Here is a 57,671-nt window from a genome sequence, read left to right on the forward strand (position 1 = left end):
ACTACTTTTTTAAACATTTAGCCTTGTTAAAAAATACTGTTATGGCTGATCCACCTTTACCCGTTGAAGTTAAACCATTGGTACCGGTTTGGTGTAAAAGTTTTCATAAAGATATGGATACCGTAGTGTATGGTTCACGTAAATCTTTCTTAAGGGAGTCTTCTGATTTAGATGAATTAAGTGAAATAGATGATGTGCAGCTAGAAAAATATTATAAAAATTATCTTATGGGGATGGGCGATACCGAAAAGGCTTTTATTGCTGCGGTAAGCCGTTTAGCTAATTTTCCTGTTGTAGGCGGATTAGCCGTACGCTGGGAAAAAAATGGTGTGCATATCGATTCAAATCTATCGCTTTTTGACCCGAGTTTAAAAACGTCATTTCAAAGTGCGGTGAATAATATGGTCCGTCTTGCTCAGGGGATTTTTAGAGTAGGGGTATTTAAAAGTTGTTTATTCAATGCCCGTAATACCTTACATTTTGAACGTGAGAATGAAGAAGACCCATTTCAAGCTAAACCAAGCCAAGCTATTAATTATGATGTCAGTGATGTTGCCGTTATCGACGACATAACGCGATTACATTCTTATTTTGAAGATGGGGTTGATCCAGACGAATACCTCTATTTACCCGATGAAATTATGACAGTATTAACGCGTTTAAATCAAATTCATCATACCGGTTGCATTATTTTTGAGGTGCTACCGCGACATTTGAAAATTCACAGTTATTTAATGTTGTTAAACCATGATAAAGAAGTGGAATTTAAACAGTGCTTAACGGAAATTTTACAGCTACTCCCCACCATTACCGGTAATGGTATTTCTGGCTTTATGAAACTACCTTATAAAGATACGCGATTTTTTGAACATATAAATGGCTTACCCGATAAATTCTATCCAAGAAACCCAAAACAACAAAAGGAGAGTTACTCATGAGTGATAATAAAATAGGCACAATGGCGTGGCTTGATATATCTGTAGATAATGCGACTGAGGTAAAATCTTTCTATGAGGATGTCATCGGTTGGAAAAGCGAAAATATTGCTATGGGCGATTATGATGATTACGCCATGCTTGAGCCAGCCAACAACGAAGCTGTTGCTGGTGTTTGCCATGCAAAAGGGGTAAATAAAGATTTACCGCCGGCGTGGTTACCTTATTTTTTGGTGGCGGATATTGAAGCCTCATTAAATGCCGTGCGAGCTAATGGAGGTAAGTTAGTTACTGAAATTAAATTTATGGGTAGTGATAAATATGCGGTGATTAAAGATCCCGCAGGGGCAGCTTGTGCTATCTATCAAAAAATAGCGCAGTAATAACCTTTAGAAATGTTCTCTAGGTCATTAATTGGCTATCTTAAGGTGTTTTACTCAACAACATTCTATTGGTTTAATATTTTTCGTGTTAACTGACGAAACACGCTGTGCAAATTCATCAGCCAAGCATTCTGATTCTTTTAACACAGTTTGCCAATATTTCAGTCGTGTTTCGGGGGCTAAATCAATAAAGTCTTTACGGTCAGGAATTTTCCCATAAGGTAGGCGAGCAATAAATTCGGTTGATGGCACTAACATGACAGTATTCTTATAATATTGTGCGTTAACCTTACGTGATAAGTTCTTGTCAAACCAACCGGCTTTTGGCGTTGGTGAAAAATGAGGGTAAAGCGTAAGGCCTGAGGTTGGTTTAATATCCACATCAAAGTGATAATCAATTATCCCACCGTCACGATACATACCTTTTGGCGAGCCGATAATATCTTTAATACCTTCCATAACAACAGGTATAGAGCCTGAAGCGAGTAAACTCGATGTTAGGTTTTCATGATTTAGCGCTTGATGCTGAGTATTAAAATTAAAACTGTCGTTGATGGTTAACTGGCTTTTAGGGTGATGGTAAACATAGCGTTGGTACTGTTTTGCCAACAAACCTCGATTGACTTGATTAAGCGCCATACTCGATATTAAACCAAACATTAACGGTATTTTGTGCTCTAAAGACGTTAAACCACGACACTTTGCGACAATGAAATGTGCCTTAAATACGGGGTTGTTGATGATTTCGTTACTACCGTTTGGTCCTAAAACTGCTTCAAGTAGCGCCAAAGCTTTGGTCGTAATTTCTTGCTTATTAGCTTTAACAGAATATGTAGTTTCTGAATACAGTGTGGCTAAACGGGTAATAGCAGCAACAGGATCGTTTTGGCTAAGCGCAGCAAATCGAAAGGCTCCGGCTGAAGAGCCGACTAAGTTTAATTCAGTACTTCGATCTTTAAAATATTCGCCAAAAAGGTATTTATCTAATCCAAATAAGCTAAACCATTTAGGCCCGCCACTAGCGCCCAGCATAGTGGTAAATAATTCTTGCTTAAAGCCTTGTTCTTGGATCGTTTTTAAAGCATCGCTGCCGCAATAAATATCTAGCATATTAGCCATCGTTAGATAACGTCTCTATTGGTTGTTGGTTGTTAGTAACTTAGCGCATTCATTTTATTTGTTAATAATCGTGTTTACCAAAACCGGTTTGCCCGATAGGTAAAAATAAGGTTTGATAAAGCCTAGTCGCATATTCATCGGTCATGCCGGCGACATAGTCAGCGATCACACGGTGTTGATTTTGATTATTTTCTTTTGCCATTTGCCAACGTACTACCGTACTTTTAGGCAGTAAGCGCTCAGGATCAGAAGATAGAGCCTCAAATAACTCCATAACAATTTGTTGACCACGATATTCCAACTGCTGGATTGATGTTTGCTTAATGACATATTGATAAACAAAGTCTTTAAAAATTTGTAGCACCTGAGCTGGAATTAGTGGATGCACCGCATTAAATCGTAAAAGTGGCTCTTGAAAGTTACAGCCTTTAGTGTCGTTAATATCAACCAATTCAATTGCGGTTATTAAGTAATTAACTAAGCCACCAATAGCTTCTTTTTGTTTATAACGTTGATTACTGAATAAATTATTCGCTAAACTTTTGCTGTAATCTTGCAACCACTCATCGTCAATTTTTAGTAAATTTTGAATAACATTGTGGTCAAAGTCTTGTTGATTTACGACGCCAGTTACTATGGCATCTTCTAAATCATGAATGCCATAGGCAATATCATCAGCGAGCTCCATCATTGAGCAATCTAAAGATTTATAGAGTGTTTTACTGTGCTTATTCGATTTAACCGCTATTTGTTGGAATAGCGCTTTATCTTCAGGACATAAAGGGGCTAATACCCAGTCAATCATTTCAATATCGTCGAGGTATAAACCTTTGGGCGGGTGCCACTTAGCGGCTTCTAGTTGACGAAAAGATGCCGGTAATACGGGCGGAATATCTTGCTGTAAATTACCCAGTGTTTGCGGATATTTTATTAAACCGAGCAATGTTCTGCGGGTTAAGTTCATACCAAAATGTTCACTAAAAGGCTCTAAGTGCGCAACGATACGAAAGGTTTGTCCATTGCCTTCAAAGCCGCCGTGATCACGCATCATGTAATGTAAGGCTACTTCGCCGCCATGGCCGAAAGGCGGGTGCCCAATATCATGCGCTAAGCAAAGTGATTCAATTAAACTGTCGTCATTGGGGAGTAGAACAGCACTCTGCTCTGCGTATTTACTACGTATTTGAGCAATGATGCCGCTACCAATTTGTGATGCTTCTAACGAATGAGTTAATCGAGTGCGATGAAAGTCACTTTGGCCACTGCCCATAACTTGAGTTTTTGATTGTAATCGGCGAAATGCGGCAGAATGGAGAATACGTGCTCGGTCACGTTGAAATGGGCTGCGGTGGTCTTGATGTCTTTTCGCTACGCGCTCTAAGCGTCTTGCTAGCCAAGGATTTTCCATGATACCTCTATTTCAAAGTGATTAACCGTACGATATAAATAGTATATTATTCTTTAAAGGAAGGTAATACCAAATCCATTAACTAAATCCCTGTTCAGCGAACACTAACAGTTTTACATCGACTTTTAGTGTTATAGCTCATTCAGTCCTCATTGTTTTCTCCCTGTGAATCATTTTCTAAATATTACAGGCAGAGAACAATGAGAAAATAAGGAGTAAATGTAACGTTAGAGAAGATCATACTTTAATTTTTTTCTCTTCTCGGTGTCGGGCGAAGTCCCTCGGTGCCTCTGTGGTAAAATGTTTTTGACCATCAAGTTATTTATTGGCAATAAATATCGCACGTTTTGGCGCAGGGTAACCTTCAATAGTTTTGCTTTTATCATTAGGATCAAGAAAGTCTTGTAATGACTCAGTGTCTATCCAGTCGGTTTTACGTTGTTCGTCAAGCGCAGTTATATCGGTATTAACTACACGGATATTTTTAAATCCACAGCGCTCAAGCCAGGCACACATAGCGTCACAACTTGGAAGAAACCAAACATTACGCATTTTTGCATAGCGTTCGCCAGGCACTAATACGGTATTTTCATCACCATCAACCACTAAGGTTTCTAATACTAATTCGCCGCCTTTAACGAGCTGTGCTTTCAGTTGGTAGATAAAATCTATCGGTGAGCGTCGATGATATAAAACACCCATAGCAAAAACGGTATCGAATGCATTCAGTTCCGGCAACTGTTCAACACCTAACGGTAAAAGATTAACATTATCGTCTTGGACAAAGTGTTGTATGGCTTGAAATTGCGACAAAAACAATTGTGTTGGGTCAATACCTACAACAAACTCAGCACCCGCACCGCGCATACGCCACAAGTGATAGCCACTGCCACAGCCAATATCTAAAACATAACGATTACGTAAATCACTAATGTGTGGGGCTAGGCGATCCCATTTAAAATCTGAACGCCATTCGGTATCTATATGCAGGCCATGAATATGATAAGGGCCTTTGCGCCAAGGTTTGAATTTTTTAAGTAAATTTTCTAGGCGTTTATACTCACCATCATTAATATCAGCGCGTTCTCCGGCACGCACAGTCGTGCTAATATCAATACTCGATGGTGATGTTTTTGGTAGTGCTGTTATGGTTTTTTGCCATTGGGCAAATTCGCCATGTAAATGTTGCTCGCGCCATTGCGTAAGTTGAGCAGGTAAAGTGTTGAGCCAGTGATTTAAACGGTTACCTGCTATTTTTTGATAAAAGCTGTTAAATGAAATCATAGGTTTATTTAATCGCGATTAGAGAAAAGAAGTTAAAACATTGAAACCAAGGTGCGTTATGGTTAAATCCAGCGAGTTTCAAGCGCTTTAAATGGGTGTCTAAATTATCAGTTAGCATAACGTTTTCTAGCGCAGTACGTTTTTGGGCAATTTCTAATTCGCTATAACCATTAGCACGTTTAAAGTCGTGATGAAGGTCGATAAGTAGCTCATTGCAAACGGTGTCGGTATGGGCTATTTTTTCTGATAAAAGCAATAAACCACCGGGGTTAAGACCTTTTGCTATTTTATTTAACAACAGCTGACGTTGCTCTGGAGCGATAAATTGTAAGGTGAAATTTAGCACCACCATCGAGGCATTTTTAATGTCAATATTAAGAATATTATCTTCTATTATCTCAACTGGCGTGTCACCTTTAAAAGCGCTAACGTGCATTTTACAACGTTCAACCATAGCACTAGAGCTATCAATACCGATAATTTTACAGTTTTTTGCTGTTATACCTTTACGCATTGCTAGCGTTGCTGCGCCAAGTGAACAGCCTAGATCATATACCTGGCTATTATCAGTAACATAGCGTTGACTTAGTCGACCTATCGTATCGATAATCGTACTATAACCGGGTACTGAACGGCTGATCATATCAGGAAAAACTTCTACGACTTGCGCGTCGAAAGCAAAATCTTTGATTTTGCTTTGCTTATTAGAAAATATTAAATCGGTATCTGATGTTTGCATGATGTTAAAGCTATACTAACGTTAGAAGATATAAAAAGGTATTTTACCTGATATTTTCAACGATAAACAAGATAATGTATTTTTATGTTATTCATTAGCGGGCAGTAACAGCCTATTTACTGCAAAATTTTGCTGACAGAAATAACTAAAGTAACAATAATGAGAATTTAAATTGGCTTCAAGATATTTTACGCAACTTTTAATCGCTTTCTCCTTGATGACAGTGCTATTGGCGCTGCCTGTTTCTGCGCAAAATGCTAAACAAACATATCGTGTTGCCATTAATAAAACCTCTTACCCTTATCATTTTCTCAATAAAGAACAAAAAGCCGATGGCATGATGGTCGAACTTTGGCAATTATGGGCAAATAAGCAAAATGTTCAGCTGGAATTTGTAGTACTTAATTGGCAACAAACCATCAAACAAGTGCAAGAGGGGGAATTGGATATTCACGCCGGTATATTTAAAAGCACTGAAAGGGCTAAGCACCTAGATTTTAGTATGACTTTTTTTAATCAAAGCCGGCACCTGTTTCTTCATCATTCAATAGCACATATAAAAAACATTTCACAACTTACGCCCTATGCCGTAGGTGTAGTTGATGGCTCTAGCCATGCAATTTCAATTAAAAGCAAGTACCCCAATTTAACATTAAGGTCCTTTTCTAATCGCAATGCTTTGTATAGCGCTGCCATGGAAGGTGAGATTTTGATGATGGCGGGGGTTGAAAAACTGTCTAAAAATTTTTCAGAGTATGAATTACTTAGCCAGCAATTTCCTGCGTTTGCGAAAGTTATTTATGACACAGGTGAGTATAGTGCAGCAGTCGCTAAAGGGGAAAGTCAACTGCTTGATTTTATAAAACAAGGTATGGACAAAATTTCTGACCAAGAGAAGTTAACCATTAAGAGGAAATGGCTAATAAACGACAAGTCAGAAAATGTTATTACATTTTCATATTCAAATAATCAAATGCCTTTTTCAAGCACATCTGTTGCTGGTAATGCTCAAGGATTTTTTATTGAATTATGGCAGATATGGGCAAAAGAGAATGACCAAGATATCGAATTCATTCTTAGTGATTCAAATGAGTCTACTCAGACTGATAAAAGTCTTGCAGATATTTATATAACTAACGTGACTAGTGAGAAAAATAGCCCTGAAAGTGTTTTAGGACCGGTTATATATAGTATTGATTATGGTTTATTTCTTTCTAACAATATGAATAAGATGCTTCATATATCTGAAATTGATAATAAAAATATTGGTGTTGTATCCTCACCCAGCCTTGTTAAAGATATTCAAAATAAAGCCAATAGTGCATCTATTATTAATTTTGATAATTATGAGGCAATGTTTGCAGCTGCAGAGCGGGGTGAACTTGATGTTATTGCAGGTCAAAGTGACATCGTTGAAAATTACTTAATTAAATATAAATTGCAGTCTATTTACTCAAAATTTAATGGTTACGTTTTCAAACGTGATATTCATGCTGTTTTAAGTAGAGTTAACCCGAAATTGAGCCAATTAATAGCAGAAGGCTTTGGAGAAAGTATATTAGATGACTTAGCCACGTTAGAGAAAAAGTGGCATTTAGATAAGTCATCGGCCTTTTTTAAGCGCCAATTAGCTGTATTGGCATTAACAGAGCCAGAAGCACAGTGGGTAAAAGATAATAATGTTGTTAAATTTGGCATAACCAAAAATTGGATCCCTGTTGAGTTTATTGATAAGTATGGTGAAGTTAAGGGCATTAATCCTGATATATTTCAGCTGATGAGTAGCCGACTTAATATAAAAGTTGACTATGTTGTTTATGAAAGTTTCAACGAGCTTTATCAAGCATTATTAGCCGGTGATATTGATGTTATTGGCAGTGTTGTAGCAACACCAGAACGTAAAAAAGAAGTGTTATTTACTGACTCATATTGGAGTATGCCTTGGGTTATTTTGCACCCACGTGAATTAGGTAAACAATTAAACTTAGCCGACTTTAGTGGTAAAACCTTAGCAATTGCTAAAGGTTACTATTTAATTTCTATTATTAGGAAAAACTTTCCACTGATTGACTTAAGATTAGTAGACGATAATGAAGAGGGATTATTAGCGATTCAAAAAGGTATAGTCGATGGCTATATTGATAGCTTATCATCAGGTACTGAGTTACTTAAAAGGGAAAGTTTGGTTAGTTTGTCAATGTCAGTACTTGAAGAAGTGGATGAAGATGGTAACCATTTAGCGGTCAATAAATCGTTACCCATGTTAGTAAATATCCTTAATAAGGCGGTTTTAAGTATTTCAGATCTTGATAGTCAGGAAATATATGAAAAGTGGTTCGATATTAATATAGAAACCGGCTTAGATAAAAATGTTGTGTTACGTGTAGCGTTGCAAGTGGGGGCACTGATAACCATCATCATCATCATTATTATGGTTTGGAACCGCCGTTTATACTTAGAGATTAAAAACCGTAAAAAATTAGAAAAAAAAATGCAATATATGGCCACTCATGATGACCTTACTGGCCTGGCTAATCGTGTTTTATTGAAAGACCGGCTCAACAGTGCTATTTCTTTTCACCAACGACAAAAGCTTTTACTAGCGGTGCTATTTATAGACCTTGATGGATTTAAAGATATTAATGACACCTATGGTCATGATGTTGGTGACGAGCTTTTAATTGAAGTGGCAACTCGCTTAACAGGTTGTGTGCGAGAGTCTGACACGGTTGTGCGGTTTGGCGGTGATGAATTTGTGCTGTTACTCACTGGTTTACATTATCAAGATGAGGCTGCATATGTTGCTGATAAAGTCTTAAAGCTGATTCAACAGCCGATAAAATTACCTGAAGTAACTGCGACTATCGGTTGCAGCATTGGTATTGCAATGTTTCCCGACGATGGTGATTCAGATAACGAGCTATTAAAAATAGCAGATTCATTAATGTATGACGTTAAAGCCGCCGGAAAAAACCATTATGCCTTTAATCGCAAAGACGACTCTGCGGTCTAATTCATAACATAACTATACTATTCAAAGAATGTCGGGTGACTTTACCTAGCTTTGCTTTATAATGTCGGCAATTTTTTATCATAATAAGTTATAGCGTTAAGACTTCCATTGAGGAGCATCTATGACTTATATAGCTTATTCGAATTTTCAGGGTAAATACATGCGTAGTCTTTATTGTGGTGAGGTTAATGAATCTCATGTGGGTCAGGAAGTCACACTTTGTGGTTGGGTTAATCGTCGTCGTGACTTAGGTGCGGTAATTTTCTTAGATTTACGAGATCGTGAAGGCATCGTACAAGTCGTTTATGATCCAGACTTTCCAGATGTGCTCGAAAAAGCCAATACTTTGCGCAATGAGTTTTGTGTGCAAGTAAAAGGCAAGGTACGCGCTCGTCCAGATGGTCAAGTGAATAAAGATATGGCCACGGGTGCGATAGAAGTTTTAGGCTTAGAGCTTACTATTTTAAATAAGTCTGCCCCTTTACCTTTAGATTCAAATCAAAAGAACTCTGAAGAGCTACGATTAAAATATCGTTACTTAGATTTACGTCGCCCAGAAATGACAGAGCGTATGCGTTTTCGCGCAAAAGTTACTTCAGCGGTGCGTTCATCACTTGAATCACAAGGCTTTTTGGATATTGAAACGCCAATATTAACAGCGGCTACCCCTGAGGGCGCTCGTGATTACTTAGTGCCAAGTCGCACGCACAAAGGACAATTTTTTGCTTTACCGCAGTCACCACAATTATTTAAGCAATTGCTGATGATGTCAGGTATGGAACGTTACTATCAAATTGTTAAGTGTTTCCGTGATGAAGACTTACGTGCTGACCGTCAACCAGAATTTACTCAAATTGATATTGAAACCTCATTTATGAGTTCAGATCAAGTGATGGAAGTTACTGAAACCATGATCCGTGGCTTATTCCAAGAACTGCTTAACGTAGACTTAGGTGAGTTTCCACGTATGGCATATTCAGAGGCGATGACTCGCTTTGGCTCTGATAAACCTGATTTACGTAATCCACTTGAAATTGTTGATGTTGCTGACATCTTAAAAGATGTTGAGTTTAAAGTATTCTCTGGTCCTGCTAACGACGAAAATGGTCGTGTTGCGGTCATTTGTGTACCAGGCGGCGCAGCTAAATTTTCTCGTAAAGGTATTGACGAATTAACTAAATTTGTCGGTATTTATGGCGCGAAGGGCATGCCATGGTTAAAAGTGAATGATCGTGATGCTGGCATTGAAGGTTTGCAATCACCAATCTTAAAATTCTTAACTGAAGAAGCGGTTAATGCCTTATTAGAACGCACTAATGCTAAAACCGGCGATATCATTTTCTTTGGTTCTGACACTTATAATGTAGTGACCGAGTCATTAGGTGCACTGCGCCTTAAAATTGGTGAAGACCTTGAGTTATTGCAAGGTGAATGGAAACCATTGTGGGTTGTTGATTTCCCAATGTTTGAAGAAGCAGATGGACACATGCATGCTATTCATCATCCGTTTACCGCACCGACTAACTTAACAGCGGCTGAATTAGAAGCTAACCCAGTAGGTGCCTTATCTGATGCTTACGACATGGTGCTTAATGGCTGTGAATTAGGTGGTGGCTCTGTCCGTATTCATAACCAAGATATGCAAGCAGCCGTGTTTCGTATTTTGGGTATTAGTGATGAAGAAGCACAAGAGAAATTTGGTTTCTTACTCGAAGCATTACAATACGGCGCTCCACCACATGCAGGTTTAGCGTTTGGTTTAGACCGTTTAGTGATGTTGATGACAGGTGCAAGTTCAATTCGTGATGTTATGGCATTCCCGAAAACAACGACCGCTGCTTGTCCATTAACTAATGCACCTGGCCATGCAAACCCTGTCCAGTTAAAAGAATTAGGCATTGCTTGTTTAGAAAAAGAAACTGATACTGACGAAAAAGCAGAATAACTTTCGTTTCAGAATTTTAATATTGATTTAACACTTAATATTAAAAAATTAAAGCGCACGAATGAATGCTACTTAGGCTTTATTCGTGCGTTTTTTTTCAATCGCACTTAAATGATTATTAAAGGTACTTTTTAGTGAGTATTATTTTAGGCATAGATCCTGGATCACGTTTAACTGGCTACGGTGTTATTAAACAGCAGGGACGAAATTTCATCTATTTAGGTAGCGGCTGCATTAAAGCAATGGCTGCAGGTGAAGATTTAGGCATGCGCTTGCAAACCATTTTTGCTGGCGTAAGTGAGATTATCTTACAGTTTCAGCCGGATATGTTTGCTATTGAACAAGTTTTTATGGCGAAAAATCCTGACTCTGCGTTAAAGCTAGGGCAAGCCCGAGGCGCAGCAATTGTTGCAGCCACAAACAACGGTTTAACGATAGCAGAATACTCCGCCAGACAAATCAAGCAATCAGTTGTTGGCACCGGCGCGGCAGATAAAACTCAAGTACAGCATATGGTAAAAACTATTTTGAAATTGCCAGGTACACCCCAAGCAGACGCGGCAGATGCATTGGCCGTAGCACTTTGTCATGCGCACAGTCATGATTCGATCAGTAAATTGTCAGGTCAAGCCAGTAAAACAGTGCGAGGGCGACTACGTTAGCATGGCATTACGTTTACCTTGTTGAAAATTTCACCTTGATTCAAATAATTCATTGCTTAAACTTTACTGTATAAATATCTAGTGGTATGGTGACGTCATATATTGTATCAAGTAGAAAGGTTAAGCGGTGATTGGACGTTTACGTGGCATATTAATAGAAAAAATGGCCCCCGAAATTTTAATCGAATGTCATGGTGTTGGCTATGAAGTAACCATGCCAATGACCAGTATTTACGCACTCGGCGAAGTTAATCAAGAAGCAACTTTATATACCCATTTTGTTGTTCGTGAAGATGCACAGCTACTCTATGGTTTCGCTAATAAAGTTGAGCGAAGACTGTTTCGCTTACTGATCAAAGTTAATGGTGTTGGACCAAAATTAGGCTTAGCTATTTTATCCGGCATGTCTGCCGATCAATTTGTCAGTTGTGTTATCCATGACGACTTAACCACGATTGTTAAAATCCCGGGTGTCGGCAAGAAAACAGCAGAACGTTTGTTGATTGAAATGCGTGATAGATTAAAAGATTGGCAAACTGACAGCAGTGATGCCCTTGTTCGTATGATGCCTACAGATGTTAATCAAGCCAATGCTTTTGTTAGTGATAACCGCGGTGATGCTATTAACGCTTTAGTGTCTTTAGGGTATAGTCAACAACAAGCAGATAAAGCGGTGAAGTCAGTGTTTGAAGCTGATAAGAGTAGCGAAGACTTGATCCGCAATGCTTTAAAAGCGATGTTATAGATTAAGCTAAACTAATTTAAGTCATATGACGGTAATTTATTGGTAAATAGTACCGTTTAGCGCGTAAAGCCGTAATTTCCCAAAGAGTAATACATGATAGAAGCAGATCGATTAATTGAACCAATAGCTAGCCGTGAAGATGAAACGGTTGACCGAGCTATTCGGCCAAAAATGCTGTCAGATTATACTGGGCAGGAACATGTAAAGTCTCAAATGAATATTTTCATTGCTGCAGCATTGAAAAGACAAGAGCCACTAGATCATTTATTAATATTTGGCCCTCCAGGTCTAGGTAAAACGACGTTAGCCAACATTGTGGCTAACGAAATGGGCGTCAGTATTCGTACGACTTCAGGACCTGTATTGGAAAAAGCTGGCGACTTAGCGGCATTATTGACGAATCTTGAAGAAAATGACGTCTTGTTTATTGATGAAATTCACCGCTTAAGCCCGGTTGTGGAAGAAATTCTCTACCCTGCAATGGAAGATTATCAGCTAGATATTATGATAGGCGAGGGACCTGCGGCACGCTCTATAAAACTTGATTTACCCGCATTTACCTTAATTGGCGCGACCACTCGAGCTGGATCGCTCACATCACCACTTCGCGACCGTTTTGGCATAGTTCAACGGCTAGAATTTTATAACACGCAAGAGTTAACTGAAATTGTTATGCGTTCAGCACATTTTTTGAATTTAGAAATTGCTCAAGCGGGGGCATTTGAAGTCGCAAGGCGTTCTCGTGGCACTCCACGTATTGCAAATCGTTTGTTACGACGAGTAAGAGATTACGCTGACGTGAAAACTGACGGTATAGTCAGTAAAGCAACGGCTGCTAGTGCTTTAGATATGCTAGAAGTCGATAATGAAGGTTTCGATTTAATGGATCGTAAATTACTGGAAGCGATAATTAATAAATTCGGCGGTGGTCCCGTTGGTCTAGATAATGTTGCCGCTGCCATTGGTGAAGAACGCGAAACGATTGAAGATGTGATAGAGCCTTTTTTAATACAGCAAGGCTTTCTTCAGCGTACACCGCGTGGACGAATAGCCACTAGTCGAGCTTACCTACATTTTGGCCTAGACTTCCCAAGCTAACGATTTAGTTTATTTTTACAAAGGCACCTTCGGGTGCTTTTTACGTTTAATAGAGCGTCATTATTAGGCTAAACACGTTGTTTTATGTTTCTGACAAAAGCTATCTGCATCTTATACCAAGCCATTGTAAATATATTTTGATATTTTAGGCAAAAAAAAGCCCACATAAAAATATGTGGGCCAACTTAGAATGTAAGTTGTAAGAAGGAAATGGGGTTCCTATAAAATATCAGAGAGAAAGGCAACAACACCTATTCAAAACATTTATGGGCTACATGAATATTTGTCAGCGAAACAAAATTCATACGCTAGTCCAGAAAACAACGTTATTCTAGTCCGATGAGCCAATCAAATCAAACGAAAATATTTTATCTTAATCATTAGAAAAACTAATGCGAAAATTTTTGGCATAACCCCATGGTTAGGCGCTTAATGGTATCGCTGATATAGTCTTATGAGTGAAAGTATTCTAATAGATGAAAGTTAATTCAATTTAATGCTGAAATAGTGAGAAAGAATGTGTCTTAGCCCTTGTCGGGTGTGAGCTTTATCTATTAAGATATGCACTTGAATTTTATATTTAGTTAAATTGAATAAATTAAATGTCATTAAACAATTTCCAACACAAGGTTCGCGTTTATTATGAAGATACCGATGCCGGTGGTATCGTCTATTATGCTAACTATTTAAAGTTTTTTGAACGCGCCCGTACAGAATGGCTTCGGGAACTTGGTATTAATCAATCAATATTTTTAGAACAAAACATCGGCTTCGTGGTCACAAAGGTTGCGATGGAAAACAAGGCATCTGCAAAACTCGATGATTTGTTAACAATAACCAGCTCAATAAGCCGATTAAAGTCTGCTAGTTTGGTATTTTCACAGCAGATTGTGAATCAAAACCAGTTAACATTATGTACGGCTGAAATTAAAGTCGCTTGTGTTAATTTATCTATCGCAAAACCTTGTAGTATCCCCAACAGCATATTAGGAGCATTAAAACGTGTCAGCTGAGATTTCATTTTTTGACTTATTTTTAGACGCCAGTTTATTAGTTCAACTGGTCATGTTGACGTTATTAGGTTTTTCAATTGCCTGTTGGACCATGATATTCCAACGCCGTAAAGTGTTGATGGCGGCAAGGGTACAATTACAAAACTTTGAAGATAAGTTTTGGAGTGGTGCTGATTTAAGTAAGCTCTACAGCGAAGTTTCTGCAAAAGAGCATATAGACGGTATTGAAAATCTTTTTGTTTCAGGATTTCGTGAATTTGCCCGCTTACGTAAATCTCATGCTTACGCACCGCAAGTCATTGTTGACGGAACACATCGGGCAATGCGCGTTGCACTGTCACGAGAAGTCGATAGTTTAGAAACCCATTTACCCTTTATGGCTACTGTCGGTTCAATAAGTCCATATATTGGTTTGTTCGGCACGGTTTGGGGGATCATGAATTCATTTATCGCCTTAGGTGCAGTTGAGCAAGCAACACTTGCTATGGTTGCGCCAGGTATTGCCGAGGCTTTAATCGCAACAGCCATGGGCTTGTTTGCTGCTATTCCTGCGGTAATGGCATTTAACCGTTTTAGTCACAATGTTGAAAAACTCGAAAATAGTTACGGTAACTTTATGGAAGAGTTTTCAAGTATTTTACAAAGACAAACAGCGACAGAACAACACGGCTAAGGTAGATATTAACTATGTATAATCGAGTTAGACGCCGCAAGGTTGCTGAGATAAATGTCGTGCCCTATATTGACGTAATGTTAGTGTTGCTGATTATTTTTATGGTAACAGCCCCCCTAATAACACAAGGCGTTAAAGTAGACTTGCCGCAAGCTGATTCTGAACCGCTAAGCAAAGATATGAAACCCCCTTTAGTTGCGTCAGTAGATGCAAAGGGCAATTATTATTTAGCGGTGGGTATCAGTAAAAATGAACCTATGTCGGCACAAGAAGTTGCTGCCTTGGTCAAAGAGCATTTAAAATCTGCACCCGACACGCCTGTCGTTGTTAATGGCGATGGCGCTGTCTCATATGATGCCGTTATTCAATTAATGGTGTTATTACAAAAAGTGGCAGGTGTGCCATCGGTTGGTTTAATGACTGATAGCCCGGAGAGTAAGTAGTGTCACCGAAGTTATCGTCGCCACTAGCGTTAAGTTTTGCTATCCACATTGTGCTGGCTGTGGTGTTGTTATGGGGCGACTTTTCTACGCCACCAAAACCAACACCAAGTGCAGTTCCAATGGAGCCTATTCAAGCGGTAGTTATTGAAAAAAGTAAAGTGGATGCGCAACTTAATAAAATCAAAAAGCAGAAGGCTGATGAAGCCCAAAAGCTTAAAGATATTGAAAATAGTATTGCCGCGGCTAAAGAGAAAAGGCTAAACGAAGAAAAACGCGTTAAAGATCTTGAAATTAAACGTAAAAAGCAGGAAAAAGAAAAAAAAGCTGCTGACATTGCGGCTAAAAAAGCTAAAGCTAAAGCAAATGCAGCAGAGAAACTACGTAAACAAAAAGAACTTGAAAGTAAGCAAGCAGATGAAGCGGCAGCTAAAGCTAAACGTATAAAAGAAGAGCAGGCAGCTAAAAAAGCGGAAGATTTACGCAAAGAGAAACTGGCAGAGCGCAAACGTCAAGCAGAAGAAGATCGAGAACGTGCAGCTCAGCAAAAGTTATTAGAGCAGCAAATGGCTGAAGAAATGGCAACTCGTCAACAAGCTCGACGCCAACAAATGATGACTGAAATTGGACGATTCACCGCATTAATCACACAAACTATAAAACGTAATTTGATCACTGATCGTAGTACGATGGAAGGTAAATCTTGTAAATTAACGATAAGTCTAGCACCATCAGGGTTTGTAACTAATGTTGTTACAGGTCAAGGTGACAGAAGGGTTTGTGAAGCCGCTAAAACAGCGGTATATAAGGCTGGTACTTTACCTGTTTCTAAAGACCCTGAAATATTTCGGGAAATGAGAACAATAAGTTTAACCGTAGCACCTGACAAATTTAATTAAGTTTTGTATAAATTAGGAAAACAATCAACTCTATGAAAAACGTAACTTTATTTTTACTATTCTTTGTATCAATGTTTTCAAAACAAGCGTTGGCAACTTTAGAAATTGTTATCACCGAAGGTGTTGATAGCGCACGTCCAATTGCTGTAGTGCCTTTCAAATGGGCAGGCACTGGCGTAATGCCAGAGCGTTTATCTCAAGTGATCAGTGATGACTTACTTCGTAGTGGTAAATTTAGCCCAATTAATCAATCACGTTATCCCCAAACACCTTACGACGCTAGCGAGATAGATTACACCGCATGGGCAAGTGAGGGCGTTGAAGCAGTTGTTATTGGTGAAGTTAGTGAAACGTCGATTGGGCGTTATCAAATCAAATATCAGCTCGTTGACGTTATTCGTGGCCAAGTTACCGGCGGTGAAACACAAATGTTAAGTAATGGAGAGTTAGTTCGCAGCTCTGATCATATTCTTGATGAAAGTACTGTTGAAGTAGGGGCTGACCAATTTCGCCGTTACGCCCACCGTATCAGTGATGCTGTTTATGAAAAGCTCACGGGTACACGCGGCGCGTTTTTAACAAAAATCGCTTATGTTATTGTTCGTGATCAAGGTGAATACCCTTATCAATTAGTTGTTGCTGACTATGATGGATTTAACGAACATGTTTTATTAAGCTCAAGAGAGCCCTTAATGTCACCAGCTTGGCACCCAAGTGGTAATCAATTAGCTTATGTAACATTTGAGAATAGACAAGCACAAATTCATGTTATTGATATTTATTCTGGTCAACGTAACTTAATCAGCTCTTTTGATGGCATAAATAGTGCGCCTAAATGGTCACCTAATGGTAAGCAATTAGCTATGGTGCTGTCTAAAGATGGTAACCCTGAGCTTTATGTGATGAATATCGCAACAAAAAAATTACGACGAGTAACTCGTCATCGCGCAATTGATACTGAACCAAGTTGGACGCCGGATGGTAATTCATTGATATTTAGTTCAGAACGAGGTGGAAAAGCGCAGTTATATCGCGTAAGTTTAGTTGATGGTAAAGTTAGAAGATTAACATTTGATGGTGAAATGAACCTTGGTGGCTCATTAACACCTGATGGCCGTCAATTAGTGATGGTAAATCGTACACGTGGCAAGTATCATTTAGCAAAGCAAGATTTTGATTCAGGGATTTTCCAAGTGTTAACTTCAACACGCTTAGATGAATCCCCAAGTATTTCACCTAACGGTGGAATGATTATTTATAGTACTTTACATAATAATCGTCAGGTACTAAGTTTAGTTTCCGTAGATGGAAGGTTTAAGGCAAGATTGCCAGCACTCAATGGCGAAGTGAAGTCACCTTCATGGTCACCATTTTTATAATAATTATTAGTAACTTACTTTATATATAATAAGGACACATAAAATGCGCTTTAATAAAACAGTAAAGGCCTTAGCGGTTGTTTTACCAATCATGGCTCTATCGGCCTGTAGTTCGTCTGATTCAGCTAGTGAAGACGCTAGTGCGATGCAAAAAAACCAAGCTGCGATGGCAGAGCAACAAGCTCGTGAAGATGCAGAACGTGTAAAAGTAGAAGCCATGCAACGTGCTGACGCAATTGAAGCTAAAAAACGTCAAGAAATTGAAAAGCTACGTTCAGAGCATATCGTTTATTTTGATTTTGATAAATCATCTGTAAGTGGTGACTTTGCTGCTATTCTTGATGCGCACGCGAAGTTTCTTAACGAAAACTCAAATGTGAATGTGTTAATTGAAGGTCATGCTGATGAACGTGGTACACCTGAATATAACATTGCACTTGGCGAGCGTCGTGCAAAAGCTATCGAAACGTTTTTAGAAAATATGGGCGTTTCAGCTTCACAACTTAGCACGGTGAGCTACGGTGAAGAAAAACCAATGATTAAAGATCGTAGCGAAGGTGCATTTGCTAAAAACCGTCGTGCAGTTTTGGTCTACTAATCAGGTAATTTAATGAAACCCAATAGTATTCTATTCGGGATGTCGTTTGCTGTTGCTGCCAATTTGGCAGTGGCAGCAGAACCCGCTCCTGTTATCGAAGTTACCGCAGGCACGCCTTCAAATGGTGCCCAATCAAGCTTAAGTGAACAGCTTGTTAGTCTTGAACGTAAACTTGATGCTCGTAACCGTGCGCAAGTAAACGTGCAACGACAACTTGACGAGTTGCAAAATGAAGTAAATGAACTTCGTGGTATCACTGAATTACACACTTATCAATTAAGCCAAGTGCTTGACCGTCAACGCGAGTTGTATCAAGAGCTTGATCGCAGAGTATCAGAGGCGTTAAAACCAGCGAATCAGACATCCGCGACCATCATTGATCCAAGAGATAGCGCAGGTAAGGTAAATTACAGTAATAATTTAACTGAAAATGAAGCCTATGATCGTGCTGTGAATATGGTACTTAAAGATAAGCGTTACGATCAAGCTATTCCAGAGTTTGAGGCGTTCAATAAAAGATACCCTAATTCGAGTTATTCAGCGAATGCTCATTATTGGTTAGGTCAGTTATTATTTAATAAAGGTGAATTAGCTAAAGCACGTCAAGAATTTGATGTTGTGGTGAATAATTACCCTGATTCTAGTAAACGTAGTGATGCAATGTTAAAGCTTGCTATGGTAGAACAAAAAGAAAATAATCAAAATAAAGCTATTGCTGTCTATAAGAAACTTATCGCTGAGTATCCTAATTCAAGTGCGGCTAAATTAGCGCAACCAAGATTAAATAGTATAAAACCATAATTACTGCTGATAACTTGTTCGCATTGCCGACTTTTTGTTCGAACAAACAATAAAGTTTAAAAAAGCGAAAGATTGTTGTTGCACTTAAAAATATTATGAGTATTATATGCCCCGCGTTGACCGAGTAGGGCAACGCAAAACAAATACCGGTCGTTAGCTCAGTTGGTAGAGCAGTTGGCTTTTAACCAATTTGTCGAAGGTTCAAATCCTTCACGACCGACCACTTTTACCAAAGAGTGTTTGGGTATTTGTTTTTGAAGTATATATCGGTCGTTAGCTCAGTTGGTAGAGCAGTTGGCTTTTAACCAATTTGTCGAAGGTTCAAATCCTTCACGACCGACCACTTCTTCTTAGCCTTTTTATGTTAAGAGTCAGTGGCATTGAAATAGCGTCTTGCAATTTCATTCTAAAATATTAAAAGTAGTTTATCGGTCGTTAGCTCAGTTGGTAGAGCAGTTGGCTTTTAACCAATTTGTCGAAGGTTCAAATCCTTCACGACCGACCACTTTTAATTATCATCAAATCCCATCGTTAGATACTTTTCAATGTTATTTAATTAACTTGATAAGATATATTCTTCTTTTATTTATATTTTACATCCCAAATACTCATTCACACATATTCTTAGTACACTTTTATTCTTCTATACCTTATAATTCTCACGTTTTTTAAGGCACTCATTGAGAATATATATGACCCAAGCAAATTTAGCCGTTGATTTTGACTTTCAATTTCCGAAAAAGCCTGATCCATTAAGTGATGTAGAGCGTGAAGAATATAAAGCACGCATCAAAATATTATTGAAAGAAAAAAATGCTGTGCTTGTGGCACATTATTATACTGATCCTGAAATTCAAGCATTGGCCGAAGAAACGGGTGGTTGTGTTGCCGACTCACTAGAAATGGCTAGATTTGGTAATAACCATCCAGCTGACACGTTAATTGTAGCGGGTGTTCGCTTCATGGGAGAGACAGCAAAAGTTCTTACCCCAGAGAAAATTGTGGTTATGCCAACATTAGAAGCTACATGCTCACTCGACTTAGGCTGTCCAATCGAAGAGTTTAATGCTTTTTGTGATCAACACCCAGACAGAACCGTCGTTGTATATGCTAATACGTCTACCGCTGTCAAAGCGCGTGCTGATTGGATAGTAACATCATCTTGTGCTTTAGAAATTGTAGAGCATCTTGATAGCTTGGGTGAAAAGATTATCTGGGGTCCTGATCGTCACTTAGGTGCATACATTGAAAAGCAAACCGGTGCCGACATGTTAATGTGGCAAGGCGCTTGTATTGTTCATGATGAGTTTAAAACTAAAGCGCTAATGGATATGAAAACACTTCATCCAGACGCGGCTGTGCTTGTTCATCCTGAATCACCAGCAGAAATAATTGACCTTGCTGACTCTGTAGGTTCAACAAGCCAATTAATTAAAGCGGCTCAAGCACTACCTAACAAAAAATTCATTGTGGCAACAGATCGCGGTATTTTTTATAAAATGCAGCAACTATGTCCTGACAAAGAGTTCTTTGAAGCACCAACGGCAGGTGAGGGAGCAACTTGTAAAAGTTGTGCACACTGTCCTTGGATGGCAATGAATGGTTTAAAAGAAATTGAAGAAGCGTTATTAAACCCACAAGGTCGAGAGGTTTTTGTTGATATGAAACTGCGCACAGGCGCACTTAAATCACTTGATCGCATGCTTAACTTTAATTTGGAAATGAATCAAAATAAGTAAATTTTAAATAAGCTGCTTGTTAAATAAGCAACCACTTTAACTTTATTTGAATTAGGTTGCGTTATGAAGATTATTTTCCTAACATAGCGCAGCTCAGTACATGGAGCTCAGTACATGGAGCTCAGTACATAGTAAGAATATACGGTGAGGTGTCCGAGTGGCCGCCAAAGTTGTAATGACACGCCTCGCGTGCTCATCGGCTTAAAACCAAAGCGTGTAGAAAGCACGTTAACAATTCAAAATTTTAATGGTGAGGTGTCCGAGTGGCCGCCAAAGTTGTAATGACACGCCCCGCGTGCTCATCGGCTTAAAACCAAAGCGTGTAGAAAGCACGTTAACAATTCAAAATTTTAATGGTGAGGTGTCCGAGTGGCCGCCAAAGTTGTAATGACACGCCCCGCGTGCTCATCGGCTTAAAACCAAAGCGTGTAGAAAGCACGTTAACAATTCAAAATTTTAATGGTGAGGTGTCCGAGTGGCCGCCAAAGTTGTAATGACACGCCCCGCGTGCTCATCGGCTTAAAACCAAAGCGTGTAGAAAGCACGTTAACAATTCAAAATTTTAATGGTGAGGTGTCCGAGTGGCCGAAGGAGCACGCCTGGAAAGTGTGTAAGGCGCAAGCCTTCGAGGGTTCGAATCCCTCCCTCACCGCCATAGAAGATGCAATTCGTATATTGCCAAGCAAAGCCGCTAGTTATCTAGCGGCTTTTTTTGTGGCTAAAATTTACATTTAACTGACCAAGAGATCATTTGTATCACTTATAAGTGTTTAATGATTATTACTATGGTCTTATATAGTAATGTACTTATTGCAATGTACTAGCCAATAACGAAGCGTTTATCATTATCTAAGCGTTTTAATGAAGTAAATGCCAATTACAATAAATATAAGCAAGATTAAATGGCGTCTAAACTCTTTTATTAAGGAAAAGTGCTCAACTACTTAAGTTAATTTAATAGTGTGGGAGCAATATACAGGTAAAGTTCAGCTATTTGCTTTAGTGAAACTCCTTATTGTTACGCCTTTTATTGTGATTTTATGCACTTCCTGATGCATATTTGCTCACGTTGTTTAATTAAAAAGCAAACAAACATCTTTTCGCAATTTAATTGCATTTAGGTGTTGACGTGAAGCGAGAAATCTCTAAAATGCGCTCCAGTTCCAAGGGGTAACCCCAACGAGCTGTTTTAATAAGTTATCTAGCACGGTTTAGGCTGAATGAGTTAACTTAACGTTTTAAAGTAGGGTTTTGAATCTTCTGAAAAGAAAGTTTAAAAAAACGAAATAAAATGTTGACATTAAAACTGAGTTGCGTAGAATGCGCATCTCGCTTCAGGCAAGGCCTGCAGCAACGAAGCAAAGCGAATGAGATTTTGTTTCGGTTAGTTTTTTACTTCGAGTATAAACTAACGTTCTTTAACAATTAGTTATCATGCAATTTGTGTGGACACTCACATTAACGTTGATTTTACATAGTTATCCTCGGATAACAAAAAAAACAGCTTAATATGATGTCACACAAAAAATAAGTATCATTTAGACTTTCGAGTTTAAATAATACGTTTTATGTAGTTTTTATCTTCTTTAGTCGGATAGATAGAAACACGACAGAATTCATTGAGCAGATGTCTTTTCTTAGTTAACTTCGGTTCGTTAAGGTAAGCATCACAAACGATTTTTAATTGAAGAGTTTGATCATGGCTCAGATTGAACGCTGGCGGCAGGCTTAACACATGCAAGTCGAGCGGTAACAGAGATAGCTTGCTATCTGCTGACGAGCGGCGGACGGGTGAGTAATGCTTGGGAATATGCCTTTGAGTGGGGGACAACAGTTGGAAACGACTGCTAATACCGCATAACGTCTACGGACCAAAGGGGGGGACGCTTCGGCACCTCTCGCTCATTGATTAGCCCAAGTGAGATTAGCTAGTTGGTAAGGTAATGGCTTACCAAGGCGACGATCTCTAGCTGGTTTGAGAGGATGATCAGCCACACTGGGACTGAGACACGGCCCAGACTCCTACGGGAGGCAGCAGTGGGGAATATTGCACAATGGGCGAAAGCCTGATGCAGCCATGCCGCGTGTGTGAAGAAGGCCTTCGGGTTGTAAAGCACTTTCAGCGAGGAGGAAAGGTTAGTAGTTAATAACTGCTAGCTGTGACGTTACTCGCAGAAGAAGCACCGGCTAACTTCGTGCCAGCAGCCGCGGTAATACGAGGGGTGCAAGCGTTAATCGGAATTACTGGGCGTAAAGCGTGCGTAGGTGGTTTGTTAAGCAAGATGTGAAAGCCCTGGGCTCAACCTGGGAACTGCATTTTGAACTGGCAAGCTAGAGTTTTGTAGAGGGTAGTGGAATTTCCAGTGTAGCGGTGAAATGCGTAGAGATTGGAAGGAACATCAGTGGCGAAGGCGGCTACCTGGACAAAGACTGACACTGAGGCACGAAAGCGTGGGGAGCAAACAGGATTAGATACCCTGGTAGTCCACGCCGTAAACGATGTCAACTAGCCGTCTGTAGACTTGATCTGTGGGTGGCGTAGCTAACGCGCTAAGTTGACCGCCTGGGGAGTACGGCCGCAAGGTTAAAACTCAAATGAATTGACGGGGGCCCGCACAAGCGGTGGAGCATGTGGTTTAATTCGATGCAACGCGAAGAACCTTACCATCCCTTGACATCCAGAGAAGAGACTAGAGATAGACTTGTGCCTTCGGGAACTCTGTGACAGGTGCTGCATGGCTGTCGTCAGCTCGTGTTGTGAAATGTTGGGTTAAGTCCCGCAACGAGCGCAACCCCTATCCTTATTTGCCAGCGAGTTATGTCGGGAACTCTAAGGAGACTGCCGGTGATAAACCGGAGGAAGGTGGGGACGACGTCAAGTCATCATGGCCCTTACGGGATGGGCTACACACGTGCTACAATGGCAAGTACAGAGGGCAGCAATACCGCGAGGTGGAGCGAATCCCACAAAGCTTGTCGTAGTCCGGATTGGAGTCTGCAACTCGACTCCATGAAGTCGGAATCGCTAGTAATCGTAGATCAGAATGCTACGGTGAATACGTTCCCGGGCCTTGTACACACCGCCCGTCACACCATGGGAGTGGGTTGCAAAAGAAGTGGCTAGTTTAACCCTTCGGGGAGGACGGTCACCACTTTGTGATTCATGACTGGGGTGAAGTCGTAACAAGGTAACCCTAGGGGAACCTGGGGTTGGATCACCTCCTTATCTTGAAGTAAAACAGCTTAATGAGAACCTTGGTTCTACGAGTGTTCACACAAATTACATGATAACAAATTAGAAGAAGTCCAAACATGCTAGCTTCGGACGTAAATTCTTGAAAGAGAAATAGGTCTGTAGCTCAGCTGGTTAGAGCGCACCCCTGATAAGGGTGAGGTCGGCAGTTCAAGTCTGCCCAGACCTACCAATTTACGCCACTTGCGGCGTTGGTTCATCACTCGTGTAGAAATGCCTACACTTCGCGATAAACCGCCTTGCAACTGACGTAAATCTGCGTTTATGCTCTAGCTAAAAGTATGTTTCCCATTGCGGGGCTATAGCTCAGCTGGGAGAGCGCCTGCCTTGCACGCAGGAGGTCAGCAGTTCGATCCTGCTTAGCTCCACCACTTCTTCACTAAGAATTGAAAGACCAAACTTAAGTTATGCTTCATTTAAGCTACTTTAAGTTTGGTTTTTAACCAAGTCACCACCGAATGCGTGTGAATGACAAGTTCTTTAACAATCTGGAAAGCTGATATAAATACCGGTATTTATATGATGAACACGGTGTCGCGCTGTTGTTCATAAATTATAAATACCAAGCTGTTGTTAACGGGAATATCGCCTGTTAATAATGGTGATTACGGTTCCTCCTCGGAAACGTAATCAACCCGGTAGTTTATTTACTTTTAGTTTACTAATCGTAATGAATTACCACTCTTATTCAAGACACACTTTGTGTGCGTGAAAATGTCAGACTTTACAATTGAGCAGGTTTTGTCACCTGCTTGTACCAAATAGGAAACTACTTGGGGTTGTATGGTTAAGTGACTAAGCGTATGTGGTGGATGCCTTGGCAGTTAGAGGCGATGAAGGACGTGTTAATCTGCGAAAAGCTTTGGTGAGGTGATAAAAACCGTTATAGCCAAAGATATCCGAATGGGGAAACCCACCCGTCGTAAGGCGGGTATCATTAAGTGAATACATAGCTTAATGAGGCGAACCGGGAGAACTGAAACATCTAAGTACCCCGAGGAAAAGAAATCAACCGAGATTTCCTTAGTAGCGGCGAGCGAACGGGAATTAGCCCTTAAGTGGTTTGTAAGTTAGTGGAATCTACTGGAAAGTAGAGCGATACAGGGTGATAGCCCCGTACACGAAAATAAACTTATCATGAAATCGAGTAGGTCGGCACACGTGAAACGTTGACTGAACATGGGGGGACCATCCTCCAAGGCTAAATACTCCTAACTGACCGATAGTGAACCAGTACCGTGAGGGAAAGGCGAAAAGAACCCCTGTGAGGGGAGTGAAATAGAACCTGAAACCGCATACGTACAAGCAGTGAGAGCCGGATTTAGTCCGGTGATTGCGTACCTTTTGTATAATGGGTCAGCGACTTATATTCTGTAGCAAGGTTAACCGAATAGGGGAGCCGTAGCGAAAGCGAGTGTTAACTGCGCGTTTAGTTGCAGGGTATAGACCCGAAACCCGGCGATCTACCCATGGGCAGGTTGAAGGTTGAGTAACATCAACTGGAGGACCGAACACACGTATGTTGAAAAATGCGGTGATGACTTGTGGGTCGGAGTGAAAGGCTAATCAAGCCGGGAGATAGCTGGTTCTCCCCGAAATCTATTTAGGTAGAGCCTCGCACGAACACCATTGGGGGTAGAGCACTGTTAAGGCTAGGGGGTCATCCCGACTTACCAACCCTTTGCAAACTCCGAATACCAATGAGTGATATGCGGGAGACACACTACGGGTGCTAACGTCCGTTGTGAAGAGGGAAACAACCCAGACCGCCAGCTAAGGTCCCAAAGTACTAGTTAAGTGGGAAACGATGTGGAAAGGCATAGACAGCTAGGAGGTTGGCTTAGAAGCAGCCATCCTTTAAAGAAAGCGTAATAGCTCACTAGTCGAGTCGGTCTGCGCGGAAGATGTAACGGGGCTAAACTAGTCACCGAAGCTGCGGATTTGAACTTAGGTTCAAGTGGTAGGGGAGCGTTCTGTAAGCCGTTGAAGGTGTGTTGTAAAGCATGCTGGAGGTATCAGAAGTGCGAATGCTGACATGAGTAACGATAAGGGGAGTGAAAAACTCCCCCGCCGAAAGACCAAGGTTTCCTGTCCCATGTTAATCAGGGCAGGGTAAGTCGGCCCCTAAGGCGAGGCGGAAACGCGTAGTCGATGGGAAACAGATTAATATTTCTGTACTTCTATATATTGCGAAGGAGGGACGGAGTAGGCTAGGTGAGCACGGCGTTGGTAGTCCGTGTGAAAGTATGTAGGCGGTTATCTTAGGTAAATCCGGGATTTCATTTAAACGCTGAGATACGAGACGAGACTCTACGGAGTTGAAGTCATTGATGCCATGCTTCCAGGAAAAGCTTCTAAGCTTCAGATATATAGGAACCGTACCCCAAACCGACACAGGTGGTTAGGTAGAGAATACTAAGGCGCTTGAGAGAACTCGGGTGAAGGAACTAGGCAAAATAGTACCGTAACTTCGGGAGAAGGTACGCTCTCTAATGTGAAGCCCTTGCGGCGTAAGCATCGGAGAGTCGAAGTAACCAGGTGGCTGGAACTGTTTATTAAAAACACAGCACTGTGCAAAATCGAAAGATGACGTATACGGTGTGACGCCTGCCCGGTGCCGGAAGGTTAATTGATTGGGTTATCTTCGGAGAAGCTCATGATCGAAGCCCCGGTAAACGGCGGCCGTAACTATAACGGTCCTAAGGTAGCGAAATTCCTTGTCGGGTAAGTTCCGACCTGCACGAATGGCGTAATCATGGCCACACTGTCTCCACCCGAGACTCAGTGAAATTGAAATTGCGGTTAAGATGCCGTATACCCGCGGCTAGACGGAAAGACCCCGTGAACCTTTACTATAGCTTGACAGTGAACATTGCTCCTACATGTGTAGGATAGGTGGGAGGCGTTGAAACTTTGTCGCTAGATGAAGTGGAGCCAACCTTGAAATACCACCCTTGTATGCGTGATGTTCTAACCTAGGGCCCTTATCGGGCTTGGGGACACTGTCTGGTGGGTAGTTTGACTGGGGCGGTCTCCTCCTAAAGAGTAACGGAGGAGCACGAAGGTTGGCTAAGTACGGTCGGACATCGTACGGTTAGTGCAATGGCATAAGCCAGCTTAACTGCGAGACAGACACGTCGAGCAGGTACGAAAGTAGGTCATAGTGATCCGGTGGTTCTGTATGGAAGGGCCATCGCTCAACGGATAAAAGGTACTCCGGGGATAACAGGCTGATACCGCCCAAGAGTTCATATCGACGGCGGTGTTTGGCACCTCGATGTCGGCTCATCACATCCTGGGGCTGAAGTCGGTCCCAAGGGTATGGCTGTTCGCCATTTAAAGTGGTACGCGAGCTGGGTTTAGAACGTCGTGAGACAGTTCGGTCCCTATCTGCCGTGGGCGTTTGAGAATTGAAGAGGGCTGCTCCTAGTACGAGAGGACCGGAGTGGACGAACCGCTGGTGTTCGGGTTGTTATGCCAATAGCATTGCCCGGTAGCTACGTTCGGAACTGATAACCGCTGAAAGCATCTAAGCGGGAAGCAGGCTTTGAGATGAGTTCTCACTGGAGCTTTAAGCTCCCTAAAGGGTCGTTGGAGACTACAACGTTGATAGGTTGGGTGTGGAAGTGCTGCGAGGCATTGAGCTAACCAATACTAATTACCCGTGAGGCTTAACCATACAACACCCAAGTGGTTTTGTAGGTAAGTTTGACACACATCACGCATAACATAGTGATGAATAAGAGAAAACAAACGTATTTATTATCATTGAGACAACGTCTCACTGATACAGCTTTCAAGATTGTACCCTTTTTGTCTAGCGACAATAGCGACATGGCCCCACCTGATCCCATTCCGAACTCAGAAGTGAAACGTGTTAGCGCCGATGGTAGTGTGGGAGTTCCCATGTGAGAGTAGGACATTGCTAGGCTTCTATTTAGAAGAGCCCGATTCGAAAGAGTCGGGCTTTTTGCTGTCTGGAATTTGAAAATAAAACTAGCGCATGAAACGTGTTAGCGTCGATGGTAAAGGGCGTGTGGGTGTTCTTCTCTTTATGTGAGAGGGACGCCGTTCCTGCACATCCATGTGCCCACGGCATTAGTGCATCTCGGTAATTGCTCCTGCATTACGCTACTAACCTACATCCATGTAGGAACTTGCACGTCATTGCTAGGCTTCTATTAAGAGAAACCCGTAGCTGATGCTACGGGTTTTTTGCTTTCTGCGATTTATACAATAAAACTTGTGCATGAAACGTGTTAGCGTCGTTGGTAAAGGGCGTGTGGGAGTTCTTCTCTTTATGTGAGAGGGACGCCGTTCCTGCACATCCATGTGCCCACGGCATTAGTGCATCTCGGTCATTGTTCCTGAATTGCGCTACTAACTTACATCCATGTAGGAACTTGCACGTTATTGCTAGGCTTCTATTTAGAAGAGCCCGTTACGAAAGTGACGGGCTTTTTGCTGTCTGGGATTTATAAGCGAAAAGTATTTAGCTATTAGCGATCAGAAACTGACAGCTGATAGCTTTAAACTTAAAACTATTCTTTACCTTCTATTCAACAAACAGAATTAAATTAAGCCTTATTATTTACTTATTAAAAGAAAAGTATATTTTTTCGTATTTACCCCTACGCAAACGATGATTGTCGAAGTAAAATAGCCCTATGAAAGCATTATATTGTAACCCTTATGAATAACAGTCAAAGTACTCATCAGCCATTAATAGACTCAGATACTAAAATTGCCATTATTGGTGGTGGTGTTGCAGGCTCTACTATCGCTTTACGTTTTGCAGAATTAGGCATTGACACTACTTTGATAGAAAAAGGGACGAGTCTTGTTAACGGGCCTCCCTTTTGTCATTTACATGCAGGTGGCAATTTATATCGAGAGATCTCTGAACAACAATGTTTAACCTTATTGGAGCAATCGATAGACACGGCAAAGGTTTACCCACATAGTGTTAACTATCGCCCAACCATTATAGCTTTACCAAAAACTGATCAAGGTGAAGTCGCTGACTTTTTACCTCGCTTAAAAAAGCTGAGTGAACGTTATGCAGAACTAGTTGAGGAAGATCTCAGTAATAAAGTATTGGGTGATCCTGAACAATATTTTTTGCTATTTGAACGCAATGCACTAGAGAGACTAAGACAACGAGAATTACCAACACAAGCGAAAAGTAATGAAGATTGGTTAGTAGCCTTTGCCCAACAAATTGATTTAGACAAATTAAAATTCCCAGTACTATTAGTACAAGAATATGGTTGGTCTGCTTTTCGTTTAGCGGCTATTGCGACTCTTGCTATTGAAAAGTTACCTCGTTGTCATCTTAAGCTTAATAGCCAAGTAGTGAATATTAAGCAATTACACAGTAATAAAAAGTGGCGAGTGACTTATAACGATGGTCAGCAAGGTTGTCAAAGTGAGGCGGATTTTGACTATATTATTAATGCCTGTGGTTTTAAAAGTGGTGAAATTGATGACATGCTGCAAGCTAAACGACAACGTATGGTCGAATTTAAAGCGGCTTATGTCGCCCACTGGCCACAATGTCAAGGTCTTTGGCCTGAAGTGGTTTTTTACGGTGAACGTGGAACACCTAATGGCATGGCACAATTAACACCATATCAGGACGGTTACTTTCAATTACACGGGATGACACAAGACATTACTTTATTTGAGAAAGGTCTCGTGGCCAGTGGTGACCAGAGTGCTCAGCCAATATTGTCCGATCGCTTTATCAAAAAAATTGATCAGCAATGGCCATCGAAATTAGTCAACGATAGAACCCTAGGCTCTATAGAACACCTTGCGAAATATATTACTAATTTTTCTCAAGCAAGCGTTGCGGCTAAACCTATGTTTGGTGCGCAACAAATTCCTGGCAATGATGCGACCTTACGTGCAGCAGACGTATCTTTCTATGGCATGCACTATGCTCGTACTGAAATAGTAAAGGCATCTTCTGCGTTGGCTGCAGCTGATGCAATTTTAGAAAATTTAGTGGAGGTTGGTTTGGTCAGCCCAGTGCAATTGGGTAAATATTTGGATTGTCATTATTTTCCGGTCACTTTGGCATGTACTGAAGCAGAGGTGACCGATAAAGCTATTTTATTTGCCCGCCAACGAGAATACCCCGAAGCGTTAGCTAAAAACTTTATGTAAATAATGGTAATAATTCTTCAAATGTTTCTAAGCACCAATCTGGCTGATAAACGCTAATTTTTTCACCATAGTTATAGCCATAAGTTAAACCGATACTTTGCATATTGGCCGCCTTAGCTGCCAATATATCGTTTTTAGAGTCACCTATCATTATGCATTCATTAACCGACACGTTTAGTGCTGTAGATGCATATAACAGCGGTAAAGGATGCGGTTTACGCTCTTTTAAGCTATCGCCACCGAGTTGTAATTCGAATATACCACTAAGACCAAAACCTGTAACAATAGGCTCGATGAATTCTGCGGGTTTATTGGTGATTATAGCTAAACGATATCCTTGCTTTTTTAAAGCAAGCAAAGTTGTTTTTACACCAGTATATAAGACAGACTCAACACATAGATTACGTTGGTAGTATTTTAAGAAAATTGCTACAGCGCTATTTACTTCTTCTTCGCTATACTTATCATTGGCAGCTACATTATCTTTTAAAGAATGATGTAAAGCGCGTTCAACCAAAGTTCTCGCACCATTACCAACCCAACTGCGGATCTTATCTTGAGGAAATACCTTTAAGCCAAGTGTGACTAACATTTCGTTTATCGCTGCTGCAAGATCTGGAGCACTATCAACCAAAGTGCCATCGAGATCGAATAACAGAACGCTTTTATTTTCTGGGGTCGTCATGGGCTTTCCTATAATAAATCGATTTACCGCGCTAATATGCCAACAGTATCGAGTAATACCAAACAGGTAATTTGATTAATCTAATTAGAATTATTCAATGAAGGCTCGACTTAGCTCAAGGTATTTAATAAATACACCCAATGCAGATAACTTAAAAATGATTTTTTATTAAAACAAACCATTTTATTAAGTTATTGCCTAATTGTGTTGGTAAAAAAGATACCAAGCAGTAATATTTCAATACCAATAGCTAGCTATTAGAGCAATCGAATGGTTTGTCTACCATCAGCTCAGTTGTATAAAAGTTTATTTTAATGCTTGGTTATTTTATATTTAAACAACACCTTGTTCTAACATCGCATCTGCAACGCGCTTGAATCCTGCTATATTTGCACCTAATACAAGGTTACCGGGTTGACCAAACTCTTCAGCGGCTTGATGGGCTGTTTCAAAGATGTTTTTCATAATTTCTTTAAGCCTTTGGTCTACTTTTTCAAAAGACCAGGTTTGCATACTTGAGTTTTGAGCCATCTCTAATTGACTTGTTGCGACCCCACCAGCATTTGCTGCTTTGCTAGGCCCGTAAGATATCTTAGCGTCAACAAATGTGTTTATAGCCTCTTGTGTTGACGGCATATTTGCGCCTTCACTGATGATAGTACAACCATTAGCAATTAACGCCTGCGCATCCGTTACGGTTAATTCATTTTGTGTAGCACATGGGAATGCAGCGTCGGCTTTTAATCGCCAAACGGCATGGCCGTCTTCAGGGTATTGATCAATGGGGATAAATCTTGCATCTTTATGGGTTTCTAAATAAGCATTGAGGCCAGTTCTCGTTTGCTCTTTTAGTTCTTTAATCAATGTTAAGTCGATGCCTGTTTCATGATAAATGGTGCCGGTAGAGTCGCTACAAGTAATAGGTTTTGCACCTAACTGATAGAGTTTCTCCATAGCGTAAATAGCGACATTACCAGAGCCTGAAACTAAACAGGTTTTATTTTCTAAAGTGTCTTTTTTAACCGCTAGCATATTTTCTGCAAAATACACTACACCGTATCCGGTAGCTTCTTTGCGCGCTAATGAACCGCCCCATAATAAGCTTTTTCCGGTTAATACACCTTCGTAGCGACCGGTAATTCTTTTGTATTGACCAAACATATAACCTATTTCTCGAGCTCCTACGCCGATATCACCAGCCGGAACATCAGTTGTTGGGCCTATATGTCGATATAGCTCCGTCATAAATGATTGACAAAAACGCATTATCTCACCGTCAGACTTACCTTTGGGGTCGAAGTTTGAGCCACCTTTGCCCCCACCAATGGGTAAGCCAGTTAAGGCATTTTTAAAAATTTGTTCAAAGCCTAGAAATTTGATAATACTTGCATTAACACTGGGGTGAAATCTCAAACCACCTTTATAGGGTCCTAAAGCTGAATTAAACTCGATACGATAACCTTTATTGACTTTTATATTACCATTGTCATCAACCCAAGTTACACGGAACATTATTTGTCTTTCTGGTTCAACAAGGCGTTGGATAATCGCTTGCTGTTGATAGAGTTTATTGCTTTCTAATATAGGAGCTAATGAGTCTAAGACTTCTTCAACAGCTTGATAAAACTCAGCCTGAGCAGGACTGGTATTTTTTAAATCAGAAATAGTCTTATGAATATATGACATATATATTTGATCCTTCATAATATGATTGTAGTTTAAGGTATGCCCAATCTTGCTTCTGATCGGGGAAAGGGAACTTAAGGTAAGCTAAAGAAATTACCAGTTGTAATCGTTAATAAAATTCGTTTACGTAAGTTAATTATCAAAAATATAGAGTGTAAAGTATATCTATTTTGAACTATTGACCTACTCAGTTTAATCTTATTTATGCATTTTTATTCTACTAAAGTGTATGTTTTATCGGTTTTTATAAGCTCAATTTACCTTCAATAAAATGTGAAGGCAAGGTCATATATTTTAATGCTAAGTATTGAAGAAAGAAATCGATAATAATTGTTTATTATATAGCCAGTAGAAATGTGTCCATTAAATATCCTATTGATCAGCCATAATAATTATCTAGTCGATATTTAAGGTTTTTTTAGTGATTTTGTCTGACTTTATAATTAGCATTGGTCATTGTCTATATAAATGCTTTTATACTTTTATTTATTAGGTGTTCATCTTTTGGAGTTAAGGGGCGTTGTCACCAAATTCTAGTATATCTATGACTCTTCTTGCTTCCGCTATGGTGCAATCAGTACGCTGCATAAGTTCAGATATGGTAATGCCTGGTTTTTTCTCTGCAATCGTTAACAGCATATCAAAGCCTAAGTTTTTACGCTGTTTAGATAGGTGTGCTGCCAACCATTGCCAACTTGCTTCTTCGCTTTGTTCTATTAGGTCAATAGTTTGTTCAAGCTGTTCAAAGGTGGCTTTTAATTGCCAGTTACGTGAACGACCAATACGGTTGAGTTCGCAACCTTGGTCTCTTATCAGTGTTTTGAGTGCGTAAGCTTTTAATACCCGGCGTAAAAAAGAGGGTAAAGTAATATAAGGGATTTGATTTCTTGGTGTTTTCATAAAGAATTAGAAGTGAGAACCAGCATTACTGCTAGTTCTTTGCTGCAGGTATTGATTACCATTTTTTCTTTGGCTGAAACAATATATCTAAATCATCTTCTTCTGCTTTAGCTTTTTTCGCGGCATCTTTCGCATTAGTATGCTTTAACGAAGAGGTAATCTCTTCCAATATGTTTGCTATTTCATCACGTTTTCTGGTGCAATACTCAGTTTGGATCGGGCTTTCTGAAATCGTGTTTAGTGCTTTTTCTAGATATTGTCTTGCCGAACCTAACATTTCTTTTTGGTAAGCTATCATGCCACGTTTTTGTAAGGTTTCTACACCAATTTTAAGTTGCATAGCTGATAACTTATTATCTTCTTGAGTAAAAGTTTGTGCGTCTAAATTACCTTTAGATTGCTCTGATTTTAATGTCACTCGCAGTTTTTTTATGCATTGTAAAACTGCGACTAGTTGTTGCTCATTATCCGGTAATGTAAAGCTTTGCTCACTCGCTGCTTCACTTGTATTCTTTTTGCAGGTACTAATGCGTGCTTCCATATCCTGAATGCGTGTTAATAATGATTTATTTTCCGGTAAAATACTCGCCATAGACTTTGTGGCATTCAGAGTACGGTTGTTAAGTATCATGACTAAATTAGGATTATTCGGAAGGTTTGCGATGCTGATGAGTAATTCTTCAGTTTCATCTATTATGGCTTTTTGTTTCGCTGCTTTACCTCGCTTTTCTTGTTCTACTTTTTCTTTATGCTGTTGTATTGCATTCACTACCACGACAATGATAATTAAAGCGATAATTAAAGCGATAATAATGCCCATGTTTAATTCTCTATATTGAAAAAATAATTTGCTAATACCGCAGTCTACAAAAATTGTCCGTTGAAGCAAAGGAGAAAGCGTTTTCTTTTGAATATTTTAGCGCATTAGCTTGTTAGTTACATTGTAGGAGGCTATTTCAGTGATTGAATTAAAGCCAAAATGTATAATTACAAATTTTTAGCAACTGAAATAAATAAGCTCTATTCTAGAGTGGCGTAAATTTACTGTATCGGTGTTGATTTTATCCGTGCCGATTGTATGGTCGTTTCTAGCCATATTCTTCCACAGGTATCAGTCATTATAGTAATGCAGGAGAAATTACCTATTTGACGATGAACGGATATTTAAATTTCAATCAATTAGCTGCCCGTGAATATTTATGCTTACTTATAATCGTTCATTTACTTAATTCAATTGGCATTATTTACCTCTAATGCAAAAATAATATGGAATAAATGTGCATTTAAGTATATATTTTTCGTCTAAGAAAACTCTGAATGGTAATTATGAAGCTGCAACAACTGCGTTATATCGTCGAAGTACTTAATAATAACTTAAATGTTTCTGCCACTGCTGAAAGTCTTTTTACTTCGCAGCCTGGTATTAGTAAACAAGTACGGATGCTGGAAGATGAACTTGGTATCCAAATATTTGGGCGTAGTGGCAAACACTTAACCCACGTTACCTCTGCTGGTAATGAAGTTATTAATATCGCTACTGAAATTTTATCAAAAGTTGAAGCGATTAAAGCTGTTGCTCGCGAACACACACAACCTGATGAAGGTAAGCTTCGTATTGCAACAACGCATACCCAAGCACGTTATGCATTGCCTGAAGTCATTCAGGGTTTTATGAAAAAATATTCTAAAGTTTCATTGCATATGTATCAGGGCACCCCAGCACAAATTAGTGATGCGTCTAGTAAAGGTGATGCTGATTTTGCCATCGCGACTGAGTCTTTACATTTGTATAATGATTTAGTTATGTTGCCTTGTTACCGTTGGAATCGAAGTATTATTGTTAAGGCTGATCATCCATTAGCCACCAAACAAAATATAACCATTGAAGATATTGCTAAATACTCTTTAGTTACTTATGTTTTTGGTTTTACTGGGCGTTCAGAATTAGATATAGCTTTTAATCAAGTGGGTGTTGAACCTAAAGTTGCTTTTACCGCGACTGATGCCGATGTTATTAAAACTTATGTTCGATTAGGGGTTGGTGTTGGTGTTATTGCTACTATGGCAATGGATCCGAAATTAGATAATGATTTAGTAACCATCGACGCTAGTCACTTATTTAGTCCAAGTATGACCAAAATTGGGTTTAGACGAGGCACGTTCTTACGTGGTTATATGTTTGATTTTATCGAACGTTTTGCACCGCACTTAAATCGTGATTTAGTCACCAAAGCTATTTTACTCAAGAATAATGCTGAAATAGATGAAATGTTTGCGAATATTAAATTACCTATGCGTTAAGCAATAACTAATTTAGTAAATGAAAAATAATAAAAAACCGTATCATATAATACGGTTTTTTTGGTTTTGTCTGCAGGCTATTTACAAAAGTAAAAGTAAAAGTAAAAGTAAAAGTAAAACCCTAACACTCAGTAATGTTAACAGCTAAACCGCCACGAGAGGTTTCTTTATATTTAGTTTTCATATCATTGCCTGTGTCCCACATGGTTTTGATTACTTTATCTAACGATACCTTTTGCTTGCCTGTACCACGAAGTGCTAAACGTGAAGCATTAATGGCTTTCACTGACCCCATAGCGTTACGTTCTATACAAGGAACTTGCACTAGTCCGCCAACTGGGTCACAAGTTAGTCCTAAATTGTGCTCCATACCTATTTCTGCCGCATTTTCTACTTGTTCAGGCGAACCGCCCATAATTTCTGTCAATGCGCCTGCCGCCATTGAGCATGCAACCCCAACTTCAGCTTGGCACCCGCCTTCTGCACCAGAAATAGTGGCATTGGTTTTATATAAAATGCCGATGGCTGCTGCCGTTAATAAGTATCGAATGCAGTCTTGCTCGTCAACGGGTTTTATAAATTTATCGTAATAAGACAAAACTGCTGGAAGAATGCCTGCAGCGCCATTTGTTGGGGCTGTTACTACTCTGCTACCGGCCGCATTTTCTTCATTTACCGCAAGGGCAAACAAATTAACCCAATCCATAGCTGACAGTGGGTCGGTATTTTTTTCAACGCATAACGCTCGATGTAATGCAGGCGCTCTGCGGATAACTTTTAAACCGCCAGGTAATATACCTTCTGTAACAATACCACGGGCAATACTTGCTTTCATGGCGTCCCAAATTTCTATTAGACCAGAGCGGATATTTGACTCGTCTTGCAAGCACTTCTCGTTATCCATCATGATAGTGCTAATGCTTAAGCCTTTTTCGTTTGCTATTTGTAGCAATTCATCTGCACTAGAAAAGCGGTGAGGGCGATCAATGTTTGAATGAGTTGATAAGGCTTTATTTTTTTCTTTTTCAAAATCGCAATCTTTAACAATAAAACCGCCACCAATGGAATAATAAGTTTCTTCAAAGATGACAACATCATTGCTATAGGCAAAAAATGTCATGGCATTGGCATGCGCGGGTAAAGTTTTTCTACGATGATAAATAATGGCATTAGCTTTAGGAAACGAGATTAAACGCTGCATGTTTAGGTTTATTTTTTCGCTTGCCACCACTTCAGCCAAAATAGACTCGATAGAATCTACTGGGATTGTTTCAGGGCTTTGTCCTGTTAATCCTAAAATCACCGCTTTACCAGTACCGTGCCCAATACCGGTTTGACCTAATGATCCAAACAATTCACATTTTACGCGATCTGTTAGGGCTAACTTATTATCTGCGATAAGATTTTCAACAAATAACTTTGCGGCTTTCATTGGGCCAACGGTATGAGAACTGGAAGGACCAATTCCGATTGAAAACATATCAAATACACTAATCATAATAAAACCTGAATAAAGACTGTTAAATACAAGTGAATGTAAAATTTTGTTCGGTTATTGTAGCTGAAAGCTTTCAGCATGCAAAATAAAATGTCTGTTTAGTAAATATAAGTATAGCTAAGGTATTTTACTTGCTAGCTAAAAATGGTTTTCACGAATGGCGAGATTAATAATGCTATTTTAATTATCTTGGTTTAGTAAAATGCTAAGATCATGCAACATAGCAGCGGTTGCGCCCCAAATATTATATTGCTGGTAAGGCATGAAGTGCACATTGTGGTGTTCGCCGTGGTGGTAAACTGGAATTTGAATATGGTGCTGCCGTTGTAAAAAGTGTGATAAAGGCACGTGAAATATTTCAGACACTTCATTTTCGTCTATTTGATAGCTTTGGCTATTTGTTACCGTGGCTACAATAGGTGTAATTTCAAAGCCTGATATGGTTTGATAGGGCTTAAGTTGTCCTAGGACGTTAATATAAGTTGATTGCAGACCTATTTCTTCTAAAGTTTCACGCAGTGCTGTTGCGGTCATATCAATATCAAAATTTTCTACTTTACCACCTGGAAAGCTAATTTGCCCAGGGTGATGGGTCAGGTGATTTGCACGCTTGGTGAACAATACTTCAAGCTTGTCTTGATTGCAGACAATGGGAATTAACACCGCGGCACTTTTAAGTTTATGCGGGTAGCGAAATTTATGTGCTGAAGCGGGTAAGGCCTGCATTTGAAATCGCTGTATAAATTCGTCTTTAGTCATACATACCTTAAAGTTTACTATGCTACAGCAAAGGTATTGGGCTTGCTCGGCGTAGGCGGAAGTCGTATTTAAACCAAAATATTAGCCTTGGATACTTTCACAGGGACTATTTATACCAAGTTTAGTTTGCTTAATACGGGTAGAATTTTATTCACTTTATCGTAAGTTTCTTGATACTCGCTGTCAACATTTGAATCTGCTACTAGGCCACCACCAGCCCAACAGTGTATTTGCTGGTTATGACAAACTAACGTTCGAATGGTAATGCTAGTGTCCATATTTCCACACGCCGATATATATCCTATTGAGCCACAATAAACGCTACGTTGATGGGGCTCTAATTCTTCAATGATATCCATGGCTCTGATTTTAGGGGCTCCAGTTATAGAGCCACCAGGAAAAGATGCGCGAAGTAAATCACTGCCGTCATATTGGCTATTGATTTCCCCTTCAACCGTGCTAACTAAGTGATGCACGGCAGGAAAACTTTCAATGGCAAATAAAGAGGGAACCATTACCGAACCTGGGATACAAACACGGCTAATATCGTTGCGTAAAAGGTCAACAATCATCAGATTTTCTGCACGGTCTTTACTTGCTTGTTGCAACTCTGAGGCGTTAGCTTGATCAACCAATGGATCGCTACTACGCGGGCGAGTTCCTTTAATGGGCTTACTTTGTACTTTATTGTCCACTAATCGTAAGAATCGCTCAGGTGATATACTTAAAATGGCACTATTGTCAAAGCGTAGAAACGCTGAAAACGGCGCCTTGTTTTCTTGCCTCAATGCACAATAGGCTTGATATTCGCTACCGCTGTATTGTGCGGTAAAACGTTGAGCTAAATTTATTTGATAACAATCGCCTGAAAGTAGGTATTCATGTACTTGCTCAAATTTCTCACGGTATTGCGCCTGTGGCATATTAGACTGCCAAGGTGTTTTTAATGTGAATTTAGTTTCTGCTACTAAGTTTTCTGATGCTTTAAGTGCTAACTTTCTGATGGCGAGATTAAAAAAAGCAATAAATTCGGCCCTTTTATTATCAAGACAGGTTAACCAACACTGTTGTAACTTTCGATCATAGATAATAGCTTGTTGGTATAGGCCAATTGCCATTTCAGGGATAGCAATATCTTTAGTGGTTTGCTGGTTTATAACTTCAAATCGCTTACCTAAGTCATAAGAGAAATAACCAACCGCGCCACCGTTAAAAGGTAATTTACTATCTTTGAGCTTAGTATCAGAAAAACACGCCGTTTGCTCACGCTTTAAAAGGAGTAACGGGTCTTCGTTGCTTTGATATTGGCTGTTATCAAGCTTATTTATGACCGTTGTAACTTCACCGTCGGTAGTTAACGTAGTGCAAGGTTGCCAAACCATAATGTCATAACGGCTATCAACATGATCGCTTTCACAAGAATCTAACCACATAGCCCAAGGCTGATCTGCAATTAGCGAGAAAAAGCGTTGGCTATCAAATGTGGCATCTAGTTTTAGTAATTCTGTTGTCAGCGCTATCGTTGTATTTGTTGGCAAAGTTTTCTCACACTCTTTTATTTATCGACATTATCTTATGGTCATATTAGACCATTTGATACTGGTAGGGATTTAACAAGCAAGGTATGATATCGGCAAATTTGTAACTTTCAACTTATCTCTCGCCCAATTGATAAAAAAAGAGACCGTTATGGCTATTATTAAACAACAAGACTTAATCGACAGTGTTGCAGATGCTCTGCAATATATATCGTTCTACCATCCGTTAGATTTTATTCAAGCACTTGAAAAGGCTTATCACAAAGAAGAAAGTCAGGCGGCTAAAGATGCAATCGCACAGATTCTAATTAATTCGCGTATGTCAGCACATGGTAAACGACCTATTTGCCAAGACACTGGTATTGTTACTTGCTTCGTTAAAATTGGTATGGCCGTACAGTGGGATAAAACTGATATGACCGTGCAACAAATGGTTGACGAAGGTACACGACGTGCTTATTTAAATCCTGATAACCCATTACGTGCCTCAATTGTTGCAGACCCTGCAGGCAAACGAATTAACACAAAAGATAATACACCTTCTGTTGTGCATATTGATATGGTGCCGGGCGATCACATTGAAGTGATGATCGCAGCTAAAGGCGGCGGGAGTGAAAATAAATCTAAAATGGTGATGTTAAACCCAAGCGACTCTATTGCTGACTGGGTGGTAAAAACGTTACCTACTATGGGTGCTGGTTGGTGTCCACCAGGTATGTTGGGTATAGGTATTGGTGGCACGGCTGAAAAAGCAGGTGTATTAGCTAAAGAAAGCTTAATGGACCCTGTTAACATTCAAGACTTGATTGACCGTGGTCCAGAAAATGCGGAAGAAGAGTTACGTTTAGAAATTTATGACCGAGTAAATAAACTAGGTATTGGCGCACAGGGGTTAGGCGGTTTAACGACGGTAGTTGATATTAAAATTATGTCAGTGCCGACTCATGCTGCGTCTAAGCCAGTAGTGATGATCCCAAACTGTGCCGCAACTCGTCATGTGCATTTTCACCTTGACGGTTCAGGTCCTGCTGACTTAACACCACCAAGACTTGAAGATTGGCCTGAAATTACTTGGGAAGTGGGTGAAAATGTTCGTCGTGTCAATGTTGATGAATTATCAAAAGCTGACATTAGCTCTTGGAAAACCGGTGAAACGGTATTATTGAGCGGTACTATTTTAACTGGCCGTGACGCAGCGCATAAGCGTATTCAAGAAATGCTAGCCGCTGGCGAAAAACTACCGGTTGATTTTACCGATAAGTTTATCTATTACGTTGGCCCTGTAGATGCTATTGGTGACGAAGCCGTTGGTCCAGCAGGCCCTACAACGGCAACACGTATGGATAAGTTCACTGAAATGATGCTGTCTCAAACGGGTTTATTAGGCACAATCGGCAAAGCTGAACGTGGTCCTGAAACAGTTGAATGTATTAAAAATCACAAGTCAGTATATTTAATGGCCGTTGGTGGTGCTGCATATTTAGTTTCTAAAGCAATTAAGAAAGCCAAAGTTGTTGCCTTTGAAGATATGGGCATGGAAGCGATTTACGAGTTTGTGGTTGAAGATATGCCAGTAACTGTTGCTGTTGATAGCTTAGGTGAATCAGCGCACGTAACAGGCCCTGCAATTTGGCAAGCAAAAATTGAAGAGCTTGATAGTAAATTAAAAGGTAAGTAACCTTTTTACTACTCGCCATTAAACGCCCGTGAAGGGCGTTTTTTTTGATCTCAACGTTGCTTTCAGAAAATACAGCATTTGGCAGTCATAGCAAATAAATAATGATTAACCTTATCAATAAAGTATGCTTTAATAACTGTTAATATTTACAGTGTTTGGCATTGCAATGAATTCTATATTCAACTCCCCTTGGTTAGCTTTAGATAATTTTCCGACCTTAATTACTATCACGCTAGTGCTACTGTGTAGCCTAGTTATAATTGTTTTTGTTTTGCTTCGACAGATTAAAACGAGCCGAACTTCCTTTTTAACTCAGCAACAATTATTGCAACAATTAGCTGAAAAGGTAAACCTGAGTTATGAAGTTAGCGCTAGCAATCAGCAGCAATTACAACAACAGTTAAGTTTTAATCACCAGCAATTAGCGAATAAACAAAGCGAACTTAAAACCTACTTTGAACAGCAAATTTCTGATTTTAAGTTAAAGCTTTTACGTCAACATGGCGAGCAAGGCGAAAAACAAGCGCAGCAACTTTATAGTCATAGTGAACAGCTGAAAAAAACTTTATATGAACATCATGTGGCCTTTAACAATAATCAACGCACGGCTACTGAGCAATTAACCACTCAACTTACCGCTACATCTAAGTTAGGCCGAGAAGAAATGGCTAAATCACTGCATTTGTCTAGTGAGCAAATGGCTAAGCGAATTGATGAGCTAACCGTTTCGACAGACAATCGCCTGAAAGACATTAGTGGTCAGGTCGAAAAGCGTTTGGCTGATGGCTTTGAAAAAACCACCAAAACGTTTAATGACATTTTGCAACGATTAGCCTTAATAGATGATGCACAGAAAAAAATTACTGAACTCTCCAGTAATGTGGTGAGTTTGCAAGAGGTGTTGTCAGACAAACGCTCGCGTGGTGCATTTGGTGAAGTTCAGCTTAATGCTTTAATTAGAAATGTCTTACCAGAACAGCATTTTTCGCTACAACATACCTTGTCGAATGGTAAAATTGCTGACTGTATTTTATTTCTACCTGAGCCTACAGGAAACGTAGTCGTTGACTCGAAATTTCCGTTAGAAAGCTATAAAAAAATGGCTGATAATACTTTAGGTGAGTTTGAACGTAAAGCGGCAGAGCGCCAATTTAAACTCGATATTAAAAAGCATGTTAACGATATTAGTGACAAGTATTTAATTGAAAAAGAAACCGCTGATGGCGCGGTCATGTTTATTCCTGCCGAAGCTATATTTGCCGAAATACACGCACATCACAGTGACTTGGTTGACTATGCCAATAAAAAGCGAGTGTGGTTAGCCTCGCCAACGACATTAATGGCAATTTTAACCACCGCACGTTCGGTATTAAAAGACGAAGCAACACGTAAACAAATACATGTTATTCAAGCACATTTGACCCATCTTTCTGCTGATTTCGCACGTTTTAAAGGGCGCTTTGCTAATTTAGCAAAACATATTGATCAAGCGGCGAGCGACGTAAAACAAATTCATACATCAGCAGATAAAATTAGTAGTCGTTTTGAGAAAATAGAGCAGGTAGAATTAAAGCCAGAAGAAAAAGAAGAGAGCGTCGCTATTTCGGCTGATTAAAAGTCACCATTACTGAGTGGTTTTAACCGTACTAAGTAGATGCTCATAAATATAAATATGTTAAGTTTTCTGCTAACGTTAATAGCTAAAAACGTAGTCGCACTTGCCGACATTTCGCCTTGGAGTTACGCTTGATTCAGTTTTTCAGCGGTTTTAAAAGTAGTGCTATCAGTTTGATTGCTTTTTTTGTAGCCTTCATACTAATCAGTAAATTTCAAAGTTATTGGTTTGCTAAAATCAATCTCATAGAGCAAGTACTTTATGGCATATTTGCCATCACTATCATGTTATCTGGCTACTTCAATCGTAGCCGACTGGCGTTAGCCGCAATAACTTTATTAGTATTTTATGCCACGCTTTCACAAGCATTACCTTGGCAATCATGGGTGTTTACTCATGGCGAATGGTTGGTACTTACTGGTGCAGGTATGTTGTCGGTCTTAAGTGTCATTAAAGATAGAGGGTTACTGTCGATTCATGGCTTTTATCGCCTTGTATTGATGATGTGCGTTGGCATTGCTAGTTACTTTTGGTTTGATATTGCTGATTTTTTAGTCGCCAAGTTTACCCATATTAAGCAACTTACGCCTTGGCTGAAATACCTATCTGTCGAATTACCCTTAGTGATTTTTTCCTTATTATTGGTGTGGCGATGTGTCCGTGAAAAAAGCTTAGTAACCACTGCTTTGTTAACCAGTTATTGTATTTGGCTTGGGCAATATTATCAGCTGATTACACTGCCGTGGAGTGTGTTATTAAGCTTAATGATCTTACATTACTTTTTTGCTGTGGTGGTTGACTCATATTTTTTGGCTTATCGAGATGAACTAACCACGTTACCTTCTCGTCGAGCGCTTAATCAATTGTCTTTATCGTTAGGTCGAAAATACACTCTTGCTATGCTTGATATTGATCACTTTAAAAAATTTAACGACACTTATGGTCATGACATTGGTGATCAAGTGTTAAAACTGGTGGCTAGTAAGTTAGCGCAAGTTAAAGGCTCAGGTAAAGTTTTCCGTTATGGTGGTGAAGAGTTTACGATTGTATTTCCGGGTAAAACTACCGAGCAAGCAAAACCTGCATTAGAGGCGGTAAGACAGGCAGTTGAAGACTATAAAATTGTTATTCGCCAAGAACAGCGACAAACTAAACAAGCACGTAGTAACAAAAAAAATAGCCAAGTTAAAACCGTCAGCGTCACCATCTCAATCGGGCTTGCAGCGCGTTCATCAAAGCTAAGTTTTGATGAAACGTTAAAGTTAGCGGATCAAGCATTATATCGCGCGAAAAAATCTGGTCGTAATAACGTTAGTGAATAAACTGTAACAAAGCTCATAAAAAAGCCCATGAAACGTATCATGGGCTTGTTGGGTAAGCTTTTACATTAGCGGCATGTAAGACATGCTTTTATGTTAAGTATTAAGTATTAAGTGCTTAATTTAATATCGCGACATTAACAAATACTACGGTTAGTAATAACGGACAAACAAAACGTAAATAATTACCCCATATGGGTAACCATTTTCTACCTTCCTGCAAAGATACATCACGAAGTTTATTACCTCGCTTCCATAACCAGCCGACAACAATAAAGTAAAACAAGCAGCTAAGCGGCTGTAAAATAGTGGTAAGCACGCGAATAACTAAGCCAAACAAACTATCAAAGAATGTGATTAAAGTCATACTGGCAGCTAATACAATGGCAGATACTATCCAAGTTGCTTTCGAGCGACTTAGCTTTTTAGCTTCAACAAGATAAGCTACAGGGACTTCTGTAGAAGAAATAGTTGAGGTAAGTGCTGCAATCGATAATAACGAGAAAAAGCCAATGGCCACTATCATGCCTATGTTACCCATAGAGCTAAAAAGTTCAGGTAATATATTGAATATTAGCTGTCCTTCACCAATTAACTTATCGCCTTGAAATATTTGTTGTCCTGCGGCTTCTGCAACATACAGCGCTGGAATAATTAATAAACCTGCCATAAAAGCAATAAAGGTATCTAGAGCTGTGATCGAAATAGCGAGCTTGCCAATGTCTCGGTCTTTTTTCATATAAGAGCCGTACACCATCATGCCACCAACACCAATTGAAAGTGAGAAAAAGGCTTGCCCCATGGCAGATATAATCAACTCGGGATTAGTCACTTGTGAAAAGTCAGGGATTAAATAAATTTTTAAGCCTTTTTCTGCGCCTGGTTGTTGCAGTATGTAGGTAATTAATGCCACTAGCATGATTAATAAAACCGGCATTAACCGCGCTGACCATTTCTCAATGCCGGCGTTAACCCCTTGATGAATAATTGCGGCGCCAAGTAATATAAATACGGGGGTGAACATTAAGTTACGTAAGGTGCTTGAGGTAGCAAGCCATTGTGAAATGTCATGATAACCAAGCAGTTCTGCAAGTGGCGATATAGCATGTGCAAGCATCCAGCCAGCCACAATGGTATAAAAACTTAGCATCATAATTGCACCACCAAGGCCAATTAAACCGGCAAATTTACCTAACTTTGGTGCGGTTTCACGACAAGCGTCTTCTAATGCCGAAACCGGATTTTTTTGTGCTTGGTTGCCAATATAAACTTCAGCATAAAGGGCAGGTAGTGCAAGTAATACGGTAACCACCAAATAAACAAATAAAAATGCACCACCGCCATTATTTGCTGCTTGAGTGGGAAAACCCCAAATATTACCTAAACCGATTGCTGAACCAGCAGCAGCGAGAACAAAACCAATTCTCGAATGAAATGAATCTCTCATATTACTCATAAATGATAATAATTATTGTTGTTAATACTTTGGTTTGAGCTTACCTAGTTAACACTCGTTAGCAAAGTATTTTTAACAAATTGTTGGTTTTGATTTTAGCTTTTTGTAAATATATCTGAGATAGGGCACTTTTGGGGAGAATTTAGTCATAAGTTGCTAAAAGCATCTTACTCATTAAAATCTATTTTTAATGAGTAAGATGTCGTTATTTAGTGTTAACTGTTGGGCGTAAAGTCTAGCCTAAGGACGAATTTGTCCTTGGCCAGCAACACGGTATTTGAATATTGTTAATTGTTCTAAACCAACGGGACCACGGGCATGTATTTTCCCGGTAGCTATGCCTATTTCAGCGCCCATACCAAATTCACCACCATCGGCAAACTGAGTTGACGCATTATGCATAACAACGGCTGAATCTACAGCGCGCATAAATACTTCTGCTGTTTCATTATTTTCAGTAATAATTGCATCGGTATGCTTAGACGAATGTTGGTCAATAAAATTAAGTGCTTCTTCTAGGCCTGAAACAATTTTTACAGACAAAATAGCATCAAGGTATTCAGTGTCCCAGTCAGCATCATTAGCGGCAATAATTTTTGCATCACAAGCTTGTGCAGCTTTGTCACCTCTAATTTCACAGTTCTCTAAGGTGTCAACTAATTGCGGTAACAAGGTAGCGGCTATTGTTTGGTCTATCACCAAACTTTCGGTCGCACCACAAACACCTGTTCTGCGTAGCTTGGCATTCTTAACTATACTTAATGCTTTTGCTAAGTCGGCATCTTTATCGATATAAATGTGATTATTGCCATCTAAGTGCAGTAAAGTTGGTACTTGTGCTTCGTTTCTAACAAGTTCGACTAGGCCGCGACCACCGCGAGGAATCACTAAATCGACATATTCGGCACAGCGCAATAGGGCAGCAACAGCAGAACGGTCATCAGTGTCTACTAGCTGTATACATGAAGCAGGTAAATCAGCCGCACGTAGCCCAGTTGCCATACATTCCACAATAATACGAGTAGAGTTAAGGCTTTCAGAGCCACCACGTAAAATGACGCTATTACCAGATTTTAGACATAGCGCGCCTGCATCTGCACCCACATTTGGACGAGATTCGTAGATCATACCAATCACACCAATAGGGGTTGATACACGGGTTATTTTTAGGCCATTTGGACGATCAAATTGTGCTAAAGAACGACCTACAGGATCTGGCAGTTTTGCAATATCCTCTAAAGCTACAGCCATAGCTTCTATTCTTTCTGGAGTAAGCTTTAATCGGTCAATAAATGATTCAGCTTTACCTGCTTTCATAACGCTTAAAACATCAAGTTCATTGGCTTCGAGAAGTGCCGGCGTATTATTACGTAACGCTTGAGCTGCAACCTTTAATGCCTGGTTCTTTTGTTCGGTAGTTGCACTGGCGAGAACTTTTGCCGCCGCTTTGGCTTGCTTGCCAAGATTTGTCACCATAGTTTCGATATTGATACTGTTATTGCTGTTTGACATGTATTAGTTTCCTGATTCTTTTGCGATTACTGATAAACTGTTTGAATAAATCCAATGTAATTGAATTTCAACTTTTATTACTTCTTTGCCGATGTATATATTAAAAACAATATTAAAAGTTCAGTCTATATAAATTTATAGTATTCAATGCTTAGCATACTATTTGAATATTTCTAAGATGATCCTGTTATGTTAATCATCTTAGCGTGTTAGTGAGCCTTTCGTATATATAGAAAAAGTCAACGTAACGCTACTGCGCGCTCATAAGCTGCTGAAACTGTTGATTGAACGAGATTCTCTAAGGTTGAATCTTGCATAAGCGCTGTTAAGCCAGCAGCTGTTGTACCATTTTTACTGGTCACTGAATTTCGCAAGGTCTCTACGCTTTCATTGCTGGCCATCGCAAGTTCAATTGAGCCAGCCATTGTGTTCAATACTAACTCTTTTGCTGTTTGCGGTGAAAAGCCTAGAGATATGGCTGATTCTATCCAACAGCGGGCAATTTCAAAGGCATATCCAGGGCCGCTACCCGCTACTGCAGTCACTCTGTCTAATTCATCTTCACTAGCAGCTAAGTGGGTATAACCAACAGCATCGGTTAAGGCAATGGCGGTTTCTAATTGTTCAGCACTACAGCTTGCGTTTGCATAAAGTGCGCTAACGCCTCGGCCAATTTGCGCGGGTAAATTTGGCATTACTCGCATAATGGCTTGTTTGCCCATTAGCTTTTCTATTGAAGCGACAGAAAAACCAGCTGCAATGGAGATTATGCAACCTGAGTCAGCGAGATGGTTACGATAAGCGGGTAATACAGTGTCAATAAGTTGCGGTTTAATCGCAATAACGATGATATCGAATCGTTGGTCTGACAGCTCTTTAATAGTTTGTGTGACGGTAACACCTGCAGGCGCTTTGATTAAAGAAGGATTTAAAATAGTAATTTTGTGATCTGTAGAGGTTGCCCAGCGAGTCAATAATGAACCGCCCATTTTCCCACAACCAATCATAAGTAATGACATAAAACTCCTAATGTTTTTAGTTTGCTTTTGAACAAGAGCAGCGAGTTCTGCAAGTGTTCAATATAAACTTTGTTGAACCTTAAAAGCTCGTCTTTAGCAGAAGTGATTTTAAGTTCAATTGAAAAAAGAGGGTTTATAGTATATGATATCGCCACTCATTTGTCGATTGTTGTCAAAAATTAGCGTTTTTTTTAAACGTTTTAGCAATGTTTTATAACCTATTTTCAGATCAATTAATCGTTACAAAAATCGATTTTTTTGATAATAAAATAATTGCAATTCGACAAGAGTTTTACACCGAAATATCAAGAAAATATCTGAAGTAGCGTTAACTAGTTCTGTTATCGCTTAAAGTTATTTATTTTAATCAATCAAAGTACGGAGTCATTTTGCCCACATTTGAACAACCAAAATCAGAAAAAACCTCTCGAATCAAACCTCGCATAGTTATCAAAGTAGGCTCGAGCCTTTTAGCAAACGTTAAGAATTTAACACCTAGTTTTGCATTTATGCATGGCTTACTAAGTGACATTTCTACGTTGCGAGACCAAGGCTACGAAGTTGTACTCACCTCTTCAGGATCCGTAGCATTAGGCCTTAATACTGTTGGCTGTACCATCGAAAATGCCAGTGTACAAGACAAACAAGCGGCAGCCGCTTGTGGTCAACCGATATTAATGCATGCATATAAGCAAATCGCGCTGGAGTATGGTTTTGATATTGCTCAGGTGCTAGTTACCCTCGATGATCTGGAAAATAGACGTCGATTTCTCAATATCAAAAACACAGTTCATCGCTTAATAAAGCAAGGCGTAATGCCTATCGTTAATGAAAACGATACCGTTACCACCGAAGAAATTCGTGTTGGCGACAACGATAGACTAGCCGCTAAAGTTGCTCAGATGATAGGTGCAGAATATCTGTTTATTTTAACCTGTATCGATGGCGTTTATGACCGTGACCCTTCTGAAGAAGGTGCCATTTTTGTTGAGTCTATCGAAGATGTGAGCAGCTATATGGAAGCTGCTAGCGGCACAAGTTCTTTAGGAACTGGCGGTATGCTGACTAAATTACAAGCAGCTAATATGGCACAAAATGCCGGTTGTACTACCATCATTGCTAGAGGAACAATGGAAGCTCCTGTTACGGCAATACTTCGTGGCGAACGTAGGCACACCAAATGTATCGCTCATTCATCACCTTCATCAGCATGGAATATTTGGCTGACTGATCGCCTGCAAATGGCCGGTAGTTTGGTTATTAAACAGGATGTTGCTGACTCATTATTTGGTGGTGACGACGGCTTCTCATGCCACGATGTTGTTTCAATTCATGGTAACTTTGAGCGGGCAGATGTACTTCATGTCTATGATGAAAAAGGCGAGGAAATCGCTCGTGGTTTGTGTAACTTCTCATCAGATGAAACGGCCATTATTTCAAGTCGTCCAGAAGAAACTGTTAAGAATATACTCGGTTATGCCGCTTCACATCGTTTGATAAATAGCGAAAATTTAGTTGTATTGGCTGAACATCATCTGTCTTGGGATGAACCTGTTCAAAGTGAGTAATTAATCACGTTGACATAATTATTGCGTAATAGTTATTTTAATTAACTATTTTAAGTAGTTATTTTGAAATAATATAAAAGACCTCGTTGAATACTGGTTTGCTTACAGAGCTTACCGTGTATTTAACAAGGTCTTTTTTTTAAATACACCTATCAAGCTGATCTTTGTCAATTTTCCTAAATGTTTAAACCTTAAGTAAAAAGGTTACGTTTAGTTTAAAATTTCGGCTAAATTCTACTCTAATTACCGTTATAAACAGGTCCACTGTTTCTTTCATATTTTTTCAATAAATTGCTGCGTTCGTTTGATATTTAATTTTCTAAGTTAAATGCAGTTGCAAATGCGTTACGCAATAACTCCACTTTAGTCGACTCTCTTGGCGTTTTCTTATTCACTAAGGATAAATTAAATTTATAAGTACGAGTACTCGGTTGAATAATACGTATGTCACCTGCATTAAGCTCTTGTTGAATGTAGCTTTGTGGCATAAATCCTATGTATTTTCCTGATAGTATCATCGCTTTTCGCGTATCAAATTGATAAGCCCTTGCCGATAAGTTTAGCTGCTGTAACTGTTCACGCCCGTCAATATCAATATCTATACCCGGGTGTATAGCATTAGCTGTAGCTAAATCGTTATTGTTAATTTGGGTATCTACTTGATTATAAAACGTGTGCTTTTTTCCACAACAAAGAAAAATAGGTTCACTAGATAACGGTACATAATGTAAACCTTCAATTTGTTGATAACCCGGGAATATCGCAATATGGGCTTTGTCTTTAAGTAATAATTTTTCTATATTCGAGATTGAGTCGCCATCTAATACAATATGCAAATTTGGAGAGCTGTTCGATACTGACTCAATAACTTGTGCCAGCTTTTGCTGCCTTTTTCTATCTAATAAGTCGGCACATAAAATCACTAATTCGCCGCTGAGCTCTTTTCCTAGCGTACCCACTAATAGTGAGAAGTCGTTTAGTGAGTCAAATAGCGCTATTACCGCGTGATAAACTAATTGCCCATCTTCGGTAAGTGAGAAACCCCCTCTGCCTCGTAAACACAATTTAAGTTTCATGCGTGTTTCTAAGTTCGACATATGAACGCTGATGGTTGAACGGGTTATGCCGAGCGCTTTTTCAGCCGCGGAAAATCCCCCATGCTCAACTACCGACGTAAAAATCCGTAATAAGCGTAAATCATACTCAGTTATGGGCTTTGGAATGATTGAATTTATCGACATGTGCTACTCTAATGTTTTGTCATTGTAAAACTTAAGGTTGAATGTTTTGTATTTAACCGGAGTTTGAATTGATATTCAATAGCTAAAATAGATTGCAACGGAGTTTAATATGCAAAATCACTCAGACCTAGGTTTACAAGATAGTCAGTTAGTTAAAAATTTTTCTTATATTAATGGCAGTTGGCATAGCAGTGAATCGCAAATTTCTGTTACTAACCCTGCTGATGGTAGTGAAGTGGCAAAAATAAGTAATGCTGGCGTTGCTGAAACAGAATTAGCCGTCGTTGCTGCCAAAAGTGCATTAAAAATGTGGTCGGCAAAATCGGCCAATGAGCGTGCTGGACTTATGCGGAATTGGTTTAACTTAATCATGCAGCATCAAGATGATCTGGGTCGTATATTAACTTTAGAGCAAGGTAAGCCACTAGCCGAAGCTAAAGGTGAAGTCGCTTACGGTGCCGCTTTTATCGAATGGTTTGCTGAAGAAGGTAAACGTGCATACGGTGACATTATCCCTGGCCCATCAAGTGATAAACGTGTTGTGGTTATTAAGCAACCCGTAGGCGTTGTTGCTTCTATTACACCGTGGAACTTTCCTAATGCCATGATCGCAAGAAAAGCTGCAGCCGCTTTAGCTGCTGGTTGTACTTTTGTTGTACGCCCGGCAACACAAACACCTCTGTCAGCACTTGCTATGGCCGAACTTGCTGAACGCGCAGGTATTCCTGCAGGCGTATTTAATGTGGTTGTCGGTGACGATGCAAGTGGTATGGGTAAAGTATTAACTCAACACCCTGACGTGTCTAAGTTTACTTTTACTGGATCTACTCCAGTGGGTAAGACCTTGTTGAAGCAATGTGCAACAACAGTAAAGAAAGTATCAATGGAGTTGGGCGGTAATGCACCTTTTATCGTTTTTGCTGATGCTGATATTGATGCCGCGGTGCAAGGGGCTTTGGTTTCAAAATACCGTAATGCAGGCCAAACCTGTGTGTGTACTAACCGTATTTTTGTTCAAAACAAAGTGCTACAAGAGTTTACAGAAAAATTCACAGCCGCGGTTGAAAAACTAGCCATAGGTAATGGTCTAGATGACGGCATTATCATAGGACCTATGATTTCTAGCACGGCCTTGAATGACGTTGATAAGTTAGTGAAAGAGTCGATTGCTGCTGGCGCGAAAGTTATTTCGGGCGCGCAAAAACATTCTGCAGGTGAAAATTTCTATCAGCCAACTATTTTAAGCCATGTTACCAATGATATGCCGGTTGCTAGAAATGAAATATTTGGTCCAGTTTCTCCTATTCTCTCATTCGATACAGAAGAAGAAGTTATTGCCATGGCTAATGACACAGAGTTTGGTCTAGCTGCTTATTTTTATGCCAGAGATATTGGCAGAGTTTGGCGAGTTGCTGAAGCACTTGAGTTTGGCATGATTGGTATTAACGAAGGCATTATCTCTAATGCTGCAGCACCATTTGGTGGCATGAAGCAATCGGGTAGTGGTCGTGAAGGTTCTAAATACGGTTTGGATGATTATTTAGAAATTAAATATTTATGTATGGGCGGTTTAGATAAGTAATCGCGCGTTAGTCATTATTAGCTGAGCACATTAGCAATATAACAGAATTAGGTAAGTACAATGAAAAATGAAGAATTACAGGCAAGAAAAAGTAAAGTTATCGCCCGCGGCCAAGGTAATGTTTATCCGGTATTTGTAGATCACGCGAAAAACGCTGAAATATGGGATGTTGAAGGTAAGCGTTATATCGATTTTGGTGCTGGTATTGCAGTATCAAATACGGGTCATAGCCATCCAAAAATTATCGACGCAGTTAAAGCACAAGTTGATAAGTTTAGTCATACCTGTGTCATGGTTAATCCGTATGGAGTTGCCGTTGAATTGGCTGAAAAACTAACCGCTATAGCACCGGGTCCATCAGAGAAAAAAGCTATTTTTGTTTCAACAGGTGCTGAAGCTGTAGAAAACTGTGTGAAAATTGCTCGCGCCCATACTGGTCGTCGTGGCGTTATTGCTTTTAATGGTGGCTTTCATGGTCGAACTAATTTAACGATGGCATTAACGGGTAAAATTTCACCATATAAGCATTTGTTTGGTCCGTTCCCTGGTGATATTTTCCATGCCCCTTTCCCAATGGAATGTCACGATGTTTCAGTAAAAGATGCCTTAAAAGCGTTAGATAATTTATTCAAAGTCGATATTGCGCCAAGTGATGTTGCGGCTATTATTATTGAGCCGGTACAAGGTGAAGGTGGTTTTTATGCTGCACCTACTGAGTTCTTAGTTGCATTGCGTAAAATTTGTGACGAGCAAGGTATTGTTTTAATTGCTGATGAAATTCAAACTGGTTTTGGCCGAACGGGCAAAATGTTCAATATTGAATACTCAGGTGTTGAACCTGATTTAATCACCATGGCTAAAGGTATTGCGGGTGGTTTCCCAATTGCTGCTGTTGTTGGTAAAAGTGAGATTATGGATGCGCCTTTACCGGGTGGTCTTGGCGGCACTTACGGCGGTTCACCCGTTGCGTGTGCAGCGGCTTTAGCTGTGCTAGAAATTATCGAAGAAGAGAACCTTGTTCAACGCTCAAATGAAATTGGTGCTTTGTTTAATAACAAGTTATCGCAGTTACAGGCTAAACATCCAGATCTTATTCTAGATGTGCGTAACAAAGGTTCTATGATAGCGATGGAGTTAGTGCAAGGCAGTGACGCAGAGCAACCGAATACGGCATTAACGCAAGCCATTATTGCTAATGCAGCAAAATATGGCCTAGTACTATTAGCTTGTGGCTTTTACGGTAATGTTATCCGATTTTTACCAGCCCTTACGATTAGTAATGAGCTAGTTGAAGAAGGCTTATCAAGCTTTGTTCGTTTATTTGAAGACCTTGCTAGTAAGTAACTAGGAAGTGTAATTTCAAGTTTGATAAATAGCACATAAAATTTTAATTCCCCCCATTATTAAGGTTTTATGTGCTTATTTATTAAATCATCATTTCGTATTATTTTTTACATAAAAAGCGTTCCTTTGACGAAAGTTCAGAATGTCGAATTCACGCGAGTCCCCCATAGCATCGTGTGCTTGTGTCTAATAGCCAATATCGAGTTTCTTGTTGTCAAACATCAAGTTAAAGCAATTATCATGCTGTCCATAAGTACGTGTAAAGTATAGTTTAAAATTGTTTATCTTATTGTTTTTACAAGCTTAAATAAATAATCATAGTGATATTTAATTAACGTTTTACTGCGTTAGTCAAGGCCACTTAATGAATGAAACTGACTTGAATCAAGCTGGCCAACAATTAGTCAAAGTGAGTTATGGTTGAAGCGTTTTTAAATTCGAAATTCATTAGACGTTCAATATTTTAATATGCTACTGTTCATTAAAACGAACAGTGGTTATCAGCAAAGGAATTTATGAGCGAAATAAACTTACCCGTTGTTGGCATATTATGTGACCTTGAACAAGTCGGGCCACACCCATTTCATATGTCGGGAAATAAATACGTACAAGCCGTTATTCAGGCCGCTAATTGTGTTCCTATTCTCATTCCTGCTATTGCAGGGCAAACAAATTTTAAGCAGCTGTTAACATTAGTCGATGGCGTATTACTGCCTGGTGGCTATTCAATGGTTGATCCTTTGAACTATCAAGCAGCGGCGGCGCCACATGAGACAAAATTAGATATAGCGCGAGACCAAACAAGCTTTGGCTTGATCAAGCAAGCTATCGAATGTGGTGTGCCTATTTTAGGTATTTGTCGTGGTTTTCAAGAAATGAATGTTGCTTTTGGTGGCTCATTGCACCAAAAACTGCATGAACACGAAATGTATCAAGAACATCGAGAAAACAAAGACCTTATTCTTGCTGAACAATATGCCGATAGTCATAAAGTCACTTTAACGCCAGCAGGTCAGCTGTCAAAAATAATGGATGCACAAGCCATAAATGTGAACTCTTTACATACGCAAGGGGTTGATAAGTTAGCAGACAATTTATCAGTAGAAGCGGTTAGCGAAGATGGCTTATGTGAAGCTTTTTCTGTCGTGAACGCAAAAGCATTTGCATTGGCAGTTCAGTGGCATCCTGAATGGCAAGTAATGGACAATAATAAAAACGCTAAACTTTTTGCCGCATTTGGACGTGCGTGCAAAGTAAAGCAGTCAGCAAAGCAAACAATGAGAAATAATCATGGATAAAATAAAGCAGTGGCTCGTCGAACATCAGGTTAAATACGTACAATGTGTGATCACTGATCACACCGGTATTGCCCGTGGAAAAATATATCCAGTTAAAAAATTTATTGAAGAAGGTGGTAGCCGTTTAGGTGAAACTATCTTATTAATGTCTGGCACAGGTGACTTGGCAGACGACAAGTTTTTATATACTTTAGCTGATCCTCGCGATATTGATATGCTATTACAGCCGGATGAAAATGCCTGCTTTATGGTGCCTTGGGCGAATGAACCCACGGCAATGATCATCCATAACTGTGTCGATCAAAAAACCTTAAAGCCGGTTGAACAGTCTCCTCGAGATTTGCTTAAAAAAGTTGTTAAATTGTATGATGAACAAGGTTGGAAAGCAGTAATTGCGCCTGAAATGGAGTTGTACTTAACGCTTACCAATAACGATTCTACGCAACCTTTAAAAACACCATTAGGTAAGTCTGGTCGCTCTGAAGCGGGCAGACAGTCATTTGGTATAGAGGCGATTACCGAATTTGAACCCGTGATGACCGATATATATGAATGGTCAGAGCAGCAGGGCTTAGCCATTGATGTCGTTGTACATGAAGAAGGTACCGCGCAATTTGAATTTAATTTTAATCATGGCGACCCGTTATCTTTAGCTGATCAAGTCATTGTTTTTAAACGCACGGCGAAAGCTGCTGCCAACAAACATGGCATGACAGCGACGTTTATGGCAAAACCAATAACCGGGCAACCGGGCAGCGCCATGCATATTCATCAAAGCATTGTTGAAAAGTCTACCGGCAAAAATATCTTTGCCGGCTCATGCCAGCAAAGTACTGAGTTTAGCGAACATTTTATGCATTACTTAGGCGGGTTACAGACTTATATTCCGCAACTAATGCTGATGTTTGCCCCAAATATCAACTCATACCGACGATTTTTAACCGACTCTGCAACACCAGTAAATTTAGAGTGGGGTATCGAAAATCGCACCGTGGGCTTACGTGTTCCTGATGCACCTGATGATGCTAAGCGCGTTGAAAATAGAATTCCTGGAGCTGACGCTAATCCATACCTTGCCATTGCTGCAACGCTTATTTGTGGTTATATCGGCATGATGGAAAAAATAGTGCCTGCTGATGAAGTAACGGGTAAAGCTAACAAAATCATCAATAAAAGCATGCCCATTAATATCGAGGCCGCGATGGAGCAAATGGAGCAAAGCGAAAAAATTAAGCACTATTTAGGTGCGAACTTTGTCGCTGGCTTTATTGCCACTAGACGTGCTGATTATGACAATTATAAAAGTGTGATTTCCTCTTGGGAACGTCATTACTTGCTGACTACAGTTTAAGTTGAGACTTTATGACATCAAAGATACAAGCATTAGATAACAAACATCATATTCACCCCTTTAGTGATTCGAAAGAATTGCATGAAATTAACCCTCGCGAGATAACACATGCTGAAGGTGTTTATATTTATGATGATAAAGGTAATAAATTACTTGATGCTATGGCGGGCCTATGGTGCGTTAATATTGGCTATGGCCGTCAAGAGTTAGTCGATGTTGCGACTAAGCAAATGTCAGCACTGCCTTACTACAACTTATTCTTTAAAACTACTCATGCGCCTGCTGCAAAACTAGCAGCTAAAATAGCTTCTTTAGCGCCATCTCATATGAATAAAGTATTCTTTACAGGCTCTGGCTCAGAAGCAAATGATACCGTTTTTAGAATGGTGCGTCGTTATTGGGATCTAAAAGATAAGCCCACTAAAAAGCAGTTCATTAGTCGTGAAAACGCTTACCATGGCTCAACAGTTGTGGGCGCAAGCCTTGGTGGTATGGGTTATATGCATGAGCAAGGTGATTTGCCTATTGCAGGTATTTCTCACGTTGAACAGCCTTATTTTTTTAAAGATGGTGGCGATCTTACGCAAGAGGCTTTCGGTATTAAAGCAGCACAAAGTCTTGAAGCGAAAATTCTTGAGTTAGGTGAAGATAATGTTGCCGCCTTTATTGCCGAACCGTTCCAAGGTGCCGGTGGCGTTATAATTCCGCCGACCAGTTACTGGCCTGAGATCAAAAGAATTTTAGCCAAATACGATATTTTGTTAGTGGTTGATGAAGTTATCTCTGGCTTTGGTCGCACAGGTGAATGGTTTGCCAGCCAATACTATGATTTAGAACCTGATCTTATGCCAATAGCCAAAGGATTATCATCGGGATATTTGCCAATTGGTGGTGTTATTGTTGGCGATAAAGTGGCAGAAACTCTGATCGATAAAGGCGGAGATTTTAATCATGGCTTTACGTATTCAGGTCACCCAGTGGCTGCTGCTGTAGCGCTTAAAAATATAGAACTGTTAGAGTCTGA

Annotated in this window: 41 protein-coding genes, 6 tRNA genes and 3 rRNA genes (2 of these 50 cut by a window edge); 35 read left to right on the forward strand and 15 right to left on the reverse strand. The window is 39.8% G+C overall.

Features of this window, described 5'->3' with window-relative positions:
- Together B5D82_RS13625 and B5D82_RS13630 are read left to right on the forward strand one after the other, a co-directional pair.
- Positions 1 to 938, forward strand: partial view of a protein kinase domain-containing protein gene (locus B5D82_RS13625; protein ID WP_081152288.1) — the 3' portion only. Its footprint begins 901 nt before the window's first position; only the last 938 of its 1,839 coding nucleotides appear in the window; its start codon lies off the left edge, out of view; its stop codon occupies positions 936 to 938.
- Entirely contained in the window at positions 935 to 1,318 is a 384-nt protein-coding gene (locus B5D82_RS13630) for a VOC family protein (protein WP_081152290.1), read from the forward strand. Before B5D82_RS13625 ends, B5D82_RS13630 begins: the two co-directional genes overlap by 4 nt.
- 54 nt (positions 1,319 to 1,372) lie before the next feature.
- Here the strand turns inward: B5D82_RS13630 and B5D82_RS13635 are convergent, their stop codons facing one another.
- From B5D82_RS13635 to cmoA, 4 genes are all read right to left on the reverse strand, one after another.
- Positions 1,373 to 2,428, reverse strand: a complete 1,056-nt coding sequence (locus B5D82_RS13635; protein WP_081154506.1) for a hypothetical protein — start codon at positions 2,426 to 2,428, stop codon at positions 1,373 to 1,375.
- Between the two features lie 70 nt (positions 2,429 to 2,498).
- Positions 2,499 to 3,845 carry an anti-phage deoxyguanosine triphosphatase gene (locus B5D82_RS13640; RefSeq protein WP_081152291.1) on the reverse strand — a complete coding sequence of 449 codons (1,347 nt, stop codon included), beginning with the start codon at positions 3,843 to 3,845 and terminating at the stop codon, positions 2,499 to 2,501.
- A 318-nt stretch (positions 3,846 to 4,163) separates the two neighbouring features.
- Positions 4,164 to 5,129, reverse strand: coding sequence for a tRNA 5-methoxyuridine(34)/uridine 5-oxyacetic acid(34) synthase CmoB (gene cmoB, locus B5D82_RS13645; RefSeq protein ID WP_081152293.1), 966 nt, complete (start codon positions 5,127 to 5,129; stop codon positions 4,164 to 4,166).
- Positions 5,130 to 5,133: 4 nt separating this feature from the next.
- Positions 5,134 to 5,868 carry a carboxy-S-adenosyl-L-methionine synthase CmoA gene (gene cmoA / locus B5D82_RS13650; protein WP_081152294.1) on the reverse strand — a complete coding sequence of 245 codons (735 nt, stop codon included), beginning with the start codon at positions 5,866 to 5,868 and terminating at the stop codon, positions 5,134 to 5,136.
- A 172-nt stretch (positions 5,869 to 6,040) separates the two neighbouring features.
- Between cmoA and B5D82_RS13655 the strand changes: the two genes are divergently transcribed.
- The 23 genes from B5D82_RS13655 to B5D82_RS13765 all read left to right on the forward strand — a co-directional run bounded on the left by B5D82_RS13655 (position 6,041) and on the right by B5D82_RS13765 (position 30,297).
- Entirely contained in the window at positions 6,041 to 8,881 is a 2,841-nt protein-coding gene (locus B5D82_RS13655; protein ID WP_157673902.1) for a transporter substrate-binding domain-containing protein, read from the forward strand.
- A gap of 160 nt (positions 8,882 to 9,041) precedes the next feature.
- Positions 9,042 to 10,826 carry an aspartate--tRNA ligase gene (gene aspS / locus B5D82_RS13660; RefSeq protein ID WP_081154508.1) on the forward strand — a complete coding sequence of 595 codons (1,785 nt, stop codon included), beginning with the start codon at positions 9,042 to 9,044 and terminating at the stop codon, positions 10,824 to 10,826.
- 134 nt (positions 10,827 to 10,960) lie between these two features.
- The gene (gene ruvC / locus B5D82_RS13665) at positions 10,961 to 11,488 is read left to right on the forward strand and encodes a crossover junction endodeoxyribonuclease RuvC (protein WP_081152297.1); all 528 of its coding nucleotides are present in this window, start codon (positions 10,961 to 10,963) and stop codon (positions 11,486 to 11,488) included.
- 127 nt (positions 11,489 to 11,615) lie between these two features.
- The gene (ruvA, locus tag B5D82_RS13670) at positions 11,616 to 12,233 is read left to right on the forward strand and encodes a Holliday junction branch migration protein RuvA (protein ID WP_081152299.1); all 618 of its coding nucleotides are present in this window, start codon (positions 11,616 to 11,618) and stop codon (positions 12,231 to 12,233) included.
- Between the two features lie 93 nt (positions 12,234 to 12,326).
- Positions 12,327 to 13,331, forward strand: a complete 1,005-nt coding sequence (gene ruvB / locus B5D82_RS13675) for a Holliday junction branch migration DNA helicase RuvB (RefSeq protein WP_081152300.1) — start codon at positions 12,327 to 12,329, stop codon at positions 13,329 to 13,331.
- A gap of 602 nt (positions 13,332 to 13,933) precedes the next feature.
- A complete protein-coding gene (gene ybgC, locus B5D82_RS13680; protein WP_081152302.1) occupies positions 13,934 to 14,344 on the forward strand; it encodes a tol-pal system-associated acyl-CoA thioesterase in 411 nt (136 codons plus the stop codon).
- A complete protein-coding gene (gene tolQ / locus B5D82_RS13685; protein WP_081152303.1) occupies positions 14,334 to 15,017 on the forward strand; it encodes a protein TolQ in 684 nt (227 codons plus the stop codon). The genes ybgC and tolQ overlap by 11 nt, the downstream gene beginning before the upstream one ends.
- 14 nt (positions 15,018 to 15,031) lie before the next feature.
- Positions 15,032 to 15,460, forward strand: coding sequence for a protein TolR (gene tolR / locus B5D82_RS13690; protein ID WP_081152305.1), 429 nt, complete (start codon positions 15,032 to 15,034; stop codon positions 15,458 to 15,460).
- On the forward strand, positions 15,460 to 16,356 hold the full coding sequence (gene tolA / locus B5D82_RS13695; protein WP_081152306.1) for a cell envelope integrity protein TolA: 897 nt from the start codon (positions 15,460 to 15,462) through the stop codon (positions 16,354 to 16,356). The genes tolR and tolA overlap by 1 nt, the downstream gene beginning before the upstream one ends.
- A 32-nt stretch (positions 16,357 to 16,388) precedes the next feature.
- The gene (gene tolB, locus B5D82_RS13700) at positions 16,389 to 17,735 is read left to right on the forward strand and encodes a Tol-Pal system beta propeller repeat protein TolB (protein WP_081152308.1); all 1,347 of its coding nucleotides are present in this window, start codon (positions 16,389 to 16,391) and stop codon (positions 17,733 to 17,735) included.
- A gap of 43 nt (positions 17,736 to 17,778) precedes the next feature.
- Entirely contained in the window at positions 17,779 to 18,333 is a 555-nt protein-coding gene (gene pal / locus B5D82_RS13705; protein ID WP_081152309.1) for a peptidoglycan-associated lipoprotein Pal, read from the forward strand.
- 12 nt (positions 18,334 to 18,345) lie between these two features.
- Entirely contained in the window at positions 18,346 to 19,134 is a 789-nt protein-coding gene (gene ybgF / locus B5D82_RS13710) for a tol-pal system protein YbgF (RefSeq protein WP_081152311.1), read from the forward strand.
- Between the two features lie 147 nt (positions 19,135 to 19,281).
- Positions 19,282 to 19,357: transfer RNA gene (locus B5D82_RS13715), tRNA-Lys, on the forward strand.
- Positions 19,358 to 19,401: 44 nt separating this feature from the next.
- Positions 19,402 to 19,477 (forward strand) — tRNA-Lys (locus B5D82_RS13720).
- Positions 19,478 to 19,563: 86 nt separating this feature from the next.
- A tRNA-Lys gene (locus B5D82_RS13725) sits at positions 19,564 to 19,639 on the forward strand.
- Between the two features lie 187 nt (positions 19,640 to 19,826).
- Positions 19,827 to 20,873, forward strand: coding sequence for a quinolinate synthase NadA (gene nadA, locus B5D82_RS13730; RefSeq protein WP_081152312.1), 1,047 nt, complete (start codon positions 19,827 to 19,829; stop codon positions 20,871 to 20,873).
- Between the two features lie 567 nt (positions 20,874 to 21,440).
- Positions 21,441 to 21,528, forward strand: a tRNA-Ser gene (locus tag B5D82_RS13735).
- Positions 21,529 to 22,554: 1,026 nt separating this feature from the next.
- A 16S ribosomal RNA gene (locus B5D82_RS13740) occupies positions 22,555 to 24,099 on the forward strand.
- Between the two features lie 122 nt (positions 24,100 to 24,221).
- Positions 24,222 to 24,298: transfer RNA gene (locus B5D82_RS13745), tRNA-Ile, on the forward strand.
- Positions 24,299 to 24,421: 123 nt separating this feature from the next.
- A tRNA-Ala gene (locus B5D82_RS13750) sits at positions 24,422 to 24,497 on the forward strand.
- Positions 24,498 to 24,911: 414 nt separating this feature from the next.
- Positions 24,912 to 27,805: ribosomal RNA gene (locus tag B5D82_RS13755) — 23S ribosomal RNA — on the forward strand.
- 137 nt (positions 27,806 to 27,942) lie between these two features.
- Positions 27,943 to 28,057 (forward strand): 5S ribosomal RNA (gene rrf / locus B5D82_RS13760).
- Together the 16S, 23S and 5S rRNA genes with 2 tRNA genes alongside form the textbook arrangement of a ribosomal RNA operon.
- 761 nt (positions 28,058 to 28,818) lie before the next feature.
- Entirely contained in the window at positions 28,819 to 30,297 is a 1,479-nt protein-coding gene (locus B5D82_RS13765; protein ID WP_081152314.1) for an FAD-dependent oxidoreductase, read from the forward strand.
- Here the strand turns inward: B5D82_RS13765 and B5D82_RS13770 are convergent.
- From B5D82_RS13770 to B5D82_RS13785, 4 genes are all read right to left on the reverse strand, one after another.
- A complete protein-coding gene (locus B5D82_RS13770) occupies positions 30,290 to 30,982 on the reverse strand; it encodes a phosphoglycolate phosphatase (protein WP_081152315.1) in 693 nt (230 codons plus the stop codon). The genes B5D82_RS13765 and B5D82_RS13770 overlap by 8 nt on opposite strands.
- Positions 30,983 to 31,315: 333 nt before the next feature.
- On the reverse strand, positions 31,316 to 32,668 hold the full coding sequence (gene gdhA / locus B5D82_RS13775; RefSeq protein ID WP_081152317.1) for an NADP-specific glutamate dehydrogenase: 1,353 nt from the start codon (positions 32,666 to 32,668) through the stop codon (positions 31,316 to 31,318).
- A 510-nt stretch (positions 32,669 to 33,178) separates the two neighbouring features.
- Positions 33,179 to 33,568: a ribosome recycling factor family protein gene (locus B5D82_RS13780; protein WP_081152318.1), complete on the reverse strand. Its 390-nt coding sequence runs from the start codon at positions 33,566 to 33,568 to the stop codon at positions 33,179 to 33,181.
- Between the two features lie 55 nt (positions 33,569 to 33,623).
- On the reverse strand, positions 33,624 to 34,388 hold the full coding sequence (locus B5D82_RS13785) for a hypothetical protein (RefSeq protein WP_081152320.1): 765 nt from the start codon (positions 34,386 to 34,388) through the stop codon (positions 33,624 to 33,626).
- Between the two features lie 506 nt (positions 34,389 to 34,894).
- On the opposite strand from B5D82_RS13785, the gene cysB reads away from it, so the two are divergent.
- Entirely contained in the window at positions 34,895 to 35,869 is a 975-nt protein-coding gene (gene cysB / locus B5D82_RS13790) for an HTH-type transcriptional regulator CysB (protein ID WP_081154510.1), read from the forward strand.
- Positions 35,870 to 35,990: 121 nt separating this feature from the next.
- On the opposite strand, the gene B5D82_RS13795 is transcribed toward cysB, so the two are convergent.
- The 3 genes from B5D82_RS13795 to pabB all read right to left on the reverse strand — a co-directional run bounded on the left by B5D82_RS13795 (position 35,991) and on the right by pabB (position 39,664).
- Positions 35,991 to 37,367 carry an L-serine ammonia-lyase gene (locus B5D82_RS13795; RefSeq protein ID WP_081152321.1) on the reverse strand — a complete coding sequence of 459 codons (1,377 nt, stop codon included), beginning with the start codon at positions 37,365 to 37,367 and terminating at the stop codon, positions 35,991 to 35,993.
- Positions 37,368 to 37,547: 180 nt separating this feature from the next.
- The gene (locus tag B5D82_RS13800; RefSeq protein WP_081152323.1) at positions 37,548 to 38,126 is read right to left on the reverse strand and encodes a CoA pyrophosphatase; all 579 of its coding nucleotides are present in this window, start codon (positions 38,124 to 38,126) and stop codon (positions 37,548 to 37,550) included.
- Between the two features lie 110 nt (positions 38,127 to 38,236).
- The gene (pabB, locus tag B5D82_RS13805; protein WP_245807477.1) at positions 38,237 to 39,664 is read right to left on the reverse strand and encodes an aminodeoxychorismate synthase component I; all 1,428 of its coding nucleotides are present in this window, start codon (positions 39,662 to 39,664) and stop codon (positions 38,237 to 38,239) included.
- A 151-nt stretch (positions 39,665 to 39,815) separates the two neighbouring features.
- On the opposite strand from pabB, the gene B5D82_RS13810 reads away from it, so the two are divergent.
- From B5D82_RS13810 to B5D82_RS13820, 3 genes are all read left to right on the forward strand, one after another.
- Entirely contained in the window at positions 39,816 to 41,342 is a 1,527-nt protein-coding gene (locus B5D82_RS13810) for a fumarate hydratase (RefSeq protein WP_081152326.1), read from the forward strand.
- Between the two features lie 166 nt (positions 41,343 to 41,508).
- Positions 41,509 to 42,957: a DNA recombination protein RmuC gene (locus B5D82_RS13815; protein ID WP_081152327.1), complete on the forward strand. Its 1,449-nt coding sequence runs from the start codon at positions 41,509 to 41,511 to the stop codon at positions 42,955 to 42,957.
- A 131-nt stretch (positions 42,958 to 43,088) separates the two neighbouring features.
- Positions 43,089 to 44,279: a GGDEF domain-containing protein gene (locus B5D82_RS13820; protein WP_245807478.1), complete on the forward strand. Its 1,191-nt coding sequence runs from the start codon at positions 43,089 to 43,091 to the stop codon at positions 44,277 to 44,279.
- 115 nt (positions 44,280 to 44,394) lie between these two features.
- Here the strand turns inward: B5D82_RS13820 and B5D82_RS13825 are convergent, their stop codons facing one another.
- The 3 genes from B5D82_RS13825 to B5D82_RS13835 form a co-directional block, all read right to left on the reverse strand.
- Positions 44,395 to 45,732, reverse strand: coding sequence for a sodium-dependent transporter (locus tag B5D82_RS13825; RefSeq protein ID WP_081152330.1), 1,338 nt, complete (start codon positions 45,730 to 45,732; stop codon positions 44,395 to 44,397).
- Positions 45,733 to 45,972: 240 nt separating this feature from the next.
- Complete coding sequence (locus tag B5D82_RS13830; RefSeq protein WP_172820648.1) at positions 45,973 to 47,244, reverse strand: glutamate-5-semialdehyde dehydrogenase; 1,272 nt, start codon at positions 47,242 to 47,244, stop codon at positions 45,973 to 45,975.
- A 239-nt stretch (positions 47,245 to 47,483) separates the two neighbouring features.
- Complete coding sequence (locus tag B5D82_RS13835; RefSeq protein WP_081152332.1) at positions 47,484 to 48,263, reverse strand: pyrroline-5-carboxylate reductase family protein; 780 nt, start codon at positions 48,261 to 48,263, stop codon at positions 47,484 to 47,486.
- Positions 48,264 to 48,652: 389 nt separating this feature from the next.
- On the opposite strand from B5D82_RS13835, the gene proB reads away from it, so the two are divergent.
- Positions 48,653 to 49,831, forward strand: coding sequence for a glutamate 5-kinase (proB, locus tag B5D82_RS13840; protein ID WP_081152333.1), 1,179 nt, complete (start codon positions 48,653 to 48,655; stop codon positions 49,829 to 49,831).
- Positions 49,832 to 50,142: 311 nt separating this feature from the next.
- Here proB and B5D82_RS13845 read toward each other — a convergent pair whose 3' ends face one another.
- The gene (locus B5D82_RS13845; protein WP_081152335.1) at positions 50,143 to 51,072 is read right to left on the reverse strand and encodes a LysR family transcriptional regulator; all 930 of its coding nucleotides are present in this window, start codon (positions 51,070 to 51,072) and stop codon (positions 50,143 to 50,145) included.
- A 109-nt stretch (positions 51,073 to 51,181) separates the two neighbouring features.
- Between B5D82_RS13845 and B5D82_RS13850 the strand changes: the two genes are divergently transcribed.
- The 5 genes from B5D82_RS13850 to B5D82_RS13870 form a co-directional block, all read left to right on the forward strand.
- Positions 51,182 to 52,654, forward strand: a complete 1,473-nt coding sequence (locus tag B5D82_RS13850) for an NAD-dependent succinate-semialdehyde dehydrogenase (RefSeq protein WP_081152336.1) — start codon at positions 51,182 to 51,184, stop codon at positions 52,652 to 52,654.
- A gap of 60 nt (positions 52,655 to 52,714) precedes the next feature.
- Positions 52,715 to 53,998, forward strand: coding sequence for a 4-aminobutyrate--2-oxoglutarate transaminase (gene gabT, locus B5D82_RS13855; protein ID WP_081152338.1), 1,284 nt, complete (start codon positions 52,715 to 52,717; stop codon positions 53,996 to 53,998).
- A 515-nt stretch (positions 53,999 to 54,513) separates the two neighbouring features.
- Positions 54,514 to 55,296 (forward strand): gamma-glutamyl-gamma-aminobutyrate hydrolase family protein, encoded by a 783-nt coding sequence (locus B5D82_RS13860; protein ID WP_081152339.1) that lies wholly within the window; start codon positions 54,514 to 54,516, stop codon positions 55,294 to 55,296.
- A complete protein-coding gene (locus tag B5D82_RS13865; RefSeq protein WP_081152341.1) occupies positions 55,289 to 56,647 on the forward strand; it encodes a glutamine synthetase family protein in 1,359 nt (452 codons plus the stop codon). The genes B5D82_RS13860 and B5D82_RS13865 overlap by 8 nt, the downstream gene beginning before the upstream one ends.
- 11 nt (positions 56,648 to 56,658) lie before the next feature.
- Positions 56,659 to 57,671, forward strand: partial view of an aspartate aminotransferase family protein gene (locus B5D82_RS13870; protein WP_081152342.1) — the 5' portion only. 343 nt of this gene lie beyond the right edge of the window; the window shows 1,013 of its 1,356 coding nt (coding positions 1-1,013); its start codon is at positions 56,659 to 56,661; its stop codon lies off the right edge, out of view.

Origin of the sequence: Cognaticolwellia beringensis, assembly GCF_002076895.1 — a bacterium.
Taxonomy (GTDB): Bacteria; Pseudomonadota; Gammaproteobacteria; order Enterobacterales; family Alteromonadaceae; genus Cognaticolwellia; species Cognaticolwellia beringensis.

Bases quoted from the DNA above. Each gene is read 5' to 3' on its own strand.
- B5D82_RS13630 (WP_081152290.1), top strand. From the start codon at position 935: ATGAGTGATAATAAAATAGGCACAATGGCGTGGCTTGATATATCTGTA.
- B5D82_RS13635 (WP_081154506.1), bottom strand. From the start codon at position 2,428: ATGCTAGATATTTATTGCGGCAGCGATGCTTTAAAAACGATCCAAGAA.
- B5D82_RS13640 (WP_081152291.1), bottom strand. From the start codon at position 3,845: ATGGAAAATCCTTGGCTAGCAAGACGCTTAGAGCGCGTAGCGAAAAGA.
- cmoB (WP_081152293.1), bottom strand. From the start codon at position 5,129: ATGATTTCATTTAACAGCTTTTATCAAAAAATAGCAGGTAACCGTTTA.
- cmoA (WP_081152294.1), bottom strand. From the start codon at position 5,868: ATGCAAACATCAGATACCGATTTAATATTTTCTAATAAGCAAAGCAAA.
- aspS (WP_081154508.1), top strand. From the start codon at position 9,042: ATGCGTAGTCTTTATTGTGGTGAGGTTAATGAATCTCATGTGGGTCAG.
- ruvB (WP_081152300.1), top strand. From the start codon at position 12,327: ATGATAGAAGCAGATCGATTAATTGAACCAATAGCTAGCCGTGAAGAT.
- ybgC (WP_081152302.1), top strand. From the start codon at position 13,934: ATGTCATTAAACAATTTCCAACACAAGGTTCGCGTTTATTATGAAGAT.
- tolR (WP_081152305.1), top strand. From the start codon at position 15,032: ATGTATAATCGAGTTAGACGCCGCAAGGTTGCTGAGATAAATGTCGTG.
- tolB (WP_081152308.1), top strand. From the start codon at position 16,389: ATGAAAAACGTAACTTTATTTTTACTATTCTTTGTATCAATGTTTTCA.
- pal (WP_081152309.1), top strand. From the start codon at position 17,779: ATGCGCTTTAATAAAACAGTAAAGGCCTTAGCGGTTGTTTTACCAATC.
- ybgF (WP_081152311.1), top strand. From the start codon at position 18,346: ATGAAACCCAATAGTATTCTATTCGGGATGTCGTTTGCTGTTGCTGCC.
- nadA (WP_081152312.1), top strand. From the start codon at position 19,827: ATGACCCAAGCAAATTTAGCCGTTGATTTTGACTTTCAATTTCCGAAA.
- B5D82_RS13765 (WP_081152314.1), top strand. From the start codon at position 28,819: ATGAATAACAGTCAAAGTACTCATCAGCCATTAATAGACTCAGATACT.
- B5D82_RS13770 (WP_081152315.1), bottom strand. From the start codon at position 30,982: ATGACGACCCCAGAAAATAAAAGCGTTCTGTTATTCGATCTCGATGGC.
- gdhA (WP_081152317.1), bottom strand. From the start codon at position 32,668: ATGTCATATATTCATAAGACTATTTCTGATTTAAAAAATACCAGTCCT.
- B5D82_RS13780 (WP_081152318.1), bottom strand. From the start codon at position 33,568: ATGAAAACACCAAGAAATCAAATCCCTTATATTACTTTACCCTCTTTT.
- B5D82_RS13785 (WP_081152320.1), bottom strand. From the start codon at position 34,388: ATGGGCATTATTATCGCTTTAATTATCGCTTTAATTATCATTGTCGTG.
- cysB (WP_081154510.1), top strand. From the start codon at position 34,895: ATGAAGCTGCAACAACTGCGTTATATCGTCGAAGTACTTAATAATAAC.
- B5D82_RS13795 (WP_081152321.1), bottom strand. From the start codon at position 37,367: ATGATTAGTGTATTTGATATGTTTTCAATCGGAATTGGTCCTTCCAGT.
- B5D82_RS13800 (WP_081152323.1), bottom strand. From the start codon at position 38,126: ATGACTAAAGACGAATTTATACAGCGATTTCAAATGCAGGCCTTACCC.
- B5D82_RS13810 (WP_081152326.1), top strand. From the start codon at position 39,816: ATGGCTATTATTAAACAACAAGACTTAATCGACAGTGTTGCAGATGCT.
- B5D82_RS13815 (WP_081152327.1), top strand. From the start codon at position 41,509: ATGAATTCTATATTCAACTCCCCTTGGTTAGCTTTAGATAATTTTCCG.
- B5D82_RS13825 (WP_081152330.1), bottom strand. From the start codon at position 45,732: ATGAGTAATATGAGAGATTCATTTCATTCGAGAATTGGTTTTGTTCTC.
- B5D82_RS13830 (WP_172820648.1), bottom strand. From the start codon at position 47,244: ATGTCAAACAGCAATAACAGTATCAATATCGAAACTATGGTGACAAAT.
- B5D82_RS13835 (WP_081152332.1), bottom strand. From the start codon at position 48,263: ATGTCATTACTTATGATTGGTTGTGGGAAAATGGGCGGTTCATTATTG.
- B5D82_RS13845 (WP_081152335.1), bottom strand. From the start codon at position 51,072: ATGTCGATAAATTCAATCATTCCAAAGCCCATAACTGAGTATGATTTA.
- B5D82_RS13850 (WP_081152336.1), top strand. From the start codon at position 51,182: ATGCAAAATCACTCAGACCTAGGTTTACAAGATAGTCAGTTAGTTAAA.
- gabT (WP_081152338.1), top strand. From the start codon at position 52,715: ATGAAAAATGAAGAATTACAGGCAAGAAAAAGTAAAGTTATCGCCCGC.
- B5D82_RS13860 (WP_081152339.1), top strand. From the start codon at position 54,514: ATGAGCGAAATAAACTTACCCGTTGTTGGCATATTATGTGACCTTGAA.
- B5D82_RS13865 (WP_081152341.1), top strand. From the start codon at position 55,289: ATGGATAAAATAAAGCAGTGGCTCGTCGAACATCAGGTTAAATACGTA.